This is a genomic window from Ruegeria sp. CDSA033 (assembly GCF_059612305.1).
In genome coordinates, this window is sequence record NZ_JBXWQI010000012.1 from 1 (window position 1) to 54288 (window position 54288).

Genomic DNA, 54288 nt, shown 5'->3' on the forward strand with positions numbered 1-54288 from the left:
GTCTTGCCGTGGTCAACGTGGCCAATCGTGCCGATGTTGACGTGCGGCTTATTACGCTCAAACTTTTCCTTTGCCATTCCTCAGGCGCCCTTTTGCGATTGGGGGGACCCGTGGTCCCGTGGTTACATCTGCGCGCGCGAGATATTTGGTTCAAAGGGGAAAATCAAGCACATCCTGCGTTAAAAGCTGGTTAAGACGCCGGATTTTGGGTGACCTCGACGGATTCCAACGGCTGGATCAGGTCGGGACGCTTGTCGAACCAGCCGTTGTCCTTGTGTTCCTCGGCCAGCCATTCCTCGACACGATCGGCAACCTTGAGCGCCAATCCGTCCATTTGCTCTTCTCTGGTGCGGGTATGCCCGGATCCCGTAAGAGCGCTTTCACCGGTCGTGTCTTCAAGAACCTGGAACTGTTTGCCTTTGGCCAGAAACTCTTTTTTGCGCACGTCATAAACATTCACCAGAACGATTGCTGTGCTTTTGGGATTGTAGATCACAGGCACACCCGGAGGGGCCAGCATAAACCCCTCAAGACTGATTCCTATGTCGTATTCCTGGGCACCCTCATACCTGCCAAGCCGAATATTCACGGCGTTCTGAATGGCGTCTTCCCACTCTTTAGGTGTCGCTTCCCGCGACACCGGCCCCTTCCGGGCCTTTTCAGCAAAGGCATAATTGACGCGCAATTTGAATTCGCCCAGCGACTCAGGCTCTTCATAAACCTGTGTCTGCGTGCACGCGCCCATCAGGGCCAGTCCGGTAATCAGGGTCAAAGCTCGCAACATGTTCTCGTCTCGATATGCCTGTTTTTCTTTGATCTAGCGCAACGATACGGCTTGTGCCAAGCCGTATCGGCAGAAATCCACTTGCAAGCGCGCTTGCTCACGAAAATTTATAGTCGCGCGGGAACCCGTAGGGTGTCTTTTTGCCAACGCTGGCCCGTTTGGCCAGCCACTGTGACATGTCCGCCTCGTGCCGCGTCTTGTCGCCGCCCATGGACCACCTCAGCCCCTCTTCCCAATTGAAGGTGGTGATGTCGGACAGGCCGCCATCCAGTTCCAGTGTCCCCTGTCGGCCGCGCGCCATATTGTATTTTTGCAGGCGTACACCCTTACCGCGCCCCATTTCGGGCAGCTCTTCCACTGGGAACACCAGGAACTTGCCGTTCTGCGACACGACCGCGACGTGGTCGCCCGAAACGGGCTTACAGATCATCGCCGTCTCATCGGCTTTGACGTTCAGCACCTGCTTACCGTTGCGGGTCTGGGCCAACACGTCATCTTCGGGCACCATGAACCCGTTGCCCGCGTCTGACGCCACCAACAGCTTGCGCCCTGGTTTGTGGATCAGTATGTCGATGATCTGTGCCTCGTTCGGCAGGTCGACCATCAGGCGCAGCGGTTCGCCCATACCGCGCCCGCCCGGCAGATTGGCGGCGCTGAGCGTGTAGAATCGCCCGTTCGAGGCAAACACCAACAAGCGGTCAGTCGTCTCAGCGTGGAATATGAAACGCGGGCCGTCGCCGTCCTTGAACTTTAACTCGCGCTTCAGGTCGATGTGACCCGTCATGGCGCGAATCCAGCCCATCTGAGAGCAGACAACCGTGATCGGTTCTTTGTCGATCATTGCCTCAAGCGGTACTTCTTCAACCTGCCCGGCTTCGGCAAATTGGGTTCGGCGCGCGCCACCTTCATAGTCTTTACCAAAGGTCTTCTTGGTCTCTTTCAACTGCTCGGCGATTTTGGCCCATTGCAGGGCCGGGTCGGCCAGCAGGTCTTCGAGATTGGCCCGTTCCAGCATCAATGCGTCACGTTCGCGGACCAGTTCCATCTCTTCCAGACGGCGCAAGCTGCGCAGGCGCATGTTGAGGATCGCGTCGACCTGAACCTCAGACAATTCGCCCTCGCCCGGCTTGGGCGAGACATAGTCGGCCTCGCTGGTGGCGCGAATATGGTCGATGCCCCAATCCTCGCGCATCAGCGCTGCCTTGGGATCATCGTCATAGCGGATGATGTCGATCACACGATCCAGGTTCAGGAAGGCGACGATAAAGCCTTCCAACACCTCCAACCGGTGGTCGATCTTGGCCATACGGTGGCGCGAACGGCGCAGCAGCACCTCTTGCCGGTGATCAAGGAAGGCGCGCAGCACTTCCTTCATCGAACAAACCTTGGGCGTCACCCCGTCGATCAGCACGTTCATGTTCAGGCTGAATCGCACCTCAAGGTCCGAGCTGCGGTAAAGCATGCCCATCAAAACCTCAGGGTCCACGTTCTTGGAGCGCGGTTCGAGGATCAGGCGGATGTCATCTGCGGATTCGTCGCGTACGTCGGCAAGGATCGGGATTTTCTTGGTCTGGATCAGTTCCGCGATCTTTTCGATCAGTTTGGATTTCTGAACTTGATAAGGGATCTCGGTGACAATGATCTGCCATTGGCCGCGACCCAGATCTTCGACCTCGTATTTGCATCGCAGGCGGAACGATCCGCGCCCGGTGCGATAAGCCTGCGCAATGTTCTCAGGTGGCTCGACGATAATGCCACCAGTCGGGAAGTCCGGCCCCGGTACATAGTTCAGCAACGTATCATCACGCGCATCCGGTACCTTGATCAGATGCAGACAGGCATCGCACAGTTCGGCGATGTTGTGGGGCGGGATGTTCGTCGCCATACCCACCGCGATCCCGCTGGACCCATTGGCCAACAGATTCGGAAACTGCGCCGGCAACACGACCGGCTCGGACAGTGTGCCATCATAGTTGTCGCGGAAATCGACGGCGTCTTCGTTCAGCCCCTCAAGCAACGCTTCGGCCACGATAGTCATCCGCGCCTCGGTGTAACGTGACGCCGCCGGGTTATCACCGTCGATGTTGCCAAAGTTGCCCTGCCCGTCGACCAGCGGGTAGCGAACGTTGAAATCCTGCGCCAGACGCGCCATCGCGTCATAAATCGCGGCATCGCCATGCGGGTGATAGTTGCCCATCACGTCGCCGGAAATCTTGGCGGATTTACGGAACCCGCCGGTTGCACTGAGTCGAAGCTCGCGCATCGCATAGAGGATTCGCCTGTGCACAGGCTTCAGCCCATCGCGCGCATCAGGCAATGCCCGGTGCATGATGGTGGACAGCGCATAGGTCAGATAGCGTTCACCAATCGCGCGGCGCAGCGGTTCAGCTATCTCGCCCCCATTGTCGGGGGCCTCCATATTGGGGTCGTCGATCGTATCGTTCATATATGATGTGATACGCCGCAAGCGCGCGCTGGTAAAGCAATCAGCTTAGATTTTGCTGGGGACAAGTCGCGCTTTTTGCAACAGGGGGAGCCAAGTCTCGGAATTCCCCCGGTTTTCGACTCGGACCGCGAAATATGGTAGGCTGTCTTCATTAGACTGCTGCCAATTTCTTGTACCTAACGATTGACTTGGGGGATGCGCCATGACGCGCCTTATTATTTTGACTTTCACTGCACTTGGCTGGTGTTTTTACGTTATGAGCGGCGGACCAGATTTCGAACCGCGCGGCTTGCGGAGCGATCAACCCGTACGCGTTGCTTCTGCATCCCAGCCTGCGGCAGTAGCACCCGCCCGGGTTGAAGAACTTGTGACCAATGTGGCCGTACGGGCCCCGACGGTGCGTGCACAACCCCAACCTGAACCCGAAGAGATCGTGCAGATCGTGGCCGAACCAGCCAGCCTTCAGTCTCTGTCCGGCATCTCGGTGTTCGATGATCAGAGCGCAAACATCACGCTTGCTTCGCTGGAAGACGGCGTGGCGGGTTTGCGTCAGACCGATGATGCGCCCCTGCCGGAAACATCAGAGGCCGCGGCGATTCCCGAACCTGAAAAAGACATCCGCGAAATCTCGGGAACGCGGGTGAACATGCGCGATGGGCCCGGCACCATATACCCAATTGTCGGCAAAGCGGCCATCGGACAAAAGGTCGAAGTGCTGAGCGATTCCGGAACCGGCTGGCTGCGCCTGCGCGTGTTGCCCGCGCAACAGGTCGGTTGGATTTCCGCCTCACTGGTTCGAAAAATTCAAAACTGACGCTGCACCGTCATTGTCCTGACCCACACCTCGCAATAGCTTTGGCCTGAATTGAAGGTCAGGAAGATCATGCAGAAAACCATTCTTATCACCGGCTGCTCGTCCGGCATCGGTCTGGACGCGGCACACGGTATGCGTGCGCGCGGCTGGCGTGTCTTTGCATCCTGCCGCCAGCAGCGTGATTGCGACCGGCTGCGCGCGCAAGGCTTTGAAAGCCCGCGCATAGACTATACCGACGCCGCAAGCATCGCATCAGGCCTGACCGAAGTGCTTGAGGCCACCGGAGGTACGCTGGATGCGCTGTTCAACAACGGAGCGCACGGCTTGCCCGGCGCAGTTGAAGATCTGCCGACCGAAGGGCTCCGCGTGATATTCGAGGCCAACTTCTTTGGTTGGCATGAACTCACCCGACTGGTGATTCCGGTCATGCGCGCGCAGGGGCACGGGCGAATCGTTCAGAATTCGTCGGTTCTGGGCCTGGTGGCCTTCCCATGGCGCGGCGCATATGTCGCCACAAAGTATGCCATTGAAGGCCTTACCGACACGCTGCGTCTGGAACTTGCCGGAACGAATATCAAGGCCATCCTGATCGAACCCGGCCCAATCACGTCGAAAATCCGCGAGAATTCGATCCCCTTCTTCGAGCGTTTCATCAACTGGGAGAACTCGGCCCTGCGCGAAAAGTACGAGGCTTCGCTGTTGAAAAGACTGTACGAATCCTCAGGCCCGGACCGTTTCGAACTGCCCGCATCAGCGGTGACCGACAAGCTAGCCCATGCGGTTGAATCAAAGAGACCGCGCGCGCGCTACTATGTCACCACGCCAACCTATATCGCCGGTTATCTGCGCCGCCTTTTGCCCACCCGCACCATCGACCGCATTCTGTCGGACGTCTGAGGCGAAATTACCCGTTCGCTTTTCATGTACATGAGGCTAGATGATAGCCAAACGAAACAAGAAACGCGGACGGTGTGCTTATGGACCTTTTGATGGTCATTTTGCTGTTGGCCATGGCGGCGGTTGTCGTCGTGCTGGCGATCGGCATCTCCAATTTCGGCAAAAGCGGCAAAGCTGCTGCAATGAAAAGCAACAAGATGATGCGTCTTCGCATCCTGTTCCAGTTCATTGCTGTGGTGCTGATCGTGCTCTACGTCTACCTGCGCGGACAAGGAGCTCAATAAATGGTCGTTCTGAACAAGATTTACACCCGCACCGGCGATGATGGAAAAACTGCCCTGGGCAACGGCGAACGTGTCGCCAAGTATTCTGGTCGCGTAGCCGCGTATGGGACCGTTGACGAACTGAACGCTTTTGTTGGCGTTGCTCGGACCGAGGCGGAAGGCGACGTCGATGCCGCCCTGGCGCGCATTCAAAACGACCTATTCGATCTGGGCGCAGATTTCTGTCGCCCCGACATGGAAAAAGACGCCGAGGCCGATTACCCGCCCCTACGCATCGTTGCATCTCAGATTGATCGGTTGGAAGTCGAGATTGACGTGATGAACGAAACGCTGGAGCCGCTGCGCAGCTTCATCTTGCCCGGTGGGTCGCGTCTGGCAGCGAATCTGCATGTCTGCAGAACCGTATCCCGCCGCGCCGAACGCCTTGCGGTCGAATTGACCAACATGGAGCCCGTGAACGCAGTCGCGGTGAAATACCTCAATCGTCTGAGTGACTGGTTTTTTGTTGCCGCCCGCTGCGCCAACGAGAACGGTACTGCGGATGTTTTGTGGGTTCCGGGCGCAAACCGCTGAAGTTGGCGCGGGATCCGGCGAACCCTGCAGCGACCAACAAAGCAAAACCCCAGCCAAACGGGTGGGGCCCAAAGCTCTGGCACCGGCCACCAAAGCAATAAAATTTCACGCCGTTGCGTCAAAATACATGAAACGCGACGTCTCAAGTTCATGACGTGACGATTTTGCCCTGTTGCAGCGTGAACTGAGACGCTATTCAGTCCCCCGAGAGCATTGGTGGAGTCGCTTCGCGGCTTACCGTTTTTTGTGAGGAGCAAGCGCAAAATGAAGGTACTCGTGCCTGTCAAACGCGTGATTGACTATAATGTGAAAGTTCGCGTGAAAGCGGACGGTAGCGGTGTTGATCTCGCCAATGTCAAAATGTCGATGAACCCGTTCGACGAAATCGCTGTGGAAGAAGCGATTCGCCTGAAAGAAGCAGGCAAGGCTGACGAAATCGTTGCGGTTTCGATTGGCGTCAAGCAATCGCAGGAAACCCTGCGCACCGCACTGGCCATGGGCGCTGACCGCGCCATTCTGGTTGTTGCCGCCGATGACGTCCATCAAGACATCGAACCGCTGGCCGTTGCCAAGATCCTGGCCAAAGTGGTCGAGGAAGAGCAACCCGGCATCGTTTTGGCTGGTAAGCAAGCGATCGACAACGACATGAACGCTACCGGTCAGATGCTGTCGGCCCTGCTGGGCTGGTCGCAAGGCACCTTCGCGTCCGAGCTGGACATCGAAGGCGACAGCGCCAAGATCACCCGTGAAGTTGACGGCGGCCTGCAGACCATCAGCGTCAAGATGCCGACCATCGTCACTGTTGACCTGCGCTTGAACGAGCCGCGCTATGCGTCTCTGCCGAACATCATGAAGGCGAAGAAAAAGCCGCTGGACGAGAAAACCGCCGCCGATTACGGCGTCGACGTCACCCCTCGTCTGGAAGTCGTCAAAACCGAAGAGCCGCCGGCACGTGCTGCTGGTATCGTCGTCGGCTCGGTTGATGAGCTGGTTGAGAAACTCAAAGAAGCGGGGGCTGTGTAATGGCTGTTCTTCTTCTCGCAGAAGTCAACAATGGCGAACTGGCGATGGACGCCACCGCCAAGGCTGTCACTGCCGCAAAGGCACTGGGTGACATCACCGTTTTGGCCGCGGGCGGTTCTGCCGCTGCTGCCGGTGAGGCCGCCGCCAAGATCGACGGTGTGTCCAAGGTACTGGTTGCCGAAGACGCGTCGCTGGGCCACCGCCTAGCTGAATCGACCGCGGCCCTGATCGTCGGTCTGGCTGATGGTTATGAGCACATCGTTGCTCCTGCCACCACCGACGCCAAGAACGTGATGCCGCGCGTTGCAGCCCTGCTGGACGCGATGGTGATCTCCGATGCATCTGGCGTGGTTGACGGCTCGACTTTTGAGCGTCCGATCTATGCGGGCAACGCGATCCAGACCGTGAAGTCACACGATGCCAAAAAAGTCGTCACCTTCCGTACCGCGTCCTTTGACGCGGCTGGCGAAGGCGGCTCGGCGGCGGTTGAAACCATCTCGGTCGGTGACAACCCAGGTCTGTCGTCATGGGTCGAGGACAAGGTTGCCGCGAGCGACCGTCCGGAACTGACCTCGGCTGGCGTTGTTGTCTCGGGCGGCCGTGGTGTCGGCTCGGAAGAGGACTTCAAACTGATCGAAGGTCTTGCTGACAAGCTGGGCGCCGCAGTTGGCGCATCGCGCGCCGCCGTGGACTCGGGCTATGCACCGAACGACTGGCAGGTCGGTCAGACCGGTAAGGTTGTTGCACCCGATCTGTATGTCGCGATCGGCATCTCGGGCGCGATTCAACACTTGGCTGGTATGAAAGACTCGAAAGTCATCGTTGCGATCAACAAGGACGAAGAAGCGCCAATTTTCCAGGTTGCGGATTTCGGGCTGGTTGCAGACCTGTTCCAGGCCGTACCCGAACTGACCGAGAAACTCGGCTAACCGCTGGCTTAGCTTTTTCATCGCGAAATTTGGAAAGGCCCGCTAATTTGCGGGCCTTTTTTTATTAATGCAGATTGCGTATTGGCCCCATCAAAGCTGCCGCAATCGCCCGATGGGCAGCTGGGCCAATCATGTGCTCTACCATTGGTTGTTGCAGTGTGCCGAACAACATGTCCTCAATCTCGTCAGACTGGCCGCACACATGGGTTTTGACGTTGACGATATCCGTGCAGGATTTGCCAACGACCTGGATCATCTGATCCGTTACGTCGACATCAGCGAAGTCAATGTGATGCGCGCTCTGCTCTCCTCGAAGGACCTGCAGCCGCAAGAGGATCACCGGGGTTTCCAGGCCTTGCAAAAAATCACCGATCTTCCGAACCCAGTTTCGGCGCAGTTCGTCCAGAACAACTTCGATGCGCGCGTCGCGAACCTTGTGCAGGCAGGTCATCAGGTGGCGCACGAAATGAATCTCGGTGAAGTCGATTTCGGGATACAGGCTGATCAAATCCTTCGTTGGCGCCAAAAACCGGTCGTTGCGCCTGGAATGAACGCGATAAAATTGGTTGGACTGCCCAAGAAGCCCTGGCGCCTGCATGACGCACAGATCTGCGCCCCTTAGCAAATTGCACAACCCCAAGTCATCGCACAACGCGTCAACGCCGCTGAACAGGCATCCAAAGTTCAGAACGCGTCTTTCAAGCCGGTCTTCGAGAATCGCTGAGAATGGCCGGTCGACGAATCGCCCAAATGTCTCATCCCCGCCAACGCAAGCTGCGTAAGGTTGATCCAGAACACGCCGAGCACCGCGAAACCACAGCCGCGATCCGTCATATTGGCATACCTCATGCCCAGGTCCCCCCGAGCCTGTTTGATGATAGCTCATATCACTCACCCATTTTTCACCCGGTTGCCATCTTGCAGCCGCAAGTCTTGAGAAAATCCTAATGTGCGCATTTGAAGCAAAATCGAACTGTCGGATCCCCTTGCCGCCCGCCCCGATCTGTCGATACTGTCGCCATATCCCGAGACACAAAGGCACCTGAACATGGATGTAAAATCGGTCGGAGTGATTGGCGCAGGTCAGATGGGCAATGGCATTGCTCATGTTCTGGCGCTGGCAGAGTATGACGTTCTGCTGAACGATGTCTCGCAGGACGCGCTGGACAGTGCCGTGGCGACGATTGAGGGCAATCTGGCCCGACAGGCATCAAAAGGCAAAATCTCGGACGAACTGATGCAAGCCACGCTGAGCCGGATCAACACGACGTTGGAGCTGCCCCAGTTGGGTCAGACCGATCTGGTGATCGAAGCTGCAACCGAGCGGGAAGCAATCAAACAGGCGATTTTCGAAGACCTGCAGCCGCATCTTCTGCCCCATACGATTCTGACATCCAACACGTCCTCAATCTCGATTACCCGCCTGGCCAGCCGAACGGATCGGCCGGAACGCTTCATGGGGTTCCACTTTATGAACCCGGTGCCCGTGATGCAGCTGGTCGAGCTGATCCGGGGGATTGCCACGGATGAAGAGACGTTCAAATCGTGTAAAGCGGTTGTGGACCGGCTTGGCAAAACCGCAGCTAGTGCGGAAGACTTCCCGGCCTTCATCGTGAATCGCATCCTGATGCCGATGATCAATGAGGCCGTATATACTCTCTACGAAGGGGTCGGCAGCGTGCAGTCGATTGATCAATCGATGCGGCTAGGCGCAAACCATCCAATGGGTCCGCTGGAACTGGCTGATTTCATTGGGCTGGACACATGTCTGGCGATCATGAACGTGTTGCATGACGGATTGGCAGACACCAAGTACCGGCCCTGTCCACTGTTGACGAAATACGTCGAAGCCGGCTGGTTGGGCCGCAAGACCGAACGCGGGTTTTATGACTACAGAGGTGAAACACCGGTCCCAACGCGCTAGAGGGGGCCAGCCCCCTCGCCCGGGATATTTTTTGCCCGAAGAAGAGCGGATCAGGAATCGCGTGATTTACCAAGCGCCATTGTGCGTTTTCTGAGCCACGCCATGAAACCGCGCGGATCACTTTCCAGCAGCTTCATATCCTCGTCCGAAATCGGCTCGCCAATCACCGGAGATTGCGGTTTGTTGCAAGAGCGGACGATCTCATGCAACAGCAGCCCCTGTCGTAGGATCGGCGACAGCTTGTTGGCAATCTGATAGGCGCGTGAATTGCTGCCCGGAAAGAAAATCGGAACCACCTGCGCGCCGGATCGGCGGATCATCTTGGCGGTAAACACATTCCATTCCTGCTCTTGCGCAGGCCCGAACCAGTCGTCCGAGGACATCACCACACCCGACGGGAACAGCGCAACAACGCCACCTTCCTTCAGGTGTTCCATCGCCTTGCCGCGCATCTCAAGCATTTTGGTTTGCGCTTCGGGGTCGTGTGGAAAGGGAACCGGGATCATGAACGATGTCGCGGCCTCATCCAGTCCGGTAAGGACCGAGCGGGTCAGGATACGGTAGTCATTGCGAACCTGCCCGATCAGTTCGGCCAATATCATACCGTCGACCATGCCATGCGGGTGATTGGCCACGACGATCACAGGCCCTTCTTTCGGGATATTTGCATATTGGTCCTGCGGAGTGGTCAGGTTGATTCCCATGACCTCAAGCGCACCGCCCCAGAACCTTTGACCACGATAGTATTCGTTCTTTTTTTCGAACTTATTTACCATCCGCAGAATAGTCAGCTTACCCGTACACCATTCAATGGCGCGGATAGCTGTAGACGTCCAGGCATCGTCAAAGGAATTCGCATAGGTCAGGGTTCTACGATCATAGATTTCGCCCTGATCTTCCGTCCCGTCCACCACCGGGCCTGTCTTGGTCTCGTGCGTCGTTTGCGCCAATTCCTGGTTTTCCCGTTCTTCGTATCGCGACTGGCAGGATCAGAACCCTTCCCCGAACTTTCCGTTCACAAGGGTTTCCAATGCATCCGCCAACGCCTCAGCATCCGGTCCGGACGTCTCGACGTCAATAGTCGTTCCGCGAGACGCTGCCAACATCAAAAGACCCATGATGCTGTCCCCTGATGCAGAAAGCCCATCTTTGGACACCTCTGCCTGCGCGTCAAACCCCTCGACCACTTCGACCAGCTTAGCCGAGGCGCGGGCGTGCAGGCCTTTTTCATTGATTATTTTCAAGCTTCGGTTGGTCATTCTTAATCAATCCGGTCTCAATCCAACGTCACGTTTTGCGCATTGATATATTTACGTCCGGCCTCCATCGCCCGCCGGACCGCATCCCCGATCGGCAAGTGGCGACTTTTGGCCAATTTTATCAGCATAGGCAGATTTGCACCGTAGAGAATACGCCGATCCTGCGGCGCGCAGGCCTTCAAACTCAGATTCGACGGGCTGCCGCCAAACAGATCCGTGACAACAACCACGCCGTCGCCGACATCCACACCGTCAGCGGCGGTGCAGATTTCTGACTGCTTGGCTTCCCGGTCGTGGTCAGCCTCAATCGAGATTGCGGCCAGGCCCGGTTGATTTCCGACAACATGCTGCATTGCGGCCAGATATTCCTGAGCCAGCCCGCCATGTGCTACGAGTACGATCCCGATCAATCCAGCCTCTCATTCAACGATCGACGTTCCATTTCGCGGTGCCTAATTGCCACTTGCTGCCCCCCCTGCGCAAGGGCCTTTGCGACCGCTTCTGCGGTTGCGACCGATCTGTGTTGCCCTCCGGTACACCCAAATGCCACCGAAAGATGCGCTTTGCCTTCGGCGCGGTAAGCGGGCAACAACAATTTCAGCAAATCGACAACGCGGTCGAAAAACGGCGCGTAATTCGCGTCAGACTGTACATAGCGCGCCACATCCGGGTTTCGACCATCTTCGGCCCGCAATTCCGGACGCCAATAGGGGTTGGCCAGAAACCTGCAGTCAAAAACCATGTCCAACCCATGCGGCAAGCCGCGTTTGTACGAAAAAGACTCGATGGATACCGCCAGATGTCGGCCGCCTTCCGGAGCGAACCAATGCTCGACCTCCTTGCGCAACTGGTGAACGTTGATCTGGCTGGTGTCGATCAGAATGTCGGCAATTTCACGGATCGGAGCCAACAGCTCTTTTTCCTGCAGCACTCCTGCTTCAGGGCCTGCATTGGCCGCAACGGGATGGCGTCTTCGGGTTTCCGAGAACCGCTGCAGCAGCACTTCGTTTCGGCAATCAAGATAGAGAACCGTAAGCTCGACCTGCTCGGTCCGCCGCAGCCGCATAACTAGATCAATGAACCCGATGGTCGAGAAATCGCGATTTCGGGCATCGATGCCCAACGCCATGGGCCGATCGTTTTCCGGACCGTCCAACAAGCGCATCAAAAGGCCCATCGGCAAATTGTCGATGGCCTCGAACCCCAAATCTTCAAGCACACGGATCGCCGTTGTCCGCCCAGCACCCGAAGGGCCGGTGATCAAAACGATCCGCCGCTGTTGTTTCATTTGTTGGGCCATTCCGGGTTCACGCGCCCCATTTTCATCAGTTGCATCAATGCCGAAGCCAAGTTGGGGACGCCACTACCGCGAAGCAAGGGGATAGTTTGCCCCAGGGCTCGGATCGAGATCGGATCTGGCAAACGTGCTTCTTCCCGCTGGTCCAGATCCACCACATAGCGCAACCCCACTGGTCCTACGGGTGGCGCGCGTAACAATCCGATACCGCGGGCCTCAACAACGCCGCGGATATTTGGGGCCGCATCAGCTGTCACTTCACCGCCGCTATTGCGTAAAGCCACGCGGTCATCACCGACAAGTTCAGCACCCAGTGCCATCATCTGCAAAACCAGCGCGGATTTTCCCGCCCCTGACGCGCCAACAATCAGCAGGCCAAGCCCGTCAACAGCCACGCAGCTGGCGTGGAGTATGGCACTGTCCTGTTTTTCCAGATCATTGATTGACGGGGCACTCATGATTTACACGGGCAAACCGACTACAAAGCGCGCGCCCAGCGGGTCCGAGGTGATGTCGGCATCGGTTGGCCGGATGTTTTCGGCCCAGATCACACCACCATGTGCTTCGACAATCTGCTTGGAGATTGCCAGCCCCAGGCCCGAGTTATTTCCGAAGTGCTCGGCAGGACGCTCGGAATAGAACCTTTTGAAGACCTTAGTCAGGGCCTGCTCCGGAATACCGGGACCGGTGTCTTCGACCACGACCAGCACCCTGTTTTCGCGCCGCCTGACCCAGACACGGATCGCATCGCCTTCCTCGCAAAACGAGGTGGCATTGGTGATCAGGTTGACAAAGACCTGCGCCAATCGCGCCTCCAGCCCGTTGATAATGATCGGATTGGACGGCAGATCGGTTATATAGTCGATCCCCTTGGCCCGTGCATCTTCACCCAGATACTGGCTTATATTGCCAACCAGCTTCACCAGATCAAACGGCTGTTCTTCTTCCTTGACCAGTTCGGCATCCAGACGGGACGCGTTCGAGATATCGCTGACCAAACGGTCCAGACGGCGAACATCATGTTCGATCACACCCATCAGCTTTTCACGTTGGTCATCGCGCTTGACCATTCGTAACGTGCCCACAGCAGATTGAAGGCTGGCCAGAGGGTTCTTGATCTCATGCGCGACATCAGCGGCGAACTGTTCGTTCGCGTCAATTCGGTTATAAAGCGCGGTGACCATACCCCGCAGCGCGCGGCTGAGCAGACCGATTTCATCCGGACGCGCGGTCAGGTCGGGGATGCGGATACGGCCAGGGTTCACTCCGGCGCCCCGGTCCTTGCCCAGTTCGGCGGCCGCCGCAAGATCCGCCAACGGGTTTGCGATGGTTGAGGCGAGAACAAGGCTAAGTCCGATTGACACAAGAAGCGCGACAACAAACATCTGAAGGATGCGCTCCTGCTCGCGACGGGCGAGGGCGTCTATCTCTCCGGATGGACCGGCCATGGCAACGGCCCCCACCGCAACGCCCTCTTGCAGGATCGGGGCTGCTGCAACAATGACCGTTTCGCCAAAGTCATCCTTGACGGCCTGCACCTGCATCTGCCCCTGCAGCGCGCCGGGCACTATGGTCTGAACCCGTTGCGCCAGCGTAGGCGCTTCGCTGGGTTCTGCGGAGGTGAACACGCGCGACAAACCCGTCCACACGGCGTTCAAGGCGTCGCTGATCAAGGTACTGCCGGTCTGAACCTCGGCCTCAGACGCCAACAGCGCCTGCTCGGATGCTGCGCCACGCGCCCATCCAATCAGAGTTCCCCGTTCGTCATAGACAAAGACTTCGCCCCCTTGGGGCAGTGTGAGGCCCTCCAGCGTGTCCTTTACGTCCAGTGTGCCGGCATCCTGCGACAGGCCGGATGCTGTCTGGCGCAGCTGTGCTTCGAACACGTTGCTGACCAACTGCGCATCCCCGATCAGATTGCGCGCGGTCTGCTGAACCTGCTCATCACGGGAATCGTCCAGATACAGCAACCCGGTGACAAGGATCACCAAGGCGATCAGGTTGAGCGTGATGATCTTGCGCGCAAGCGGCGAGCCGCGCATTGCAAACAAGCCGCGGCGGCGGCGCGCGTGCCGAAGTTCGGCTGACTCCGGGTCCTGCGGGATGACCCAATCATCCCCCAGAACGACATCACCGTCCCGCAATTCGCTGGCTTGTTCTGTATCGCGCACGAGACCCGGTTACCCCTAGTATTTGGCCACGCCTATTCTTCGTTGTACCTGTACCCAATTCCGTACAGTGTTTCGATCGCCGAAAACTCGGGATCTGCGGCGCGCATTTTCTTGCGCAGTCGCTTAATGTGACTGTCGATCGTACGGTCGTCCACATAGACCTGATCGTCATAAGCCACATCCATCAGCTGATCGCGGCTTTTGACAAAACCCGGTCGCTGAGCCAACGCTTGCAACAACAGAAACTCGGTGACGGTCAAAGAAACGTCCGAACCCTTCCAGCTGACCGCATGGCGTAGGGGATCCATCCGCAGATCACCGCGCTCCATCACCTTGGCGTCACCTGTGTTGGCGGTTGTCACATCGCCAGTTGTCGCCTCTTGCCGGCGCAGCAGCGCGCGGATGCGTTCAACCAATAGACGCTGAGAAAAAGGTTTCTTGACGTAATCGTCCGCGCCCATGCGCAGGCCGAGAACCTCATCTATTTCGTCATCCTTGGACGTAAGGAAAATCACCGGCATCTGGGTTTTCTGCCGCAGCCGTTGCAACAGGTCCATCCCGTCCATCCGCGGCATCTTTATGTCCAGAACAGCCATATCGGGCAGTTTCTTGTTGAAAGCGTCCAGCGCTGCCTGCCCATCATTATAAGTCTCAACCTCGAACCCTTCGGCTTCGAGTGTCATGGATACGGACGTCAGAATATTTCTGTCGTCGTCCACCAATGCAATCTTCGACATCGGGTTAACCCCTATTCCTGCTCACTCACGCAATAATTCGCTTATTAGTAGGGCATCTTTGTCGTTTTTATGGCCGCGAATCAATCCGTATCTGCGAATCGTGAGATTGTTGTCACACAGATGCGGCAAAAAAGCCGTTAATGCGCACGGAAAAGCGCCTTGTTTTCCGGCAGGAAATTAGTGGTGGCGCTAAACTTTAACTTGGTTGCGCTAACTGCGCCAAACCGTCCTGTTCATGCCCCAAACGACCATGTTATGACCCGCCCATCCGCCGGTTTTTCCCGGTATACTGCCCCAAGAGCGCCCCCGGCCCAACTGCCGACGCGCCGCCACAGGAGAAGAAACGCATGACATCTGGACGGGTTAACCCGCAATTCCGCCTCGAAGATCAGGGCATCGAGGGTCTGGGCAATGTCTATTACAACTTCATGGAACCGGCGCTGATCGAAGAGGCGCTGAAGCGCGGCGAAGGCACTCTGGGCAATGGTGGAGCTTTCCTGGTCACCACCGGCAAATTCACCGGTCGTTCGCCCAAGGACAAACACGTCGTCAAAACCGACAATGTTGCTGATACCATCTGGTGGGAAAACAACGCCGCGATGACCCCCGAGGGTTTTGACGCGCTGTATACCGATATGCTCGAGCATATGAAGGGCCGTGATTATTTCGTGCAGGATCTCGTCGGCGGCGCCGATCCCGCCTATTCGATCAATGTGCGCATGGTCACCGAACTGGCATGGCACAACCTGTTCATCCGCCATTTGCTGCGCCGCCCGGATCGCGAAGATCTGGAAGAGTTCATTGCAGATTTCACTGTCATCAACTGCCCCAGCTTCCAGGCCGACCCGGCCAAGCATGGCTGCCACAGTGAGACCGTGATTGCACTGAACTTCGACCGCAAGCTGATCCTGATCGGCGGTACGGAATACGCGGGCGAGAACAAGAAATCAGTCTTCACCCTGCTGAACTACATGCTGCCCGAAAAAGGCGTGATGCCGATGCATTGCTCAGCCAACCACGCTGTTGGCAACCCGGTCGACACCGCGGTGTTCTTTGGCCTGTCCGGCACCGGCAAGACCACCCTGTCGGCAGACCCTGCCCGCACGTTGATCGGCGATGACGAGCATGGCTGGTCGGATCGCGGCACCTTCAACTTCGAAGGCGGTTGCTATGCCAAGACCATCAATCTGAACGCCGAAGCCGAGCCGGAGATCTACGCGACCACCAGCAAATTCGGCACTGTGATCGAGAACATGGTCTTCAACCCCGAAACCAAGGAACTGGATTTCGAGGATGACTCACTGACCGCGAACATGCGCTGCGCCTATCCGCTGGAGTATATCTCGAACGCCTCGAGCAGCGCGCTGGGTGGGCACCCCAAGAACATCATCATGCTGACCTGTGACGCATTTGGTGTACTCCCTCCGATCGCACGGCTGACCCCGGCGCAGGCGATGTACCACTTCCTTTCGGGCTTCACTTCGAAAGTGGCGGGAACAGAGCGTGGCGTCACCGAGCCTCAGCCCACGTTCTCAACCTGCTTTGGCGCGCCCTTCATGCCGCGTCGTCCGGAAGAGTATGGCAACCTGTTGCGCGACAAGATCGCCCAGCATGGTGCGACTTGCTGGCTGGTGAACACCGGCTGGACCGGTGGTGCCTATGGTGTTGGCAGCCGTATGCCGATCCGCGCAACCCGCGCGTTGCTGACAGCTGCCTTGGAAGGATCGCTGCGCGACGCCGAGTTCCGCAAAGACGCCAATTTCGGCTTTGACGTCCCGGTATCCGTTCCCGGCGTGGCCGAAGTTCTGCTGGATCCGCGACGCACCTGGGATGACCAGGCCGCATTCGACAAGCAGGCTGAAAAACTGGTGCAGATGTTTGCAGAGAACTTTGAGCAGTACCTGCCCTTTATTGATGATGACATCAAAGCCGTAGCAATCGGTTGAATTCAAAGGGGGCGCTTTTCGCCCCCTTTTCTTTTGCCCAGGCGAGTAACCTCTCTGTAATCTTCCTGTGGTTGTATAATGCGCAATGCATATACAAATTCGTTGCTCGCTGCAGCAGATTACAGTACTTCACTGTGTCATTATGACGAAAAAGCCCGGCGCTTGCGCACCGGGCGTGAAGAAAAAGACCTTGGGGATACTCAATGAGCGCGCACTCACATTCGCGATTTGAGCAACCTAATCAAGTATCTAGTGTAATCCATCGGGGATGGGTGTCAATATGAGACATGCTGGAAAATTTCAGTTTCCACAGGTTTCTAACTTTCGCTTCAGCGCGAAAGGCGGCAAGGAAAACAACAGGTAGGCAAATGACGGAAATCTCGAAACTGACCGAACTTCGCAAATTGATGCAGAGTATGGAACGGACCCTTGGACTGGAACAACTCTCTCCGGTTGAGCGTGACATTTACTACGCGGCCGAGGAACTGTCGAAAGCCGATCAGGAAGTCCGCACGTTCGGTTTGATCGAGCACACCCTTGTTCAGAGCGTCTCGCGTCCGACATTTTTCCGCGCGCTGAAATCGCTGGTCCAAAAGGGCTATCTGTCCCAAAGCGGCAATGCCAACCGGGGGCGGTATATCGTACATGCGCCCAAGTGACACCGCCAACCTGCGTGTTGATGGCTAATAATCGTGCGCAGATGGGCCTCTGACACTTTCTTCGCCTCACTGGCTTACATAGTTGCATCATTCCTCACCTTCGAGGTCTTGATGCCGCTGCAAAACGTGTTCTTTCCGGAATACCCAAGCCGGGCCAGCCTGCTGTTCCTACCTCACGGGGTAAGGGTCCTGGCAGCGTGGCTACTCGGGTGGCGCGCGATTTTCGCATTGTTGCCTGGCGTCTTTGCAGTCTTCGCATTCCTGGGGGGTGCGGATGTCTTCTTACCCAGCCGCTTGTTGGCAATTGTCATCGCGGTCACAACGGTTCCTACCGTGTTCTACCTGCTCAAATGGGCAGGTTGGGACTTGTTTCCCAGACCTGATCGCAAACCCTGCTGGCTGTGCGTCATGGGTGTCGGCGTAATCACGTCGTTCCTGGCATCCGCCATGACAAACATGAGCTTTGGCAGCGCAGGGGTAGAGTACATCGCCTTTCTGATCGGCGATATCTCTGGGCTGTTTTTCCTGATGCTGGGGCTTTACTTCACGTTTCGGTTTATGGACCGCAGAACTTAACCCATCAGACCGCGGCGCAGCAGGTTCAGTCCAGCGACCAACAGCACAACCAAAGTCACTTTGCGAAACAGCGCCTGATCGATTCTCGATTGCAACTGCATGCCCACCCACATCCCGATCACCGCCGGAGCGATCAGGGCAGCCGAAAACGGCGCGGTGTCGGCCCGCAGGATACCTGATCCCATATGGGCGACCATCAGGGCAATTGCGCCCAGCCCATAGATAACCCCCTGCACCCGCATTTGCACGGCTTTCGGCGTGTTCAGGGCCGTCAGGTACGCCACCGTTGGCGGCCCCCAAATACCGGACATACCACCGACAAATCCTGCGACGGCCCCTATGAGAACCTCAACACCGGCCGATGGTTCTTTCAGCACCAGTTTCACACCCAGGACCTGAATCAAGGCAAAGAAGGTGACCGGAACGCCAATCATCAACAGGAAGGTCGATGTCGGCACCAAAGTGACCAGCTTGGCTCCGGCCAGAAGGAACACCAAGCCCACGATCAGAAAGATGCGAAACTCCCTGACCGACGACACGGCCGCGGAAACACCCTGTCCCAAAGCCTGAAAGACATTAGTTACCAGTGTCGGAAGGATCAGACCCGCGATGGCCAGCTCGGGTGGCAAAAAGACACTCAACCCTGAAACCATAACCATCGGCATGGCAAAACCGACGATACCTTTGACCCACCCGGCCAGAAACGCAACGCTCAGAGCCAGCAGAAGATCCTGTGGAGGTAGTAAAGAAAACAATGTCATGGCCCCCTGATATCATTCCTGACGGGCGCTGCACTGCAAAAACGCTCGAGAAATATTAGAACTTTTTCACAACGTAATACGTATTTTTGTTGCGCTGCACGTGCAGCATGATATGACCAGACGACACGAGAAAAGGACACGATTCATGGCCCATGACGGACAGGATATGACCCAGATGACGACACCTGCGATTTTGCCCGATCTTCTGACGCTGACCCGTGCGGCCGCACCCGCCGTTGAAACAGTGTTCGAGCGTGCGCGTGAGTCAGTGCGCGGTATGGTTTCCGCTGATGGCCGCGTATCCGGTGCCCTGATCGAAGCCAATCAAACTGCCGCCCATGGCTTGTCATGGCTTGCCACATATTCTCAGTCGCTGAAACAGATGCAACGCTGGGCCGAAGCGCTGGAAGCCGAAGGCAAGTTCGGTGAAATCGAACAGTTGCTGCACCAAATCGCCTTTGGCGAATACCTGCACCAGGTTGCGGGCGGCATTCCAATGAACCAGGGCGAAGTCGTGCGCCTGCAGGACATGGGTCTTGGCTGGGACGCGCTTTCCGGTTTTCAGATCCCCGAAATTCAAACGTTGATGGCGCAGGCCAATTCTCAGGCCGCCCGCAGCCGTCTGGTCAAGCTGATGGAAGATCAGGCAGGTGCCACCATGTTCGGTGCCTCGGGTCTGGACGAAGAGCTTGAGATGATCCGTGACCAGTTCCGCCGCTATGCGGTCGAAAAGGTCGAGCCCCACGCTCATGACTGGCACCTCAAAGACGAACTAATCCCGATGGAAGTCATCGAGGAACTGGCGGAAATGGGTGTCTTTGGCCTGACTATCCCCGAAGAGTTCGGTGGATTTGGCCTGTCCAAGGCCTCGATGTGTGTGGTCTCGGAAGAGCTTTCGCGCGGCTATATCGGCGTGGGCTCTCTTGGTACACGCTCCGAGATCGCGGCCGAGCTGATCATCGCGGGCGGCACCGATGAACAAAAAGCCAACTGGCTGCCAAAACTGGCCAGCGCCGAAATTCTGCCGACAGCCGTTTTCACCGAACCAAACACCGGCTCGGATCTGGGCAGCCTGCGTGCACGTGCGGTCAAGAACGCGGACGGTGACTATGAGATCACCGGCAACAAGACCTGGATCACTCACGCGGCACGGACCCATGTGATGACGCTGCTGGCGCGGACCAACCCGGACACCACCGATCACCGCGGTCTGTCCATGTTCCTTGCGGAAAAGACCCCGGGCACGGATGAGAACCCCTTCCCCACACCCGGCATGACCGGCGGTGAGATCGAAGTTCTGGGCTATCGCGGGATGAAGGAATACGAGCTGGGCTTTGACGGCTTCAAGGTCAAGGGCGAGAACCTTTTGGGCGGTGAAGAAGGCAAAGGCTTTAAACAGCTGATGGAAACCTTCGAAAGCGCACGCATTCAGACCGCCGCCCGCGCCATTGGTGTGGCCCAAAGCGCGCTGGATATCGCGATGCAATACGCGCAGGACCGCAAACAGTTCGGCAAGTCGCTGATCAACTTCCCCCGTGTGTCCGGCAAACTGGCCATGATGGCGGTCGAAATCATGATCGCCCGTCAGCTGACATATTTCTCAGCCTGGGAAAAAGATCACGGTCACCGCTGCGACCTTGAGGCCGGCATGGCCAAGCTGCTTGGTGCCCGTGTGGCCTGGGCTGCGGCGGATAACGGTCTGCAGATCCATGGCGGAAACGGTTTTGCGCTGGAATACAAGATCAGCCGCGTTCTGTGTGACGCGCGCATTCTAAATATTTTTGAAGGGGCTGCCGAAATTCAGGCACAGGTTATTGCACGGCGTTTGCTGGGCTAACCGGAATTAGGCATCCCGTTTCCCCAACTAGACCCGGTCTTGTGCCGGGTCATTTTCTTTGTTCCGAACCCCAGTTTGAAATTCACGCCGTCTGTTCTGTGACAGGATAGAGACCTTTTCTGATCCTCGACCGAAAAAACTTCCCCCTTTGCTTTTTGTTGAAACCCCTTTAGGGCACGCTGCGACCCAAACCGGGCCCAAGGATGGTGATGACAGAATGACCCGACTATTTTTTGCGCTTTGGGCGACCGTTGCAGCCCTGATACTGGGCGGATGCGCCACAACCCAGCCTGTGGCGGGCTACACCGAGGTAGACGAGCTGGCACTGGCGATCGAAAACCTTGGACCCCAAGTCGATCCTGCCGAGGCACAAAAGGCCGCCACCATCGCCTACACCTATTCGCAGCAACTGAAGCGGGATTGGAACGTCACAGACCCGGCGATTATCCATAACGCCAAGGTCATCAACGGGTTTCGGGAAAAGGGATTGTGCAACGACTGGGCGCAGGCGGTGAGCCGCCGCCTGCAGAAGGAAAACTTCCGCACTTTGGACATCCACTGGGCCACCTCGCCGCCAACCGCGTTCCGGATCATCCACCACTCGGCAGCAATCAGCGCCAAGGAAGATACGATGAAGGACGGCATCATCCTTGACCCATGGCGCAACAGCGGTGTGTTGTTCTGGGATCAGGTAAGCGAGGACACCAGATACAACTGGAGGCCACGCCTAGACGTTCGCGAAGAACTGATCAGCGGCGAGATCCCCTACTAAGCTGGCTTCGCCGGTTCCCTCGGCACCGGTAAGAAAGTAAGACACCTGAATGATACGCCTGATCTTGACACTGCCCTTGATTGCCCTGTTTCAATGCGACAGGGACGAATCCGTTGCGGCCTATGGCGCCGCAGACCAGACTTGGGTGCTGCACGAAATCGACGGACAGCCTTTCGAGGCCAGCGCAATGTTACGGTTCCCCGAAGAGGGCAAGATCGCGGGTAGCGCCCCTTGCAACAGTTATAGCGGCACCCTGAACGCGCCCTACCCCTGGTTCGAGATTATGGACCTGAACGCAACACGTGCGGCCTGTGCCGGGCTTGAGGCCGAAGGCTTCTATTTCGCTGCGCTGATTGCGATGACGCAGTCCGAAGTAACGGGCGACTTGCTGATACTGCGCAATGATGACGGGCACGAAATGGTGTTCAAAGCCGCCGAGTGAACTGATCCACAAATCTTGCCCGCGCATCCGGCAAGGGGTTATGCCCCAGGGACGGGGCAAGATGGTGTTCCAGAAAGTAACCGGTGGTTTTAAACCCTGCGGCAATCTCAGCGTCCGGTGCTTGCCCCTCACCGCGCAAACAGGGTGGCAGGGGCAACAGCTTATCCGCCCATTCCCCGGCCCCCTGGGCACTGACGGCACGGCCGGTCTTGGGTGAGACATAGACCAACCCATCCGCCGCCCCTGTCACAGCACAGGCCGACAGGTCCAGGCCAAAGCCCTGTTCTTCAAGCAGCGCCAATTCCCAGCGCAGATAAGCCAACGGCCAGATCTCGTCCTGCCCCAGCAGATCCAACAACTGTTCGGTCTGTTTGTAGATTGCAGGATGCGGTTCACGTTCTGGCAGGCAAAAGGACAGCAACGCAACGGACGCGTTCAATCCTGCCAACGCCATCCGACCCGAAAACGCCGCTGCCGCGCGTGAACGCAAAGGTTCAACCTGAAAAGCGCCAAGATGTTCTTCCAACCGCGCCCGCCACAGAACATCCAGTTGTGCCCCGGGTTGCAGGATGGGGGCAATCTTGCGACTGGTCCCTCCGCGCACGACGCCTGCATGACGACCGTGGCCTTCGGTGAAGACCTCGATAATCGCCGCTGTTTCGCCATGCCGACGAGACGTCAGAAGGATGCCGTGATCGCGCCAGTCCAAGTCAGGCTCCTTTCGTCTCAGGCTCGCCCCCAGTTTGCAACAGATCGCAAGGCGGAAACATCCGCAAGGGCGCAGGCATCCAACTGGTCTTTGGAATTAGAACCGGGCCCTGAAGGCCACCCCAACCAACGGCGCGGTTTCATAGTTTTGGCGGCTGAGTTCCGTGCCGTTCGCATCATCCAGTGTAAGACGCCCATCCAATTCAGCACCTGCGAAAACGTTCAGCGAAATGCCGGGATTGGGATTGTAGCCAAAGGAAACCACCACTGGAATACTTTTGTCCTCGCCTATCCCGTTTGGGGCCAGCCCTTCCTCGTCAAGCCGGAACCGAATGCGCTCAGAGCGAGCAGAAAGGCCGAGGGTCATCGTGTCATTCAGCGCATAGCTGAGTGTCAACCCCGGCCCCTGCGTTGCGCCAATCCCCGAGCCGGTATTCAGGTTCCAACGGTCATTGATATCCCAATCCACCAGAAGCGCCGGAAAAAAATCGATGTCATCGTCTTCGAACTGCGAAAACGCTCCAAACGCAGGGCCGATGGTCAGGCTCTCGCTTAACTTCCAGGCAATACCAGCAAAGACACCATAAGTTCTGCCGTCCGCCGCATCAGCGCCGCTCTGGTAGTCCCAGCGGACCTGCGGTGACACGAAAACGCTTGCAGTATTGCCGGTACGAAATCGTACTGGAACAGAGATTCTGATGTCGCGGATGTCCTCCCACGGTTGGTTATCCGCCTGACTAAAGTTGTAATCGAACCTGCCGATGCTTGCTGACAGCCCAACCGAGGTTCCACCATTCAGATTATACAAAGCGGTTGTTCGCAAAAACGCGCGGCTGGCCGAGAACTCCCCGCCTTCACTCAGGTCCGCGTTGCTTTGATAAGCAGCCAACCCATCGATTTGATAAACCCACCCCAACCTCTGCTGCGCAAAGGTGGGCGAAGTCACCATGCCCAAGACAAGGATCGTTGAACAGCAGGGCAAAGTGAAGGTTTTCATCTTTTTTCAACTCGATAGGGGCCAGGACACATTCTCAGATAGCATTCTGTCGGACACGATCAAATGATTGAAGGGAACTGAATTGTAGAGTGTGACAGCGAAGTCGAAGACAAACCCTGCGTACTGGCTTTTGCTCACCACCGAAACGATGGCCGCCAGAAAAGACCTGAGATTGCGCTGTAACTCCCAACTATGGTCAATAAGTTACCAATCTCGTTTCCTTGACAACGCGGGTTTGCCATCCTTTATTTAACAACATAGTTAAACAGGAGGTCACGATGCGAGGCATAACCATTACATATTCCTTCGATGGCAACGAAGCCGAATGGCAGGCCACCATCCGCACATTTATCGAGGCAATCAACACTGACCCCGAGGCGGCCGGAAAATTCACCTATCAGGTTGCGGTCGCTGATGACGGAAAGTCCCGGGTTCACTGGGGCCGCTGGGACAGCGCCGAGACATTGGCGCACGTGCAGTCGCAACCCTATTTTCAGGCCTTCGCACCCAAAGTAAAGCAATTCGCAGGTGAAACATTGACCACCACCGGGCACGATATCACGCTTAAAAGCAGCGGCTGGTGACGCCTTGGCACCGGATCGTGGCGGCTGGTCAAAACGTTAAACCGGCGTGGATCAGGATGCCCAGAACCATCAGGACGTTCAGCACCATCGAGATACCGTTGCCCACATAAATAGGCAGCTTGCCAACCACCAGCCCGTAGGCGAACCATAAGAATGACAGCGCAGCAAAGAGCGACCAAGACAGCAGAGACTGGCCGGTCGCGTGTTGTGAATGCGTGAAGTACAGCTTGATCAACTGCGGCAGCGTGGCAAAAGGGCCGACAATGCCAATGAAGACCATGAAGCCTTCAAACCGATGCATCCAATGACCAAGTTCTGATTTTTCAAGCTTTTCAGCGAGCGTTTCGGCCATACATACACCTATTATCTATTCAAACGGCGCGGCGATCCTCGCCGACTGAGTGCGGGTAAAATAGACGTTTTGGTCCGAGCGACCAAGACCCGTTGAACGGCGGGCTAGTCCAATCCCTCATCACCCAGCAGATGCCGACCCTGCCGGTCCTCGACCTCGATCACCCAAAGATCGGGGTCAAAACTGCGTTGCCGGGAGATGGCATCGTCAACCTCTGCTTCGGCGCCGGAGGAAAGCTCGACCCATTTGCGCTCACCGCTCATCAGATCAAAGCTGCGCTGAAATGCGGCCGCTTGCCCATCCAAGGTGTTTAGTTTGACCAACACCGCGCCCGCTGTGTCGTCGCCATGTGCCACGACAAAAGCAGGGATTTCCTGAAACCGTAACCGCGCCAGGTAGGCGTGGACCCAGAAATCAGCCGTCAGGCGAGTCATGCGTTTCCGTCTTTGAAATCCAGACCCATTTCCGAGTAACGCTCGGATTCCTCCAGCCAGTTCGGGCGCACTTTGACCTGCAGGAACAGATGTATCTTGCGGTCCAGGAACTCTTCCAGCTCGGCCCGCGCGGCTTGGCTGACCGCCTTGATCGTCTCGCCCTTTTTGCCCAACACGATGCCTTTGTGACCGTCGCGCATGACATAGATGATCTGGTCGATCTTGGCAGAGCCGTCTTTGCGCTCTTCCCAGTTTTCGGTCTCGACCGTCAGCTGATAGGGCAGTTCCTGATGCAGGCGCAGGGTCAGTTTCTCGCGCGTCATCTCAGCCGCGATCATGCGCAGGGGCAGATCGGCGATCTGATCCTCGGGATACAGCCACGGGCCTTCGGGCAATTCCGCAGCCAGCCATTTGCGCAGATCGTCAACCCCATAGCCCTTTTCGGCGGAAATCATGAAGGTTTCGGAAAATGGGTAGCGTGCGTTCAGGTCACTTGTCAGGGCCAGCAGCACCTCAGACTGGACCTTGTCGATCTTGTTGATCGCCAGCGCAACCTTTCGGCCCTGCCCGATCTCTTCCAGACCTTCGAGGATACGCTCGACCCCTTCGGTGATGCCGCGATGCGCCTCGATCATCAGAACGACGACATCTGCATCCGCCGCTCCGCCCCAGGCCGCGGCAACCATGGCGCGATCCAAACGACGACGCGGTTTGAACAGGCCGGGTGTGTCTACAAAGACCAGCTGCGCATCGCCTTCCATTGCCACACCGCGAATGCGGGTACGGGTCGTCTGAACCTTATGCGTCACGATCGAAACCTTGGCCCCGACCATGCGGTTCAGCAGGGTGGATTTGCCTGCGTTGGGCTCTCCGATCAGGGCGATAAATCCGGCGCGTGTGGTCATGTGTCTGGCGTTCCTGGTTGCAAGTGCGCACCCCTATAGCAGAAAGGCCGCGCGGGCCAGAGGGATTTGTCGCATTGCGGTCATGCAAAATCGGTGGCACGCCTAATCCAAGCCGCGCCAAATCCAGCCAGGCAACCATCGGAAAATGAGGCAAGACATGAAACGTCGCGAGTTTCTTTTGGGCAGCGGGGCCGCTGCCGGCGCGCTGGGTCTGGGCGGTTTCGGGTTGGCGCAGGGGACGCCGGAGTTAACCATTCAACCAGCAAGCTTTGCCCTGCGGGATACGGTGACGACCGGAATGGTCAGCCTGTCCCCTAACGCACCGCCGCTGATATTGTATGGCAAGCAAGGGGAAGTGATGCGGCTGCCCGTTCGCAATACGCTGTCGGAATACACGGCAATGCACTGGCATGGGATGCGGATCGCGAACAACATGGACGGAGTACCTTACCTGACCCAAATGCCATTGGGTGAAGGTGAGGTCTTTAACTATGAATTCACTCCGCCCGATGCAGGCACCTACTGGTATCATCCACATTGCATGACGATGGAGCAGATGGCCCACGGTTTGACGGGCGTCATGGTGATTACAGAACCCGAAGACCCCGGATTTGACAGCGAACAGGTGATCAACCTGCGCGATTTTCGGTTGGATGAAGATGGCGCGTTCCTGCCGGCCTATACCCAGCGCGGCGCCGCACGGGCCGGGACCTTTGGCAATGTCCACACCGCCAACTGGTTGCAGGGTGCTGTCTACGATCATGCCGCAGGCAGCCTGGTGCGACTGCGAGTCGTAAATACCGACACAACCCGCATCTACAAACTGCATCTTGAGGGCGGCAATGCACGGATCATCGCGTGGGATGGCCATCCGCTTGAGATTGACATCCCGATGCCCAGCGCTGATGAGCCACTTCTTGTCGGGCCCGGCCAGCGTGTGGATTTTGCGGTAGCAATGCCCGGCGACGAGGGGCGCAGCGTTGCCCTGATGGCCAAACTGCCGGGTCAGCCGCACAGACCTATGACACAGCTGCGCGCAATCGGATCATCGGCATCGCGGGACCTGCAAGAGTTGCGCCCCCTACCCGTCAACCCGGTCGCAAAACCCGATCTGACCAATGCCGAGCTGCACGAATTTGTTTTTGGCTGGACCCCCGAAGGTGGTGAACCCAACAACGGGTTCTGCGGCTCGCTGGGGTATAACTTCTGGTCCATCAACCGCAAACCATGGCCCGGTGACGCGGCGCAGGATGTTGGGCCTTTGGCAACGCTGGAAATGGGCAAAAGCTATGTCCTGCGGCTGCGAAATGAATCTCCTAACTTGCACCCGATCCACCTGCACGGGTTGGCTTTTGTACCGCTGCGGTCAAACCTGCGCAAACTGCCGCCACTGATGACCGACACGATGCTGTTGCTAAAGGACGAAGTGGTCGAGATCTCACTGGTGGCCGACAATCCGGGCGATTGGGCGTTCCACTGTCATGTCATCGAGCACCAAAAGACCGGGCTGACTGGATTTATCCGGGTGGTATGAGGGGCGCGTTAGACGCCCCCCAGGCATTTCATGCGTTCTGGCGCTCAATCAAGCGCAAGACGGCAACCATGACGATCCCGTAAAGAACATGCCCGATTAGTGCGACCCAAGTGATCGCCGAGAAGTTCAAGAAGGTCGGCAGACCGGACAAGGTCGTGATACCACCCAAAGCAAAAACCCAGAGACCAAACCCGTAAAAAGCCGAGGCCACAAACATATGAACGGGGCCAAGTACCTTAACCCAGATCGGTTTGAAGATCAGAAACCATCCCAGCGGATAGGCTATCAGGCCCACAAGATAGAAATGCACGAAAAAGCCCAGAAACGCATTGCTGGGCAGACCGAGACTGGACAACAAGCTCTGGGCCAGCCCTTCGGGCGACAGATTAGCCCAGCCGATGCCGGGGCTGACAACCTGCCCCCAGAAATCGAAGGCGATCGTGGCGATAAAACCGGCGATGAACAAAAAGCCGATATTCACGGTAGTCAGTTTTGCGTTTTGCATGGAAATGCCTCAACTCATTGTATCAATTTCGCTTTGACCCATTGCTCATAAGTAAGCGCCAAAGTGGATGACCTTCAGATACGACTGCGACCCGAGGTCCGCCATAGGCCTCAAGTTAGATTGAGAATTGTGACATAAACGGGCTACGGAGCTTTGTTATTTCAACTGATCCAGCAGCGCTTTCGCGGCAGCTTGTTCTGCCTGACGTTTCGACCCCGCCGTCGCTTGAGCTTCGGCCCCGTCCTGCAATCGTGCGGCAATAGTAAAGACGGGGGCATGGTCGGGGCCGCTGCGCTTGACCTCGACGTAAGCGGGCGGCTTTTGCCCGCGCGCCTGCGCCCATTCCTGCAGCGAGGTTTTGGCGTCGCGCGCATCCGCTTCAACGTTGTGGACACGATCCCCCCACAATCGCAGGATGACATCGCGCGCAGCCTCGAAACCGGCATCGCGATAGATCGCGGCGATCACAGCCTCCATCGCATCACCCAGCAAGGCCTGTTTGCGGCGCCCGCCTGACAGCATCTCGGACCGGCCCAGTTTCAGCACCACGCCAAGATCGATTTGCCGGGCCACATCGGCGCAGGCCTCTTTGCGAACCAACGCGTTGAACCGAGGGGCCAATTGCCCTTCGGATGCTTTTTTGTCGGCCTCCAGCAGGGCGGTTGCCATGACAAGACCCAGAACCCGATCGCCCAGAAACTCCAACCGCTGATTATCGGGTCGTGTCGAGGACGAGACCGATCCATGGGTCAGTGCGCGCACCAGCAGTTCAGGGTTCGAGAATTCGTACCCCAGACGCTGCTGGAACGCCTTTATCTCGGTCGAAAGCTTCAATTGACCGCCTTGAAGAAGCGGTCCCCGCGCCATGTCCAGAAGAACAGCATCGACCGGCCAGCGGATGAGAACAGGATGCGATCAGCCCGCCCGATCAGGTCTTCGTATGGCACATAGCCAACGCCACCTGCGGATTGTGGCACGCGGCTGTCGCTGGAGTTGTCGCGGTTGTCCCCCATGAAGAAGTAATGCCCTTCGGGAACCGTGTAGATGCCGGTATTGTCAGCCGCCTGGTTGCCGATGTTCAGCACTTCGTAGGACACACCGTTTGGCAATGTTTCAATCGTCCGCGATTTTTCGCAGACACCGCCAAAGCCGACAGGACCGTTTTCGCAGCGTGGGCGCAAACCTTGCGAACCTTGTGGTTCGGCGACTTCGGTGAACACGCCATCAGGTTCTTGTTGTACGGGCGCACCGTTCAGAATGATCTGACCGTCCCGCACCTGAATGCGGTCCCCGGGCAGACCAATCAGACGTTTGATATAATCACGACCGCTGACCGGGTGGCGGAAAACAATGACGTCACCGCGTTCGGGGTCACCACCCCAGATACGGGTGTTTTCATCGCTTTGCATCCAGCCGCAGAGGTCTTCGGCGCCAACATTCAGGCCGACGCTTGGGATGATCAGGCTGGGACAGGACGCGTAAGAATAACCGTAAGACATTTTGTTGACGAACAGGAAATCCCCGATCAACAAGGTGGGCTTCATCGAACCCGACGGAATCCAGAACGGCTGAAACAGGATCGTGCGGAAGACGCCCGCGATCAGCAGGGCATAGACGATGGTTTTGATCGTCTCCCAAACGGCGTTACCTGTTTTGGCTTCCTCGGCCATACTGCTCTCCGGTCGTTTATTCGTTGGGGTGCTACATGCGGGTCAGTTAAGGGCAAGTCAAGGCTGCGTGGGGCCATCGTGAAGCGGACGCGCCTCGATCACCACGAATGCCTGTGCCCAGGGGTGATCGTCGGTCAGGGTGACGTGGATGATGGCCTCATACCCTTCGGGCGTCATCTCTTTCAGCCGATCTGCCGCCCATCCGGTGACATGCATCACAGGCTGACCTGTGCGCAGATTGGTCACCGACATATCCTTCCAGGCAATGCCCATGGCCAGACCGGTGCCCAGCGCCTTGGAGCAAGCCTCTTTCGCGGCCCAGCGTTTGGCGTATGTTCCCGCAATATCAGCGCGACGTTCCGCTTTGCTCTGTTCAATTTCGGTGAAGACGCGATTGCGGAACCGATCCCCGAACCGGTCCAATGTGCCCTGAATGCGGTCGATATTTGCAAGATCTGTGCCGATGCCGAGGATCATGAGAGCCGCACAGTCAAAATCTTGTAACTTGCCACCCCAAAGAACCCGGCAAAGGCAAAATCGAACCAGCGGCGGGCGCGGCGGTAGGCTCGCACCATGCGTTCCGAAGAGAAGAGAAAGGCGTAGCCGATGAAGACCAGTAAAGATCCTGCATAGAGCATGGCGAAATAGCCCAACAAAATCGAAAGGCTGGCATCATTCGGAGCGACGATAGCATAGATCGACCCCCAACTCAGGATCGCCTTAGGGTTGGTAAGGTGAATGGCCGCGCCCTTGGCAAAGATTGTGCGAAAAGAGCCGGTAACAGGGTTGCCCATAGCAACCTCATCAGACGTCATCGCCCGGCGCAGCGCCTTGATCGCCAACCAGCCTAAATAGGCCACCCCCACATAGCGGATGACCTCGAACACCCAGGCATTTGCCAACATGATTGCTGACAGGCCCAGCGCGGCGGCGATGCCCCACGCGGCAGAGCCTGCGCAAATGCCCAAAGCAAAGACCAGGCCGGCGCGGCGACCTTCGTTCATAGCCGTTCCCGCAATCCCCATTGTTGCAGGCCCAGGAGAACCGCCGGCCATCAGCCAGGCAAACCAGATCGCAACAAATCCGGGCGTGATCATCCGCGCGCCTCATCCATTAGACGCCGCATCTCGGTCATGGCAGGCGTGAGGCCGCGAAAGATGGCCTCGCCGATAAGGAAGTGGCCGATATTCAGCTCGCGCACTTCTGGGAACGCCGCAATCGGTTGTACGGTGTCATAGGTCAGGCCGTGACCCGCGTGTACCTCAAGGCCCAGTGAATGGGCAAAAGCGGACATTTCGCGCAGGGCTTCCAACTCACTGTTGGCTTTGTCGTCGTGGCCTTCGGCCATGGCATCGCAATATGCACCGGTGTGCAGCTCGATCACTTCGGCGCCGATACGATGCGCCGCCTCGATCTGGCGCTGATCAGCAGCGATAAAGATCGACACACGACACCCGGCATCGCGCAGCGGAGCGATAAAATGAGCCAGCTTGTTTTCCTCGCGCGCGACTTCCAGCCCGCCTTCGGTGGTGCGTTCTTCGCGCTTTTCAGGGACGATGCAAACGGCATGCGGCTTATGGCGCAAGGCAATTTTCTGCATCTCGGGCGTCGCAGCCATCTCAAAGTTCAACGGCACCGACAGGACCTCCATCAGGCCATCGATATCGGCGTCCGAGATATGGCGACGGTCTTCGCGCAGATGCGCGGTAATGCCGTCAGCCCCGGCCTCTTCTGCCAGTTTGGCGGCACGTAGCGGGTCAGGATAGGCCCCGCCCCGCGCGTTGCGAACCGTGGCCACGTGGTCGATATTTACGCCAAGACGCAGGTGGTTGTCAGACATCGCTCGAATCCTTCTTAAGGCCCTGGTCTGAACCTAGGGCATTCATCAATGGAACGGCAGGCTTTGTTTCGGCCAAGCGTTTGATTTCGTCAAACTTTGCCTTGATCTTGTCGCGACGGCGCTGCTGATAGGTGCGGATCAGCGGCAAGCTGAGATAGGAGCAGATTACACCCGCCAGAATACCCGGAAGAACGCCGCCAATCATGTAGGGAAAGAACACCTCGTTATAGAAGATGCTGAGCCCATGCCAGTCCGCGACATGATCGGTGAACATGGCAATAAAGTTGTTCTTCAGATCACCCATTGCATCTGTGAACTTGCCCATCAGACCATGCGTGTCGCCTTTGTGGAATTTGGTCCCCAGCAGGAAATGCCCGGTCTGCAGGCAAACCACGCCGATTGGCACATAGGTGAGTGGGTTGCCGAAGAATGTTCCACTCAGAGCGGCCAGAATATTGCCGTTCAGCAGGCGCGCAACCACGGCAGCGACCAGAAAATGCAATCCGTAGAACGGAGTGAATGAGGCAAAGACACCTGCCCCGATGCCACGCGCAATGCGCTCGGGGGAATCCGGCAATCTACGTACACGATGCTTGACGTAGTGAAAGGCCCTTGTCCATCCACCACGGGGATAGACAAATTCAGACGCGATCTGGACAGGCGAGCGTCGGTCTCGGCGCTTAAATACCACTCCTGATCACCCCTTCTCAGCCAGCCGCTACTGCGGTTTTGGTCCTGTCCCGATAGCGTTCGACCGCGGCAACGTCGCTTTCGGCCTCAAGCATCAGCATCAGCGAATGCAACTGTTCCAGGTCACGCAATTCGACACTGACCAGAAGGCGGTAAAAATCCGGTTTGCGGTCGACAAATTCCAGGTTCGAAATATTGGCCTTTTTCTCGCCTATCAACGTGCAAATGCGCCCCAGCACCCCGGCATCATTGCCAATCGTGACGTCCAGCGTCGCACCATGAACGGCCGGGTGCGTGCCAGAATGCCAGTGCAGATCAACCCAGCGATCGGGTTCGCTTTCGAACTCGGACAGGCGGTCGCAATCGATTGCGTGCACCACAACGCCCTTGCCGCGATAGGTGATGCCGACGATGCGTTCGCCTGGCAATGGCTGACAACAGGGCGCGCGGTCAAATTTCTGGCCGGGTTCAAGGCCGATCACCGCCCGGCGAGGGGAAATGGCATCACCGTCATCCTGGGTCAATTCAGGATAAACGGCACTGACCACATCATGCGCTGTCAGTTCCGCGCTGCCAAGACGCGCCAGCAATTCGTGACGATCCTTCAGGCGCAGGTGTTTCGCCGCGGTATCCAGCGCCTTGTCGGTGGCCTTTCGACCGACATGTTCGAAACCGGAACGCGCAAGTTCCTTGCCCAGCTTGATGAACCGTTCGCGGTCGACCTCGCGCAGCGCCCGCCGGATGGCGGTCCGGGCCTTGCCGGTCACCGCAATCTCAAGCCACGTAACCTGAGGCGTTTGACCGTCAGCGGTGATCACATCCACCGACTGACCATTCTTGATCCGCGTCCACAGTGGCACACGGATGCCGTCCACCTTGGCGCCAACACAGGCATGTCCAATGCGAGTATGGATCGCATAGGCGAAATCAATCGGCGTTGCCCCGCGCGGCAACTTCACAACGTCCCCTTTGGGCGTAAAGCAGAACACCTGGTCCGAGTACATTTCCAGCTTGACCGCTTCGAGGAAATCTTCGTGATCTTCCTCACTGTCGAACTGTTCCGTCAGGTTCGCAATCCACTTGGCCGGATCAACGGCAAAAGGGTTTTCCGAGCGGACACCGTCGCGGTACGACCAATGCGCCGCAACGCCGGTTTCAGCCACATCATGCATCTGACGGGTGCGGATCTGAACCTCGACCCGTTTCCCGTCGCGGCCCGAAACTGTGGTGTGGATCGAGCGATATCCGTTCGATTTCGGCTGACTGATGTAATCCTTGAACCGTCCCGGCACCGCGCGCCAACGCTGGTGAATGGCACCCAGCGTGCGATAGCAATCTTCCTCGGACCGGGTGATGATGCGAAAGCCGTATATGTCGGACAGGCGCGAAAAGCCCTGATCCTTTTCCTGCATCTTGCGCCAGATCGAGTAAGGCTTTTTGGCACGCCCAAACACTTCGGCCTCGATGCCCGCCTTCTCCAACTCGTGCCGCATGTCGCCAGTGATCCGGTGGATCACGTCGCCGGTTTCGCGCTGCAGCGTGATAAAGCGGCGAATGATCGACTGGCGACCTTCGGAATTCAGAACGCGGAAAGCAAGATCCTCAAGCTCTTCGCGCATCCACTGCATACCCATGCGACCCGCGAGCGGCGCATAAATATCCATCGTCTCGCGCGCCTTCTGCACCTGCTTTTCCGGGCGCATTGCCTTGATCGTACGCATGTTGTGCAAACGGTCGGCCAGCTTGACCAGAATGACCCGCAGGTCCTTGGACATGGCCATGAACAGCTTACGGAAATTCTCGGCCTGTTTGGTCTCGCGGCTGGACAGCTGCAGATTGGTCAGCTTGGTGACGCCATCGACCAGCTTGGCAACCTCTTCCCCGAACAGTTCGGACACTTTGCCATAATTGGCCTTGGTGTCTTCGATCGTGTCATGCAGCAACGCCGTAATGATCGTCGCATCATCCAGACGCTGCTCAGTCAGGATGGCGGCCACGGCAACGGGATGCGTGAAATAGGGTTCGCCTGAATGGCGAACCTGACCGTCATGCATCTGCTTTCCGAATTCATATGCTCGGGCGATGCGATCAGCATTAGTCTTGGGGTTGTAGTTGCGGACCAGCGCAATCAGGTCGTCTGCAGAAATCATCCGGTCCGCACCTTTATCTTTGGGGATTACCCCTGGCCTTGAGCCTCCATCAGAGCGCGCAGCAGCTTCTCTTCCGACATATCGTCATCGGCAGGTTTGTCCGATTCCGCACCCATCAACAGAGCCATCTGATCTTCTTCCGGCTCATCGACCTCAATCTGGGTCTGGTTGGCCTCGATCAGGCGCTCGCGCAGATCATCCGCGCTTTGGGTTTCGTCTGCAATCTCGCGCAGCGACACGACGGGATTCTTGTCATTGTCACGGTCGACGGTGATCGGGCCGCCGGCAGAAATCTCGCGCGCACGATGGGCGGCAAGCATCACCAGTTCAAACCGGTTAGGAACCTTGTCTACGCAATCTTCAACCGTCACGCGGGCCATGGGGCGCTCTCCGTTACTGAATCCATGTCAGGAAGAGGTTTATCTAAGGGCGAATCTCTGCCTTGACAAGCAAGAAATGCTGCAAATGCACCGTTCACACAGCCGTGACCGCCGCAATATCCGCCGCAGGCAGGTCTGCCAGCATTTCGGTTACCGTCCGGCCCAGCACAGGATGGCGCCAATCCGGGGCGACGTCCGCCATCGGAACAAGTACAAAAGCACGATCCTGCAGGCGCGGATGTGGAATAATCAGCCGGTCCGGCGCCTTTTGCGTCTGTTCCTGTGCTGGCAGGGTCAGCCAGCTATCATATTCGGTGCGATCCGGCAGAACCAGATCATCATAGCACACCAGATCCAGATCCAGCGTTCGCATACCCCATCGCTGCACCCTTTCGCGGCCAAACTGATGCTCAATCTGGTGAAGCAGGTGCAACAAATCGGCCGGCGTCCTGTCCGTTTCGATCAAAGCAGCCGCGTTGACGTAGTCCGGCCCGGCACCGGCCGGGAAGCACGGGGTCTCAAAAAAACGGCTGACGGCACGAATCACCACCCCTTGACGCAAGATCGCGTCAAGTGCGCTTTGAAGTGTCACCTTGGGGCCAATACCTCTCAATTTGAGATTTGCGCCCAGCGCGATAACCGCTTTTGACATAGATTTGTACGTTCCATTCACTATATTCGGCGAATTGCATGCTTGCGATACGACCGAAATGGCCTAATTATAGAAGATCAGCGCGCCGCCTATTTTTCAAATACCCACTCACGTAACACCACGGCGTCCTGTATTGTACCGGAAGGACCTATTTATGTTCTATAAAGACGAACGGCTAGCGCTGTTCATCGACGGCTCGAATCTTTATGCAGCCGCAAAAGCACTGGGGTTTGACATCGACTACAAATTGCTGCGCCAGGAGTTTATGCGCCGCGGCAAGATGCTTCGGGCTTTTTACTATACGGCGCTATTGGAAAACGACGAGTATTCCCCGATCCGCCCCTTGGTTGACTGGCTGCATTACAACGGCTTCACCATGGTGACAAAACCGGCGAAGGAATACACCGACAGCATGGGGCGTCGGAAAGTCAAAGGTAACATGGACATCGAACTGACAGTCGACGCTATGGAACTGGCACCGCGTGTCGATCATATTGTGCTGTTTTCGGGCGATGGGGATTTTCGCCCGTTGATTGCCAGCCTGCAGCGTCAGGGCGTGCGCGTTTCGGTGGTTTCGACCATCCGCAGCCAACCGCCGATGATCTCGGACGAGCTGCGCCGCCAGGCTGACAACTTCATCGAGCTTGAGGACCTGCGCGACGTGATCGGGCGGCCCCCACGCGAAATGCCCATGGAGCCACGCAGCGTTGCTGCGGGTGGACAGTAAGACCGGGCCACTCACCAAACCCGGGGGAAGAAATTAGCGCGGTCAGGCTGTACCAACCTGACCGCGCTTCTTTAACTAAAAGCAGGTACTGAAACACCTGCTGGCTAGCAGTGATTCATGTCATATCAATGACAATGTCCTGTCTGGACCATAGCCGGGAAAAGACTTACCTGTGGCCTATGGAGACCAAGACATGACCAAGCCGCCCCTTACCCTATACCTCGCCGCGCCGCGCGGGTTCTGCGCCGGTGTCGACCGGGCGATCAAGATCGTTGAAATGGCGCTGCAGAAATGGGGTGCTCCGGTGTATGTGCGGCATGAAATTGTGCACAACAAATTCGTCGTAGATGGTCTGCGCGCCAAGGGGGCCGTTTTTGTCGAAGAGCTGGACGAGTGTCCTAACGACCGACCCGTTATTTTTTCAGCGCATGGCGTACCGAAATCCGTTCCCGCGTCGGCGGCCCAGCGCGAGATGATCTATGTCGATGCCACCTGCCCGCTGGTCTCCAAGGTTCATGTGGAGGCTCAGCGCCATGCTGAGGCCGGATTGCAGATGATCATGATCGGGCACAAGGGCCATCCGGAAACCATCGGCACCATGGGCCAGTTGCCCGACGGCGAAGTGCTGCTGGTTGAAACCGTCGATGACGTGGCCTCGGTTCAGGTACGCAATCCGGAAAAGCTGGCATTTGTCACCCAGACGACGCTTTCGGTGGATGACACCAAGGATATTATCGCAGCCCTCCAAGTCCGGTTCCCGGCCATCGTTGGCCCGCATAAGGAAGACATCTGCTACGCCACCACCAACCGGCAAGAGGCCGTCAAAGCCGTGGCTCCAAAATCGGATGCCCTGCTTGTTGTCGGCGCGCCGAACTCGTCGAACTCACGCCGACTGGTCGAGGTTGCGGCCCGCGCCGGGTGCAACTATGCGCAATTGGTGCAGCGCGCCCACGATATCGACTGGCGGGCGCTGGAAGGCATCTCAACCATCGCCATTACCGCAGGCGCTTCAGCACCCGAAGTGCTGGTGAATGAGGTGATTGACGCTTTCGACACCCACTATGACGTGACGGTTGAACTGGTCGAAACCGCCGTCGAAAATGTCGAATTCAAAGTGCCCCGCGTCCTGAGGCAAACCGCATGAGAGGCGTCCCCAGGGCGCCGTTGGTTCTGGCGCTGGCGGGGTTGATCCCGTTCATTTGGGGCGCGCTGACCTCCTTGAACGGCGATTTGCAGGATTGGGGCAGGCAAGAGCTTGGGTCGCGGTTCGTCGGACCGTATATTCAACTGTTCTACGGCTCTGTGATTTTAAGTTTTATGTCCGGTGTTCTGTGGGGGTTCGCCACCAAGACCTCGGGCAGTAAGGCAGCGACATGCTATGTGCTGTCAGTCCTCCCGGCGCTTTGGGCGTTTTTCATGACCGGCGGTGGACCTGTTGAGGCGGGCATCAACCTAATGTACGGCTTCGCCGGTTTGCTGATGTTGGATGCGATATTTGCATATTGGCGGCTGACCCCAACATGGTGGCTGAGGCTGCGCGTTCTGCTGACAGCCATCGTCCTGATATGCCTTGCCGTAGGAGTGTACCTGTGACCGACCGCAAGACAATTGACGCCTACACCACACGTGTTGCCGAGTACCTGAGCGTCCCATTGCCGCCCGAACAGATCGAAGCGCGTATGGCCTTTGCCGAAGCGGTTGCGCCGGGTGGCTATGTTCTGGACCTCGGCTCGGGCCCCGGTGCGGACAGTATGTTCTTCCTGCGTGAGGGGCTGCGGGTTCGGGCATTGGATGCGACGCCGGCCTTTGTGGAACACGCCCGCGAAAATGGCGTAGATGCGTATGTCGGTACATTTGACGATGTGACCGAAACGGCCACGTTTGACGGCATCTATGCCAGCTTTTCGCTGCTGCATGCGCCGCGCAAGGATTTCCCGCGCCATTTGGCGGCCATCCACCGGGCACTCAAGCCTGAGAGTATCTTTTTCCTTGGTCTGAAACTGGGAACCGGTGAACACCGCGACGACATTGATCGCTATTACACCTATTTCTCACAGACCGAGATCGAAGAGGCGCTGGCCGAGGCAGGGTTCACAATTGACCGGATCACAACTGGCGTGGGCAAAGGCCTGGCTGGATCTTATGACGGCTTTATTCTGGTGATCGCCCATGCCTGAGTTGTTTGCCTATACCGATGGTGCCTGTTCGGGCAATCCTGGCCCGGGGGGCTGGGGCGTGCTGATGCGCGCGATGGACGGCGAAAAAGTCCTGAAAGAGCGCGAGCTGAACGGCGGCGAGGCTGAAACCACCAACAATCGCATGGAATTGCTGGCAGCGATCAGCGCGCTGGAAACGCTGGAGCGGGCCTCGAAGATCACCGTGGTAACCGACAGCGCCTATGTGAAGAATGGCGTCACCGGCTGGATTTTCGGCTGGAAGCGCAACGGCTGGAAGACCTCGAACAAGAAACCGGTCAAGAATGTCGATCTGTGGCAGCGACTGGACGAGGCGCAGGCGCGCCATGACGTGACCTGGGAATGGGTCAAGGGCCATGCTGGCCATCCCGAAAACGAAAAAGCCGACGAGCTGGCCCGCGCGGGCATGGCCCCGTTCAAACCCAAAAAGGCACAGATGTGAGCGGTCTGGCACTGCTCGACTATGCCTCAGTTCTGGTTTTTGCCCTGACGGGTGCATTGGTGGCTAGCCGGGCACAGCTGGATTTGGTGGGTTTTGCCTTTATGGCCTGCCTGACTGCTGTGGGCGGCGGAACCGTCCGCGACCTGCTGCTGGACCGGCACCCGGTGTTTTGGGTTGGTCAACCGGACTATATCCTGATCGCCACAGCGGCTGCCGTGGTGGTGTTTTTCACAGCCCATTTGGTCGAAAGCCGATACAACTTACTGGTCTGGCTAGACAGTTTCGCCCTGTCGATTGCCGCGGCAGCAGGTGCTGGCGCGGCCTTGTCGCTAAACCAATCCGGTGTCATCGTTGTGCTGATGGGCGTCACAACGGGCTGCCTCGGCGGCCTGATGCGGGACGTGGTCTGCAACGAAGTGCCACTGGTCCTGAAACAGGGTGAGCTATACGTCTCTTGCGCGTTTGCCGGGGCTTTTGCCGCTGTAATCGCGACCCGACTTGGATTCGACGAGCTGGCCACACTGGCCGCATGTGCGTTGATTTGCTGGGCATTGCGGGCGGGATCATTGGTGTTTGGCTGGCAGCTTCCGGTTTACAAAGCACGCCCGCCGCGGCAGTAATTGGGTATAAAATGTTCGATCTGCATTTCCTGTGCCACAGATGTGAGAACTGAAATGAATTTCACTTTCCCTATTTTTGTCGCCTCACTGGCTCTTCTGGGTGCGTGTGCAGAGCGATACGACGCGGTCAGCTTCGTTGTACAGGGCGACGAAATCGTTGCTTCGGGGGCTATTGATCACACGACACTCAGCGCTTTTGAAGAAATCACTGCGGCCAATCCCGAGATCAAGACCCTTGTACTGCAGAACATCGAAGGCTCGGTCGATGATGATGCAAATGTCGTTTTCAGCCGCGTTGTGCGAGACGAAGGGTTCGATACTGTGGTGCCCTCAAACGGCTTGGTCGCCTCTGGTGGCACCGATCTGTTCCTGGCCGGCAATCGTCGCACTCTGGAACCTGGCGCATGTGTCGGGGTTCATAGCTGGGGCGGCGGCGGATATGTGGCTGCCAACCTGCCCGAAAACCACCCCGAGCACGATCGCTATCTCGACTATTTCAATGATATTGGTGTCGACCCGGCCTTTTATTGGTTCACGCTTGATGCAGCGTCCGAGGACGAAATGCACTGGATGTCAGCAGAGGAAGCCAATCGCTTCAAAATGGCGACGCGCAATTCGAAATCGTTGGGATCAACAGTGATTTGCGACGAGCGGTAGCCACGCTCAACGTCGTAGATAGGTCTGCCAGATCCAGATCACCAGCAGAGCCCCCAGAACGGCACCCACAAAACCGGACAACCATCCTGCCACGGTGATCAAGGCCCGCAACAGAAATCCGCCAACCAGTGCACCAACGATGCCAATCAACATGGTTGTGGGGATGTTGGCCTCGATCCGCATTAAACGGGTGGCCAGGAACCCTGCGGCGGCTCCGATGACGATCAGGGCGATAACAGGCATGTCACTTCCTCCAATGGGTCGGCACGATGATCAGCGCGCCGACGGATGACACAATAGCGTTCAATCCCGGGGACCCAAAAGCAAGGTTAAACCCGAACATCCTGCCAAACATGATCTGAGCAAAGAAAAACAGAAAGGCGCCGCCGATACAAATGATGATAGATTGCAGATAGCCGTTTCGGGTAAACCCGGTTTTTTCCGCGAGGCTTCCAACGACGGCTGCGATTAACACCGTCCCCATCAAAGTCATGTACAAGTCTGTTATTCCTTCTAAATCCGGCTTCCCTTGGCCACAGGCCAGCCCCGCAGAAAGGTTTCCTTATCCTGTGCGCCTTTGCCCGCCCGTTGCAGGCGCAACAGATCAACGGCACCCTCGCCGCAAGCTACTGTCAAGGCATCGTCCAGAGCTTCGCCGGGTACGCCCTGCCCCTCGGCCAGACGCGACGCCAGCAGTTTCACGCGGTCTCCGTCAATCTCGGTCCAGGCACCCGGGAACGGGGACAGACCGCGGATCTGCCGATCGACCTCGGCTGCGGGCCGGGACCAGTCAATCCGTGCCTCTGATTTGTCGATCTTGGCGGCATAAGTCACACCGACCTCGGGCTGCGGCTCGGGCGTCAGATCTGGCAGGTCATGCAAAGCCTCAACGATCAGTTTGGAGCCCATTATCGACAGCCGGTCATGCAACTGGTCGGTGGTTTCCTCGATCCCGATATCGGTTGCTTCGCGCACAAGAACCGGGCCTGTGTCCAACCCGGCCTCCATCTGCATGATGCAGATACCGGTTTGCGCATCGCCGGACATGATGGCGCGATGGATCGGGGCCGCCCCGCGCCAGCGCGGCAACAGGCTGGCATGGATATTCAGACATCCCTGGGCAGGCGCGTCCAGAATAGGCTGCGGCAGGATCAAACCATAAGCGACCACCACGGCCACATCTGCGTTTAGTGCAGCAAAGGCATCCTGTTCTTCGGCCAATTTCAGAGACGTCGGATGGCGGACAGTCAGGCCCAGCGCCTCGGCCCGTGCGTGAACTGGTGTCGGGCGGTCCTTTTTGCCCCGACCAGCCGGGCGCGGGGGCTGGCAATACACTGCGACAATGTCATGCCCAGCTTCGACAAGCGTATCCAGAACCGGGACCGAAAAGTCGGGCGTACCCATGAATACAACGCGCATCTCTACCCCAGCTTTTTGGCTTTGCGCAGCAGCATGTCCCGTTTGACCTTGCTGAGCCGGTCGAAATACATCTTCCCGTTCAGATGGTCGATCTGGTGCTGTACGCTTGTGGCTTCGATCCCGACAAAGTCGCGGCGATCCACCATCCCCTGCTCATTCAGGAACTTGACCGTCACCGCGCGCGGGCGCTTCACCTTGGCCGAAACACCAGGCAGGTTCGGGCTGGCCTCATCATGTTCGCGCAATTCGATTGAGCTGTGCAGGATTTCCGGGTTGGCCAGACGCACAGCCTTACCGCGTTCAGCCGAGCCGTCCACCACAGCCAGGCGCAACATCACGCCGATCTGCGGCGCGGCAAGGCCAACACCAGGCATCGCCTCCATCGTTTCGATCATGTCGTCCCAGATGGCGCGGATTTCGTCGGAGATCTCGGCGACGTCCTCGGCCTTGGTGCGCAGGCGTTTGTCGGGCCATGGCAGGCAGGTGCGAGCGGTCATGCGCGGGCCTGCTCGCGCTTTAGTTTCTGCATCTTTCGCGTGATCATCTGACGCTTAAGCGGCTTGAGATAGTCGATGAACAGCTTGCCGTTCAAATGGTCGATCTCATGCTGAACACAGGTCGCCCACAGGCCGTCGAATGTTTCCTGTTGCAAGTTGCCATCCCGGTCGATCCACGTGACATCAACCACTTTGGGGCGCGTGACTTCGGCGAATTGCTCGGGGATCGACAGGCAGCCTTCCTCGTAGACATTGGTCTCATCGGACGAGGCGATGACCTCGGGGTTGAACATGATCAGCGGACGCGGGGCTTCGCCCTCTTCCTTAATGCAGTCCAACACGATCAACCGATCCAGCACGCCGATCTGAGGCGCGGCCAGACCAACGCCAGGCGCGTCATACATCGTCTCCAGCATGTCGTCGGCCAGCTTGCGCAGCTCGTCGCTGATATCTGCCACGGGCGCGCAGACCTTTTTCAGGCGGGGGTCGGGATGGATCAGGATATTACGTTTCATGGGGTTGATTTAGGCCATCCCGCACTGCACCGCAACGCCCCCCTTGCACCCGCTGGATTTGTAGCTAGCTTTCGTCCGGACAGATGGAGCAGACATGACTTTCAACGACCTGATCGACCGCCGGGGAACCAATAGTTCAAAATGGGACAAGATGGAGCAGCTCTACGGCGTGTCGCCGCAGAATGGGCTGGCCATGTGGACCGCGGATTCCGATTTTCCGACAGCACCATGCGTGATTGATGCCGTACGAAAAGCGGCTGACCATGGGGTCTTTGGGTATTCGTGGATTCACCCGGAATATCTGGCATCGATTCAGTGGTGGATGAAGAACCGCCATAGCTGGGACATCGACACCGATTGGGTGCTGACTTCACAGGGGTTAGGCAATGCGATCGCCCTGTCTCTGGATGTCTGGAGCGAACCCGGCGACGGCGTCGTCATCTTCAGCCCCGTCTATCATGAGTTCGCTCACAAGGTGAACAAATCAGGTCGCCGTGTGGTGGAATGCCCGCTAGTTCGCCAAGGCGAAACCTATGGCCTGGATCTGGACGATGCTCAGTCGCGTCTGGACGGGTCGGAAAAGCTGTTGCTGTGGTGCTCGCCGCAAAACCCCTCCGGCCGGGTGTGGACACCGGATGAACTGCGTGCCGTGGCCGCATTCGCCGAACGCAATGGGTTGATTTTGGTCTCGGATGAGATCCACCACGATCTGGTTTATCCTGGCAATACGTTCGTGCCGATGGATGTGGCTGCGCCGGATGCGCGGCCGTGGACCGTGACCCTGACTGCGGCGTCCAAGACATTTAACATCGCCGGTCAACGCACCGGTAACATGATCATTCCTGACCCCAAACTGCGCGCGGCCATGCGGCACCGCATTCAGACGCTGGACTATGACCCCAGCGCGTTGGGCGTGGCGATGATAACTGCCGCCTATTCACCTGAAGGGGCCACATGGGTTGATGAGCAGGTTGCGCACCTTGCGGGCAACTGCCAGGTCTTTGACGCAGCAATCGCCGAGATCCCTGGTCTGTGGTCCATGCCGTTGCAGGCTACTTATCTGGCTTGGGTAGAATTCTCAGGAACCGGCATGACCCATGAAGAGTTTGTCCGCCGCCTGCGCGAAGATGCCAAAATCGCAACGTCCTCAGGCCCCGGTTTCGGCGCAGGTGGTGAGACCTTCGAACGGTTTAACTTGGCCACTCAGCGTGCACGGGTCGAAGAGGCATGCGCCCGGCTAAAGCATGCATTTGCTGATTTGCAATGAACGAGGCGGCCAACGGCGATGTCGTTGGCCCTGCCCTCAATCCTTATGCTCAAGCAACGCAATCGGCGCGTCCGGCGCGCGGTAGAAATCCAGCGGAGCCTTGTCGGCCGCGGCCGTGCTGCGCTTGAACTCGTACCTCATTTCGCCTGCTTCATCCTCATCCGCGATGATTAGGCATTGGTACAAGTGATTGACACCATCATAGATATCCACAAGCCCGCGCAGTTGAGGCGTGGTATCGGCCTCAACTGTAAATCCATCTTTCCACAATCGAAGAATCTTGTAGGTATTGTCGCCAATATCGACACGTAGGCGGCTGATCTTTTTCAACCCTGCGATTCGCGCCGCATCCAATTCGGCAGTAATTTCCTTTGAAACATAAGTACTCATAAAAATATCTCCCCCGGCAGTGTATTCTATTGTGAGGCGCAAATTGTAAAAATCCAGTGAACCTGATCACAGTCAGCGCCGGGATTTCTATTTGTTGCACAGAAATCCCAATCCATCCTGTGCGTATGCGCAGGAAGGATGCGCGCGCCCTCGCATAGGAACGCCCCATGTACCCGCCTATGTTTGGCGCAAACGCTTTTCGGAGGGCATGAGCAATGGGCCTGTTGGTCGACGGTAAATGGCACGACACTTGGTATGACACCAAATCCACAGGCGGCGCGTTCAAACGCAGCGCCGCGCAGTTTCGCAATTGGCTGACGGTAGATGGCAGCGCCGGACCATCGGGCAAGGGTGGCTTCAACGCTGAAACCGACCGCTACCACCTCTATGTCAGCCTGGCCTGTCCATGGGCGCACCGCACTCTGATCTTCAGGGAACTGAAAGGTTTAAACAAGCACGTCTCAGTCTCGGTGGTACATCCCGACATGCTGGACAAAGGCTGGACCTTCGAGACTGATGACTACGGCGCAACCGGGGACACACTGTACGGTTTGGGCTTTGCTCACCAGATTTACACCAAGGCCGACCCGACATATTCGGGTCGTGTCACAGTGCCGATCCTGTGGGACAAGAAACAGCAGACGATCGTTTCGAACGAAAGCTCGGAAATCATCCGCATGTTCAATTCAGCCTTTTACGGGATCACCGGCAACACCGACGATTACTGGCCCGAAGCGATGCGCGATGAGATCGAAGAGGTGAATGCGCGCATCTATTCCAACGTCAACAACGGCGTCTACAAATCCGGCTTTGCCACCAGCCAACAAGCTTATGACGCCGCCGTGGACCCGCTGTTTGAAACGCTGGGCTGGTTAGAGGATCGTTTGGCTTCAAACCGTTATCTGATGGGGGATCGTCTGACCGAAGCTGACTGGCGGTTGTTCACGACGCTGATCCGGTTCGATCCCGTCTATCATCTGCATTTCAAATGCAACCGGCGACGACTGATCGATTACCCCAACCTGTGGGGTTATACGCGCGAGCTGTATCAATGGCCGGGCGTCGCTTCGACGGTGAACATGCACCACATCGTGCGCCACTATCACTATAGCCACGAAAGTATCAATCCGCATCGGATCATCCCGACCAACCCGGTTTTGGACTACATGGAACCGCACGGGCGCGGTCAGCGGCCCGCCGCGTAATGTTCAACCATCGCCGCCAGATCTTCTGGCGGCGTGCCGCTTTGCACATAAGCGCACGCGTTTGGACTGTGGGCAAAGATCGATCCGTCTGAAAAAAAGGTCGTGTTGGTAACAAAGATCACCCGCGCCTCGGGGCGGCGATAGCTGGCGAAATCAGCCACTGCCAATGCGCTGCCATTTTCCAGCACCAGATCCAACACGATGATATCGAAATCCGTGCCATACAACGCAAGGATCGCAGCCTCTTGTCCGGCAACAAGCGTCACTTGGGCGCCTTGCCGTTCCAGATGTCTTTTCCAGACCCGACCAAGGTCGGGGTTACTCTCAACAATCAGTACATTCATTTGCAACAACCTCGGCACTTGGTAGAGTGTGCGGTGCCGACCCCCGTGGTTTGTGATCACGCTTATTCCTTAACAAAGTGTTAACGGTGCCGGTCAACCGGGCCGATCACGCGGATTTGCTTGTGTAAGCGGCAAAAATCCGCTTGAAGCACCGGAAACACGCAATTCCGACGAGAACACCGATGGCAAGCCCAAACGCAGATTTGAACCCCCGTGCCGTGCGCGACCATGGCGGCGGGCTGGACGGCGCTATCGCCCGGTTCGGCGGGGCACGCGACAATTGGCTGGACCTGTCCACCGGCATCAACCCACACCCGTATCCGGTGTCGGGACTGACCCCGTCGGATTGGGCCGCGCTGCCGGATCACGGTGCGTTTGAACGGCTGTCTGCCGCAGCACGCCAGTTCTGGTCTGTTCCAGATGGTGCCGCGATTCTGCCCGCGCCCGGAGCATCAGCAGTAATCGCCCGCATGCCTGCGCTTGCTGCGACGGGTCGGGTTCAGATCACAGCACCTACCTACAACGAACACGCGGCAGCTTTCGCCGCGCAGGGTTGGACAGTTGAATCGAACGGTCCAGCCGAGGCGCGCGTCCTTGTGCACCCGAATAATCCGGATGGACGTATCTGGTCCGAACAGAACGCCGATGCCCCGCTAACCGTGATTGATGAGAGTTTTTGTGACGTTTGCCCTGACGCATCCCTAATTCATCTGGCCGAGCAGCCAAGTGTGATCGTGTTGAAAAGTTTCGGCAAGTTCTGGGGTTTGGCCGGGCTACGGCTGGGATTTGCAATTGGCCGCCCTGATTTGATCTCAAAGCTGAACGATTTGACCGGGCCGTGGTCTGTCTCTGGCCCTGCCCTTCGGATCGGGGAACGGGCGCTGCGGGACACGGACTGGGCCAAAGCAACCCGTCAGCAGTTGGCGGCAGCGACAGAACAGCTAGACCGGATCATGACCGGCAAGGGGGCAAAACTGGTCGGCGGCACCACGTTGTTCCGCCTTTATGACGTCGACGATGCCGCCGCTTGGCAGGCCAAGCTGGCCCGCGCCCATATCTGGAGCCGCATATTCCCCTACTCAAACACTTATCTGCGCCTTGGCTTGCCGCCTGCAGACGGATGGCGTCAGCTTGAGGCCGCGTTGTGAGCACGGCTTTTCTGCTGGTTTGCGCCATGTGTCTGGACGCGGCGCTTGGAGAGCCAGATTGGATCTGGTCGCGCATTCGTCATCCGGCAGTGATGATCGGCACTGTCATCGGCTGGTTGGACCTGCGCCTGAACCGCGGAACGAATAGGCGCTTGAAAGGCGTGGCCATCGTGCTGCTGCTGATCTTTGGCGCAGTGATTCTGGGCCGCACGCTGACCTTGTTTGGGCCGGTGATCGAAATCGTCCTTGCCGCAATTCTGCTGGCACAGAAGTCACTGGTGACCCATGTGCGCGATGTCGGTGACGGGCTTCGCTCCTCCTTAACCGAGGGCCGCGCCAAAGTCGCCATGATCGTTTCGCGCGATACGCGGGACATGACCGACGCGCAGGTCGCGCGATCCGCTATTGAAAGCGCTGCAGAAAATCTCAGCGACGGCGTAATTGCGCCCGCGTTTTGGTTTCTGGTCGCGGGCCTGCCGGGGTTGCTGATCTACAAGGCGGTCAACACTGCCGATAGCATGATCGGCTACCGGTCGGAAAAGTACCGCGACTTCGGCTGGGCCGCGGCGCGTCTGGACGATTTGTTGAACCTCATTCCCGCCCGTCTGACCTGCGTGATGATCGTGGCGCTATCCGGTCAATGGGCGCGCTGGCCAGAAATGGTCGCGGATGCACGTCGCCATATCTCACCCAACGCCGGTTGGCCCGAGGCCGCGATGGCGCGCGCCTTAAACGTCGCCCTTGCCGGGCCGCGCAGCTATGACGGACAGGTCTGCGATCTGGCCTGGGTCAACGGTGATGCGCCACGTAACATCGGCGCGCCGGAGATTTTCCGCGCATGTGACATGCTTTGGCGGGTTTGGGGGCTTGCGCTGGGCCTCGTGTCGGTGTGGGTTGGGGTCAGCTTTATTTTCTGACGGACCCTAAAATGCGTTTACTCTCGGGCATCATTGCCGCCACCCTGCTCGCCTCTCCCGCCCTGGCCCAATGTGGCGGCGGGTTCAATTCCTTCGTGAAGGGTCTGAAGGCCGAGGCCGTTCAGCAAGGGTTCGACAAATCCACCGTGAACAGCTTTTTCAAAGGTGTTCAGCAGGACAGCGCGGTTCTAAAGGCGGATCGGGCGCAAGGCGTATTCCAAATACCGTTCATCGATTTTTCCCGCCGCCTGATCTCGCAGAACCGGATAGATCGCGGCCAATCCATGTCTCGCAAATACGATACGGTGTTTGACCGGATTGAGCGGGAATACGGCGTGTCGCGCGGTGTACTGCTGGCATTCTGGGCGTTCGAGACCGACTATGGCGCGGTACAAGGTGACTTCAACACCCGTAACGCCCTGGTCACTCTGGCGCATGACTGCCGCCGCCCTGAGCTGTTCCGACCACAGGTTTTTGCGGCCATCGAACTGTATAGCCAAGGGGATTTCGATCCCAACCGCACAACCGGTGCCTGGGCCGGTGAGATCGGGATGGTGCAGATGTTGCCCCGCGACATTCTGGAAAATGGCGTGGACGGGGATGGCGACGGCAAGGTCTCGTTAAAAACCTCAGCCCCGGATGCGCTGATGTCGGGCGGCAAGATGCTGTCGCATCTGGGCTGGCGTCCGGGTGAACCCTGGCTGCAGGAGGTAACTGTTCCCGCCCAGATGGACTGGTCCCTGTCCGGCCCCGGCAAGTCGCGGTCCGTATCCGAATGGCAGGCGATGGGCGTTCAAGCGCGCAGCGGATCTCTGGCCAATCTGCCCGCGTCGCTGATCCTGCCACAGGGTCGCAACGGCCCCGCATTCTTGGCCTACCCAAACTTTGACGTCTATTTCGAATGGAACCAGAGCTTTGTTTACGTCCTGACCGCTGCCTATTTCGGTACGCGGTTGGAGGGCGGCCAAATCTATGACGCAGGTTCCCCGCCACAAGGCCTGTCGGGCGCGCAGATGAAGCAGTTGCAGACCAAGCTACAAGCGCGTGGGCATAATGTGGGCAAGATCGACGGTATTCTGGGTGCCGGCACGCGGGCTGCCGTTCAGGCCGAACAGGCACGGCTGGGGTTGCCCGCGGATGCGTGGCCAACAGCTGATTTGCTCAACCAGTTATGAGCCCCGATGCGTCCCGCACAGACGGGACGCATCCGGACGCAACACCACAGAGTTATGCAACCTCGGCGTGGTGATGCGGCGCTTTTGGTTCAAACGCGTGTGAAGTCAACGCCTCTCCCCGCGTTTCAATCGCCGTATTGGCAGGGATTTCAGTCCATTCGCCGCTATTCGCGTCCAACGGTTCGGACGAAACAATGAACCCATCCTTACACGCCTTGTAGTGGAGGCTTGGGGCAAAGCGGTCCGAGGCATATCGAGCAGCAAAAAGGCGATCGCCGTCCGACCAACAAGCCGCAAAGCGAAGATACGGCTTCGTACCCCGGCGTCGTGACAGATCTTCGACACGTTGGACTGCCCGCTCCATGGCACCGATCGGATCGACATCCAGACCTTCGCCATGGGCAATCAGGAAAATCGCTTCGCTTTCGGTTGCGCCAAGCCGGTGGCTGTAGAGGTCAGGTGGTATCATCCCGTCCAGCTCCTGCCGTATACGGTCATGCCCTCCGGCCTGCCCATTATGCATAAAACTCCATTTTCCAACACCAAACGGGTGGCAGTTGTTCCGCGAGGTTGCGGTACCCGTTGATGCCCGCACATGGGCCAGAAAGAGATGCGACCGGGTGTGATGCGTAAGCTGTTTCAGGTTGGCATCCGACCAGGCGGGGTTAGTGTCCTTGTAAAAACAAGGCGTCTCACGTTCGGAATACCAGGCAAGGCCAAATCCATCTGCGTTGATCGGCGTCTTTCCGATCAGAGCATTTCGGCTCTGAATGACAAGCGATTGCTCTTGGTTCAGAACCAATTCATCTAGATAACGCTTTGCGCCTGCCCAAGCCAGAAATCGGCACATCTGTTAGCCCCATTGAGTATGAATTTTTTGAGAGCATACCACCGGCTCAGATAAGAAAACTCACCATTCTTCGCGGGCATTCGGTATTATTTCGATCAAATGACAACGCAGAACGCGAATTTTAAATCAACTAATGCCCTACTTGGGTCCGATGCCTGATCGTCGAGGCGGCAACCAAACTCATTCAGGCCGGACCGGGTATCGGTCGCCTTTCTCGTCAATCAAAACTAGGCGCTTACCGCTGCGTACATAGAGATCGCAGCGGCTGAACCCGTTACGATACGCGATGCAGACACTGCCGTCGTCGGCAATGGAATATGTCCCAAAAGCGGAATCCCCGCTGGCGTAGGTAAAGGAATAAGCCCCACCAGCCGAAAACTTGGACTGTCCGTCGTCATAGAAGGTCAGTGTTCGCCCCGCCAGGGCGTCCAGCTCGGAAGATGAAAGCGGGACATCTCCGGGTTTTGTTGGCCATTCCGCCGCCGCAACGGGGCTGGCAGCCAACAAGGCAAAGATCAGATATCGGGTCATGCTGCCACCTTAACCCGCCACGCGGCGATTGAGGCATAACGTTGCAGTGAACGATCAGGCGACCATCTGTTCGGCCTTTTTCAGATCGACTGAAACCAACTGGCTGACGCCCTGTTCCTGCATGGTCACGCCAAACAGCCGGTCCATCCGTGCCATGGTCACCGCGTGGTGGGTGATGATCAGGAACCGAGTGTCCGTCTGGCGACACATTTCGTCCAGCAAATCACAGAAGCGGGTGACGTTGGCGTCATCCAGCGGCGCGTCGACCTCATCCAGCACACAGATCGGCGCGGGGTTGGCGAGGAAGACGCCAAAGATCAGCGCCGTTGCAGTCAAGGTCTGTTCCCCGCCCGACAGCAGGCTAAGCGTCGACAGCTTCTTGCCCGGCGGTTGGCACATGATTTCCAGCCCGGCATCCAACGGATCATCGCTTTCGACCATGACCAGATTGGCCTCACCGCCTCCAAACAGGTGTTTGAACAGCATCGCGAAGTTCGAGTTCACCTGCTCAAACGCGGTCAGCAGGCGCTCACGACCCTCACGGTTGAGGCTGGCGATGCCGCTGCGCAGGGCTTTGATCGCCTCTTCCAGGTCAGCCTTTTCGCTGTTCAGGGTGTCAAACTCTTCCTGGACTTCCTTGGCGTCTTCTTCGGCCCGCAGGTTTACAGCCCCCATCGCGTCACGTTGGCGCTTGTGGCGGTTGACCTCGGCCTCCAATGCGTCAGCGGCAGGCATCTGGTCGGGGTTCACATCCAGTTGGTTCAGCAACTGGTTCGGCGTCAGCTGCTGATCTTCTGCGATCCGCTCAGCAGCTGCCACGACGCTTTCCTTGGCCGCGTCACAGCGCGCCTCAGCCGCTGCACGGGATTCGCGGGCTTCAGACGCCAAACGTTCAGCTTCTCGCTCGGCCAGCACGACTTCGCGCTGCTGCGTCTCAGCCTCGGCAAGCTTGTCGGCGGCCTCGGCACGCCGGGCCTCGGCTGTCTCGATCAACTCGTTCAGTTCTTCGCGGGCTTCGGCGATCTCACCCGGGGCGGCCATCGCCTCAGACAGTTCTTCCTCAGAGCTTTCCTTGCGTTCGACCAATTCCGCGATACGTTTTTCTGCTGAATCCAACCGGTGCCGCCAGCCACTGAGGTCCTTGGTCACTTCCTGGGCCCGCCGGGTTCGTGCCTCGCCTTCACGGCGCAGCTCATCATGGGATGAGCGATGGGTCAGCATGGTGATCCGCGCGGCCTCAACCGTCTGTTTGATATCCTCGACCTGCGCGCGCGCGCTGTCGACGTCACCCAGGCCGGCCAGAGCGCCTTCGGCCTCGCGCAGTTGCGCGCGGGCAGACATGGCATCATCCTTGTGTCTGTCAACGGCAAGGGTAAGCGTTTCCAACCTGCCCTGCGCCAGATTGCGGTCAGCCTCGGCCCGGCTCAGCCCGCGCGCGGATTCTGCCATCCGCTGGTCGGCGGCGCGTCGAGCTTCGCGTGCGCGGCGGTCTGCCTCGGTGACATCCGCCAGTTGCTGCGACAGCGCCTCATGTGCCGCGCGGGCACCATCAGCCTGCGCTTCGGCGCGGGTAAGCTCCTGTTTCAGAGCTTCAAGCTTGTTGAGCTGCTCCAACCGCAAGGCTGCAGCGCTTGGCGCATCTTCGGCCCATGCCCGGAACCCGTCCCAACGCCACAAGTCACCTGAACGGGACACCAGACGCTGCCCCGGCTTTAATGAGGCTTGCAGCCGCGCGCCCTGATCCGCATCAACCAATCCGATCTGAGCGATCCGGCGGCTCAGACGGTCTGGGCCCGAGACATGCAACGCCAATGGTTCTGCCCCATCGGGCAGGGGCTGATCTGCATCGTAGCCTGACACCTGCACCCAGCCGGATGGTCCATCGGCATCGACCAACGGTGTACGCAGGTCGTCAGCCAGTGCCGCCCCCAGCGCCTTTTCATAGCCGGGCTCGACCCGCAGCAGATCCAAGACCTGCCCGCCTTCGGCCGTATCCCGTTCGACCAGCTTGGCCAAGGCGGATGTCTCGGCACGGATTGCGCCCAGTTCACCCTCGGCCTCAGACCGCTGGGCGCGCGCTTCGGCTTCTCTCGCTTGCGTTTCATTGCGCAGTTCGTCCGCTGCGGCCAGCGCTTCGTCGGCGGCCTCAGCGGCCTCGCGCGCTTCTTCCTCACCCTCTTGCGCTTCCTCAAACGCTTCGCTGGCGCGGGTCAAAGCATTGCGGGCTTCGTCTACCGCAGCACGGGCTTTCTCTTCTTCGCCTTCGGACCGGGTCAGCGTCTTGCGGCTGTCTTCGACCAAACGCTGAGCCGACTGGTGACGCGCCACAAGACGCGCCACATCTTCGGTTTCCTGCGACAGGTGATCTTCTCGATCTTGCAGCACGGATGCGGCTTCGCGCGCGATCTCGGCGGCCTCAGCCACTTTGTCGTCATGCCCATCTGCCGCTTTGGCCAGTTCGCGCGCTTCCCATTCCAGACGCTCAATCATCTGGCCCGCGTCCCGGTTCAGGCCGGTTTCGCGTTCGATATCGTTGGCCAATTGCTGAATTCGGTTGGTCAGCGTCTCGATCGTCTGACGCGCGCGGGTTTCCTGATCAGCCAGTTGGTCGCGCTGTACCTGCTGTCGTTGCAAGACGGCGGCGGCGATTGCCTCTTCCTCGCGCAGAGGCGGCAGAATTTCCTCGATTTCAGACCGCTTGGCGCTGGCGGCGCGGGCTTCGGCCTCCGCGCGCGAGGCTTCGGTGATCCGCTCGCGCAAGACGTCTTCGGCCTGTTGGCGGGCCATGTCAGCCTCTTTCCAGCGGCGATAGAGCAGCATGCCTTCAGCCTGCCGTAGTTGCTCCCCAATCTCACGGTACCGTGCGGCCTGACGCGCCTGCCGCGCAAGCTGCCCCAATTGGGTGCCAAGCTGTTCAAGAACGTCATCCACACGGGTCAGGTTGGATTCGGTGCCCTTCAGCTTAAGCTCCGCCTCGTGGCGGCGCTGATAAAGGCCCGAGATACCGGCCGCCTCTTCCAGAATGCGGCGACGCGCGCGGGGCTTGGCGTTGATCAGCTCGGCGATGCGGTTCTGCCCCACCAGTGCAGGTGAATGCGCGCCGGTCGAGGCATCGGCAAAAAGCATCTGGACATCGCGCGCCCGAACATCTTTGCCGTTGGTCTTGTAAGCGCTGCCGACATCGCGGGTGATGCGACGCACAATTTCCAACTGATCGCTGTCATTGAACCCCGAAGGTGCCAAACGTTCCGAGTTATCCATCGTCAGGACAACTTCGGCAAAATTGCGGGCCGGACGCGTTGCGGCCCCGGCAAAGATCACATCCTCCATCGCGCCACCGCGCATGGATTTGGGGCGGTTTTCACCCATTACCCAACGCAACGCTTCCAGAAGATTGGACTTGCCGCAGCCATTTGGGCCCACCACACCGGTCAACCCATCCGCGATAATCAGATCGGTCGGGTCAACAAAGCTTTTGAAGCCGGTGAGTTTAAGTTTGCTGAACCGCAAAGGCCGCTCGTCCCATGATTCCTATATCTGGAAGTCTGCGCAACCCATTGGGGGTGAGTCAACGGAGTAACGCAGGATATGGGATTTCACGCCAAGTTATCCACAATATCTTGCCAAAATACGCAAAAAAGCGCGTATCTCAGTAAGAAGCGCACTCAAAAACCTGATAGCCATAGTCTTCGTAGTAGCCATAGTCGATACATTCATAGGGACCGCGAAGAAGGCTGCCGAGAATCAGCTTTTCCCCCAATTCCCGGTCACAACCTAGAATGCCCACGGTGACCGCAGCGTCGCCCAGAACATCCAACAACGGGCAACCCGACACCTGTGCCATAGCCAGTGCGGCC

Annotated in this window: 65 protein-coding genes (1 of these 65 only partly in view); 28 read left to right on the plus strand and 37 right to left on the minus strand. The window is 57.9% G+C overall.

Going from position 1 to position 54288, the window contains the following annotated elements; genetic code table 11:
- On the plus strand, positions 1–194 hold a 194-nt coding region (locus AC2FLA_RS15060), incomplete at its 5' end, for a hypothetical protein (protein WP_282153203.1).
- Here AC2FLA_RS15060 and AC2FLA_RS15065 read toward each other — a convergent pair.
- Both AC2FLA_RS15065 and AC2FLA_RS15070 read right to left on the minus strand, forming a co-directional pair.
- On the minus strand, positions 191–784 hold the full coding sequence (locus AC2FLA_RS15065) for a hypothetical protein (RefSeq protein WP_058273249.1): 594 nt from the start codon (positions 782–784) through the stop codon (positions 191–193). The genes AC2FLA_RS15060 and AC2FLA_RS15065 overlap by 4 nt on opposite strands.
- A gap of 97 nt (positions 785–881) precedes the next feature.
- Positions 882–3230 carry a DNA topoisomerase IV subunit A gene (locus AC2FLA_RS15070; protein ID WP_496723227.1) on the minus strand — a complete coding sequence of 783 codons (2349 nt, stop codon included), beginning with the start codon at positions 3228–3230 and terminating at the stop codon, positions 882–884.
- A gap of 202 nt (positions 3231–3432) precedes the next feature.
- On the opposite strand from AC2FLA_RS15070, the gene AC2FLA_RS15075 reads away from it, so the two are divergent.
- The 6 genes from AC2FLA_RS15075 (at position 3433) to AC2FLA_RS15100 (ending at position 7750) form a co-directional block, all read left to right on the plus strand.
- Positions 3433–4044, plus strand: a complete 612-nt coding sequence (locus AC2FLA_RS15075; RefSeq protein WP_496723229.1) for an SH3 domain-containing protein — start codon at positions 3433–3435, stop codon at positions 4042–4044.
- Between the two features lie 69 nt (positions 4045–4113).
- Positions 4114–4941 (plus strand): SDR family NAD(P)-dependent oxidoreductase, encoded by an 828-nt coding sequence (locus AC2FLA_RS15080; RefSeq protein WP_113791295.1) that lies wholly within the window; start codon positions 4114–4116, stop codon positions 4939–4941.
- Between the two features lie 80 nt (positions 4942–5021).
- Positions 5022–5225, plus strand: coding sequence for a twin transmembrane helix small protein (locus AC2FLA_RS15085; RefSeq protein ID WP_058273252.1), 204 nt, complete (start codon positions 5022–5024; stop codon positions 5223–5225).
- Positions 5226–5798, plus strand: coding sequence for a cob(I)yrinic acid a,c-diamide adenosyltransferase (locus tag AC2FLA_RS15090; RefSeq protein ID WP_496723231.1), 573 nt, complete (start codon positions 5226–5228; stop codon positions 5796–5798).
- A gap of 264 nt (positions 5799–6062) precedes the next feature.
- Positions 6063–6821, plus strand: a complete 759-nt coding sequence (locus AC2FLA_RS15095; protein ID WP_058278923.1) for an electron transfer flavoprotein subunit beta/FixA family protein — start codon at positions 6063–6065, stop codon at positions 6819–6821.
- Positions 6821–7750: an electron transfer flavoprotein subunit alpha/FixB family protein gene (locus AC2FLA_RS15100; RefSeq protein ID WP_058273255.1), complete on the plus strand. Its 930-nt coding sequence runs from the start codon at positions 6821–6823 to the stop codon at positions 7748–7750. Before AC2FLA_RS15095 ends, AC2FLA_RS15100 begins: the two co-directional genes overlap by 1 nt.
- 64 nt (positions 7751–7814) lie before the next feature.
- On the opposite strand, the gene AC2FLA_RS15105 is transcribed toward AC2FLA_RS15100, so the two are convergent.
- Positions 7815–8636: a DUF6473 family protein gene (locus AC2FLA_RS15105; protein WP_496723233.1), complete on the minus strand. Its 822-nt coding sequence runs from the start codon at positions 8634–8636 to the stop codon at positions 7815–7817.
- A gap of 162 nt (positions 8637–8798) precedes the next feature.
- Here AC2FLA_RS15105 and AC2FLA_RS15110 point away from each other — a divergent pair, with 162 nt between their 5' ends.
- The gene (locus AC2FLA_RS15110; protein WP_113791299.1) at positions 8799–9674 is read left to right on the plus strand and encodes a 3-hydroxybutyryl-CoA dehydrogenase; all 876 of its coding nucleotides are present in this window, start codon (positions 8799–8801) and stop codon (positions 9672–9674) included.
- A gap of 50 nt (positions 9675–9724) precedes the next feature.
- On the opposite strand, the gene AC2FLA_RS15115 is transcribed toward AC2FLA_RS15110, so the two are convergent.
- From AC2FLA_RS15115 to AC2FLA_RS15145, 7 genes are read right to left on the minus strand one after another with little or no spacing between them, the layout of a single operon-like run.
- Positions 9725–10624 carry a lysophospholipid acyltransferase family protein gene (locus tag AC2FLA_RS15115; protein ID WP_496723235.1) on the minus strand — a complete coding sequence of 300 codons (900 nt, stop codon included), beginning with the start codon at positions 10622–10624 and terminating at the stop codon, positions 9725–9727.
- A gap of 39 nt (positions 10625–10663) precedes the next feature.
- Positions 10664–10933 carry an HPr family phosphocarrier protein gene (locus tag AC2FLA_RS15120; RefSeq protein ID WP_058273259.1) on the minus strand — a complete coding sequence of 90 codons (270 nt, stop codon included), beginning with the start codon at positions 10931–10933 and terminating at the stop codon, positions 10664–10666.
- A 17-nt stretch (positions 10934–10950) separates the two neighbouring features.
- A complete protein-coding gene (locus AC2FLA_RS15125; RefSeq protein ID WP_108861263.1) occupies positions 10951–11343 on the minus strand; it encodes a PTS sugar transporter subunit IIA in 393 nt (130 codons plus the stop codon).
- Positions 11340–12221 (minus strand): RNase adapter RapZ, encoded by an 882-nt coding sequence (rapZ, locus tag AC2FLA_RS15130; protein ID WP_496723237.1) that lies wholly within the window; start codon positions 12219–12221, stop codon positions 11340–11342. The genes AC2FLA_RS15125 and rapZ overlap by 4 nt, the downstream gene beginning before the upstream one ends.
- A complete protein-coding gene (locus AC2FLA_RS15135; protein ID WP_496723239.1) occupies positions 12218–12688 on the minus strand; it encodes an HPr kinase/phosphorylase in 471 nt (156 codons plus the stop codon). The genes rapZ and AC2FLA_RS15135 overlap by 4 nt, the downstream gene beginning before the upstream one ends.
- Positions 12689–12691: 3 nt before the next feature.
- Entirely contained in the window at positions 12692–14401 is a 1710-nt protein-coding gene (locus AC2FLA_RS15140; RefSeq protein ID WP_496723241.1) for a sensor histidine kinase, read from the minus strand.
- Positions 14402–14433: 32 nt separating this feature from the next.
- The gene (locus AC2FLA_RS15145) at positions 14434–15138 is read right to left on the minus strand and encodes a response regulator transcription factor (protein WP_170561191.1); all 705 of its coding nucleotides are present in this window, start codon (positions 15136–15138) and stop codon (positions 14434–14436) included.
- 347 nt (positions 15139–15485) lie between these two features.
- Here AC2FLA_RS15145 and AC2FLA_RS15150 point away from each other — a divergent pair, with 347 nt between their 5' ends.
- The 3 genes from AC2FLA_RS15150 to AC2FLA_RS15160 all read left to right on the plus strand — a co-directional run bounded on the left by AC2FLA_RS15150 (position 15486) and on the right by AC2FLA_RS15160 (position 18319).
- Positions 15486–17084, plus strand: a complete 1599-nt coding sequence (locus tag AC2FLA_RS15150) for a phosphoenolpyruvate carboxykinase (RefSeq protein WP_496723243.1) — start codon at positions 15486–15488, stop codon at positions 17082–17084.
- Between the two features lie 368 nt (positions 17085–17452).
- The gene (locus tag AC2FLA_RS15155; RefSeq protein ID WP_496723245.1) at positions 17453–17743 is read left to right on the plus strand and encodes a hypothetical protein; all 291 of its coding nucleotides are present in this window, start codon (positions 17453–17455) and stop codon (positions 17741–17743) included.
- Positions 17744–17854: 111 nt separating this feature from the next.
- Positions 17855–18319, plus strand: a complete 465-nt coding sequence (locus AC2FLA_RS15160) for a hypothetical protein (RefSeq protein ID WP_233493496.1) — start codon at positions 17855–17857, stop codon at positions 18317–18319.
- Here AC2FLA_RS15160 and AC2FLA_RS15165 read toward each other — a convergent pair.
- Positions 18316–19080, minus strand: coding sequence for a sulfite exporter TauE/SafE family protein (locus AC2FLA_RS15165; protein ID WP_496723247.1), 765 nt, complete (start codon positions 19078–19080; stop codon positions 18316–18318). The genes AC2FLA_RS15160 and AC2FLA_RS15165 overlap by 4 nt on opposite strands.
- A gap of 145 nt (positions 19081–19225) precedes the next feature.
- On the opposite strand from AC2FLA_RS15165, the gene AC2FLA_RS15170 reads away from it, so the two are divergent.
- The 3 genes from AC2FLA_RS15170 (at position 19226) to AC2FLA_RS15180 (ending at position 22131) form a co-directional block, all read left to right on the plus strand.
- Positions 19226–20917 (plus strand): acyl-CoA dehydrogenase family protein, encoded by a 1692-nt coding sequence (locus AC2FLA_RS15170; RefSeq protein ID WP_496723249.1) that lies wholly within the window; start codon positions 19226–19228, stop codon positions 20915–20917.
- 217 nt (positions 20918–21134) lie between these two features.
- Positions 21135–21689 carry a hypothetical protein gene (locus tag AC2FLA_RS15175; RefSeq protein WP_496723251.1) on the plus strand — a complete coding sequence of 185 codons (555 nt, stop codon included), beginning with the start codon at positions 21135–21137 and terminating at the stop codon, positions 21687–21689.
- Positions 21690–21738: 49 nt separating this feature from the next.
- Positions 21739–22131, plus strand: coding sequence for an META domain-containing protein (locus AC2FLA_RS15180; protein WP_496723253.1), 393 nt, complete (start codon positions 21739–21741; stop codon positions 22129–22131).
- On the opposite strand, the gene recO is transcribed toward AC2FLA_RS15180, so the two are convergent.
- Complete coding sequence (recO, locus tag AC2FLA_RS15185; protein WP_496723255.1) at positions 22115–22840, minus strand: DNA repair protein RecO; 726 nt, start codon at positions 22838–22840, stop codon at positions 22115–22117. The genes AC2FLA_RS15180 and recO overlap by 17 nt on opposite strands.
- A gap of 96 nt (positions 22841–22936) precedes the next feature.
- A complete protein-coding gene (locus AC2FLA_RS15190) occupies positions 22937–23836 on the minus strand; it encodes a hypothetical protein (RefSeq protein ID WP_496723257.1) in 900 nt (299 codons plus the stop codon).
- Between the two features lie 278 nt (positions 23837–24114).
- Between AC2FLA_RS15190 and AC2FLA_RS15195 the strand changes: the two genes are divergently transcribed.
- A complete protein-coding gene (locus AC2FLA_RS15195; RefSeq protein WP_496723259.1) occupies positions 24115–24420 on the plus strand; it encodes an NIPSNAP family protein in 306 nt (101 codons plus the stop codon).
- 28 nt (positions 24421–24448) lie between these two features.
- Here AC2FLA_RS15195 and AC2FLA_RS15200 read toward each other — a convergent pair whose 3' ends face one another.
- From AC2FLA_RS15200 to era, 3 genes are all read right to left on the minus strand, one after another.
- Complete coding sequence (locus tag AC2FLA_RS15200) at positions 24449–24772, minus strand: SemiSWEET transporter (RefSeq protein WP_496723261.1); 324 nt, start codon at positions 24770–24772, stop codon at positions 24449–24451.
- A gap of 104 nt (positions 24773–24876) precedes the next feature.
- A complete protein-coding gene (locus AC2FLA_RS15205; protein WP_496723263.1) occupies positions 24877–25206 on the minus strand; it encodes a DUF1491 family protein in 330 nt (109 codons plus the stop codon).
- Positions 25203–26111, minus strand: a complete 909-nt coding sequence (gene era, locus AC2FLA_RS15210) for a GTPase Era (RefSeq protein ID WP_496723265.1) — start codon at positions 26109–26111, stop codon at positions 25203–25205. The genes AC2FLA_RS15205 and era overlap by 4 nt, the downstream gene beginning before the upstream one ends.
- 157 nt (positions 26112–26268) lie before the next feature.
- Here era and AC2FLA_RS15215 point away from each other — a divergent pair, with 157 nt between their 5' ends.
- Entirely contained in the window at positions 26269–27645 is a 1377-nt protein-coding gene (locus tag AC2FLA_RS15215) for a multicopper oxidase family protein (RefSeq protein WP_496723266.1), read from the plus strand.
- A gap of 28 nt (positions 27646–27673) precedes the next feature.
- On the opposite strand, the gene AC2FLA_RS15220 is transcribed toward AC2FLA_RS15215, so the two are convergent.
- The 10 genes from AC2FLA_RS15220 to folK all read right to left on the minus strand — a co-directional run bounded on the left by AC2FLA_RS15220 (position 27674) and on the right by folK (position 35532).
- Positions 27674–28150 (minus strand): hypothetical protein, encoded by a 477-nt coding sequence (locus tag AC2FLA_RS15220; RefSeq protein ID WP_496723268.1) that lies wholly within the window; start codon positions 28148–28150, stop codon positions 27674–27676.
- A 156-nt stretch (positions 28151–28306) separates the two neighbouring features.
- Positions 28307–28984: a ribonuclease III gene (rnc, locus tag AC2FLA_RS15225; RefSeq protein ID WP_058279045.1), complete on the minus strand. Its 678-nt coding sequence runs from the start codon at positions 28982–28984 to the stop codon at positions 28307–28309.
- On the minus strand, positions 28981–29820 hold the full coding sequence (gene lepB / locus AC2FLA_RS15230) for a signal peptidase I (RefSeq protein WP_496723270.1): 840 nt from the start codon (positions 29818–29820) through the stop codon (positions 28981–28983). Before lepB ends, rnc begins: the two co-directional genes overlap by 4 nt.
- A gap of 57 nt (positions 29821–29877) precedes the next feature.
- Positions 29878–30297 (minus strand): holo-ACP synthase, encoded by a 420-nt coding sequence (acpS, locus tag AC2FLA_RS15235; RefSeq protein ID WP_496723272.1) that lies wholly within the window; start codon positions 30295–30297, stop codon positions 29878–29880.
- The gene (locus AC2FLA_RS15240; protein ID WP_496723273.1) at positions 30294–30917 is read right to left on the minus strand and encodes a LysE family translocator; all 624 of its coding nucleotides are present in this window, start codon (positions 30915–30917) and stop codon (positions 30294–30296) included. The genes acpS and AC2FLA_RS15240 overlap by 4 nt, the downstream gene beginning before the upstream one ends.
- Positions 30914–31660, minus strand: a complete 747-nt coding sequence (locus AC2FLA_RS15245) for a pyridoxine 5'-phosphate synthase (RefSeq protein ID WP_496723275.1) — start codon at positions 31658–31660, stop codon at positions 30914–30916. The genes AC2FLA_RS15240 and AC2FLA_RS15245 overlap by 4 nt, the downstream gene beginning before the upstream one ends.
- Complete coding sequence (locus AC2FLA_RS15250) at positions 31653–32351, minus strand: DUF2062 domain-containing protein (RefSeq protein ID WP_496723277.1); 699 nt, start codon at positions 32349–32351, stop codon at positions 31653–31655. Before AC2FLA_RS15250 ends, AC2FLA_RS15245 begins: the two co-directional genes overlap by 8 nt.
- Positions 32352–32367: 16 nt before the next feature.
- Positions 32368–34500 (minus strand): RelA/SpoT family protein, encoded by a 2133-nt coding sequence (locus tag AC2FLA_RS15255; protein ID WP_496723278.1) that lies wholly within the window; start codon positions 34498–34500, stop codon positions 32368–32370.
- A 26-nt stretch (positions 34501–34526) separates the two neighbouring features.
- Positions 34527–34880, minus strand: coding sequence for a DNA-directed RNA polymerase subunit omega (gene rpoZ, locus AC2FLA_RS15260; RefSeq protein ID WP_085824454.1), 354 nt, complete (start codon positions 34878–34880; stop codon positions 34527–34529).
- Between the two features lie 94 nt (positions 34881–34974).
- On the minus strand, positions 34975–35532 hold the full coding sequence (folK, locus tag AC2FLA_RS15265) for a 2-amino-4-hydroxy-6-hydroxymethyldihydropteridine diphosphokinase (protein ID WP_496723280.1): 558 nt from the start codon (positions 35530–35532) through the stop codon (positions 34975–34977).
- Positions 35533–35686: 154 nt separating this feature from the next.
- Here folK and AC2FLA_RS15270 point away from each other — a divergent pair, with 154 nt between their 5' ends.
- The 7 genes from AC2FLA_RS15270 to AC2FLA_RS15300 all read left to right on the plus strand — a co-directional run bounded on the left by AC2FLA_RS15270 (position 35687) and on the right by AC2FLA_RS15300 (position 40173).
- On the plus strand, positions 35687–36259 hold the full coding sequence (locus tag AC2FLA_RS15270) for a LabA-like NYN domain-containing protein (RefSeq protein WP_058278950.1): 573 nt from the start codon (positions 35687–35689) through the stop codon (positions 36257–36259).
- Positions 36260–36452: 193 nt separating this feature from the next.
- Positions 36453–37403 (plus strand): 4-hydroxy-3-methylbut-2-enyl diphosphate reductase, encoded by a 951-nt coding sequence (gene ispH, locus AC2FLA_RS15275; RefSeq protein WP_496723282.1) that lies wholly within the window; start codon positions 36453–36455, stop codon positions 37401–37403.
- On the plus strand, positions 37400–37852 hold the full coding sequence (locus AC2FLA_RS15280) for a DUF3429 domain-containing protein (protein ID WP_496723284.1): 453 nt from the start codon (positions 37400–37402) through the stop codon (positions 37850–37852). The genes ispH and AC2FLA_RS15280 overlap by 4 nt, the downstream gene beginning before the upstream one ends.
- On the plus strand, positions 37849–38436 hold the full coding sequence (locus tag AC2FLA_RS15285) for a class I SAM-dependent methyltransferase (RefSeq protein ID WP_496723286.1): 588 nt from the start codon (positions 37849–37851) through the stop codon (positions 38434–38436). The genes AC2FLA_RS15280 and AC2FLA_RS15285 overlap by 4 nt, the downstream gene beginning before the upstream one ends.
- On the plus strand, positions 38429–38896 hold the full coding sequence (gene rnhA / locus AC2FLA_RS15290) for a ribonuclease HI (RefSeq protein WP_496723288.1): 468 nt from the start codon (positions 38429–38431) through the stop codon (positions 38894–38896). The genes AC2FLA_RS15285 and rnhA overlap by 8 nt, the downstream gene beginning before the upstream one ends.
- Positions 38893–39516 carry a trimeric intracellular cation channel family protein gene (locus AC2FLA_RS15295; protein WP_496723290.1) on the plus strand — a complete coding sequence of 208 codons (624 nt, stop codon included), beginning with the start codon at positions 38893–38895 and terminating at the stop codon, positions 39514–39516. Before rnhA ends, AC2FLA_RS15295 begins: the two co-directional genes overlap by 4 nt.
- Before the next feature lie 54 nt (positions 39517–39570).
- Positions 39571–40173 (plus strand): COG3904 family protein, encoded by a 603-nt coding sequence (locus AC2FLA_RS15300; protein WP_496723292.1) that lies wholly within the window; start codon positions 39571–39573, stop codon positions 40171–40173.
- 6 nt (positions 40174–40179) lie between these two features.
- Here AC2FLA_RS15300 and AC2FLA_RS15305 read toward each other — a convergent pair whose 3' ends face one another.
- From AC2FLA_RS15305 to def (AC2FLA_RS15325), 5 genes are read right to left on the minus strand one after another with little or no spacing between them, the layout of a single operon-like run.
- A complete protein-coding gene (locus tag AC2FLA_RS15305; protein WP_058273291.1) occupies positions 40180–40416 on the minus strand; it encodes a GlsB/YeaQ/YmgE family stress response membrane protein in 237 nt (78 codons plus the stop codon).
- A 1-nt stretch (position 40417) separates the two neighbouring features.
- Positions 40418–40672 carry a hypothetical protein gene (locus AC2FLA_RS15310; protein WP_058278955.1) on the minus strand — a complete coding sequence of 85 codons (255 nt, stop codon included), beginning with the start codon at positions 40670–40672 and terminating at the stop codon, positions 40418–40420.
- 14 nt (positions 40673–40686) lie between these two features.
- Complete coding sequence (fmt, locus tag AC2FLA_RS15315; protein ID WP_496723294.1) at positions 40687–41592, minus strand: methionyl-tRNA formyltransferase; 906 nt, start codon at positions 41590–41592, stop codon at positions 40687–40689.
- A gap of 2 nt (positions 41593–41594) precedes the next feature.
- Positions 41595–42089, minus strand: coding sequence for a peptide deformylase (gene def / locus AC2FLA_RS15320; protein WP_496723296.1), 495 nt, complete (start codon positions 42087–42089; stop codon positions 41595–41597).
- A complete protein-coding gene (def, locus tag AC2FLA_RS15325) occupies positions 42086–42604 on the minus strand; it encodes a peptide deformylase (protein WP_496723298.1) in 519 nt (172 codons plus the stop codon). The genes def (AC2FLA_RS15320) and def (AC2FLA_RS15325) overlap by 4 nt, the downstream gene beginning before the upstream one ends.
- A gap of 94 nt (positions 42605–42698) precedes the next feature.
- On the opposite strand from def (AC2FLA_RS15325), the gene AC2FLA_RS15330 reads away from it, so the two are divergent.
- Positions 42699–43871: a MalY/PatB family protein gene (locus AC2FLA_RS15330; protein ID WP_496723299.1), complete on the plus strand. Its 1173-nt coding sequence runs from the start codon at positions 42699–42701 to the stop codon at positions 43869–43871.
- Positions 43872–43907: 36 nt separating this feature from the next.
- Here the strand turns inward: AC2FLA_RS15330 and AC2FLA_RS15335 are convergent, their stop codons facing one another.
- Positions 43908–44261, minus strand: coding sequence for a hypothetical protein (locus AC2FLA_RS15335; protein WP_496723301.1), 354 nt, complete (start codon positions 44259–44261; stop codon positions 43908–43910).
- Between the two features lie 215 nt (positions 44262–44476).
- On the opposite strand from AC2FLA_RS15335, the gene AC2FLA_RS15340 reads away from it, so the two are divergent.
- Entirely contained in the window at positions 44477–45466 is a 990-nt protein-coding gene (locus tag AC2FLA_RS15340) for a glutathione S-transferase family protein (protein ID WP_496723303.1), read from the plus strand.
- Here AC2FLA_RS15340 and AC2FLA_RS15345 read toward each other — a convergent pair.
- Positions 45448–45810, minus strand: a complete 363-nt coding sequence (locus AC2FLA_RS15345) for a response regulator transcription factor (protein WP_058273299.1) — start codon at positions 45808–45810, stop codon at positions 45448–45450. The genes AC2FLA_RS15340 and AC2FLA_RS15345 overlap by 19 nt on opposite strands.
- Positions 45811–45992: 182 nt before the next feature.
- Here AC2FLA_RS15345 and cobD point away from each other — a divergent pair, with 182 nt between their 5' ends.
- From cobD to AC2FLA_RS15360, 3 genes are read left to right on the plus strand one after another with little or no spacing between them, the layout of a single operon-like run.
- Positions 45993–46958 (plus strand): threonine-phosphate decarboxylase CobD, encoded by a 966-nt coding sequence (gene cobD, locus AC2FLA_RS15350; protein ID WP_496723306.1) that lies wholly within the window; start codon positions 45993–45995, stop codon positions 46956–46958.
- Positions 46955–47875 carry an adenosylcobinamide-phosphate synthase CbiB gene (gene cbiB / locus AC2FLA_RS15355; protein WP_282169920.1) on the plus strand — a complete coding sequence of 307 codons (921 nt, stop codon included), beginning with the start codon at positions 46955–46957 and terminating at the stop codon, positions 47873–47875. The genes cobD and cbiB overlap by 4 nt, the downstream gene beginning before the upstream one ends.
- Before the next feature lie 11 nt (positions 47876–47886).
- The gene (locus AC2FLA_RS15360; RefSeq protein WP_496723308.1) at positions 47887–49050 is read left to right on the plus strand and encodes a lytic murein transglycosylase; all 1164 of its coding nucleotides are present in this window, start codon (positions 47887–47889) and stop codon (positions 49048–49050) included.
- Between the two features lie 52 nt (positions 49051–49102).
- On the opposite strand, the gene AC2FLA_RS15365 is transcribed toward AC2FLA_RS15360, so the two are convergent.
- The 4 genes from AC2FLA_RS15365 to AC2FLA_RS15380 form a co-directional block, all read right to left on the minus strand.
- Entirely contained in the window at positions 49103–49900 is a 798-nt protein-coding gene (locus AC2FLA_RS15365) for a class II glutamine amidotransferase (protein ID WP_496723310.1), read from the minus strand.
- Positions 49901–50080: 180 nt separating this feature from the next.
- Positions 50081–50431 (minus strand): hypothetical protein, encoded by a 351-nt coding sequence (locus AC2FLA_RS15370; RefSeq protein WP_496723312.1) that lies wholly within the window; start codon positions 50429–50431, stop codon positions 50081–50083.
- Positions 50432–50485: 54 nt separating this feature from the next.
- Entirely contained in the window at positions 50486–53941 is a 3456-nt protein-coding gene (locus AC2FLA_RS15375; RefSeq protein ID WP_496723314.1) for a chromosome segregation SMC family protein, read from the minus strand.
- Positions 53942–54080: 139 nt separating this feature from the next.
- A protein-coding gene (locus tag AC2FLA_RS15380; RefSeq protein WP_282153166.1) for a hypothetical protein crosses the window boundary here: on the minus strand, positions 54081–54288 show its 3' portion. 188 nt of this gene lie beyond the right edge of the window; only the last 208 of its 396 coding nucleotides appear in the window; its start codon lies off the right edge, out of view — the gene reads right to left on this strand; its stop codon occupies positions 54081–54083.

Excerpts from the sequence above, each read along its gene's own strand:
- AC2FLA_RS15165 (WP_496723247.1), bottom strand. The coding sequence starts at position 19,080 with ATGACATTGTTTTCTTTACTACCTCCACAGGATCTTCTGCTGGCTCTG.
- AC2FLA_RS15095 (WP_058278923.1), top strand. The coding sequence starts at position 6,063 with ATGAAGGTACTCGTGCCTGTCAAACGCGTGATTGACTATAATGTGAAA.
- AC2FLA_RS15135 (WP_496723239.1), bottom strand. The coding sequence starts at position 12,688 with ATGAGTGCCCCGTCAATCAATGATCTGGAAAAACAGGACAGTGCCATA.
- rnhA (WP_496723288.1), top strand. The coding sequence starts at position 38,429 with ATGCCTGAGTTGTTTGCCTATACCGATGGTGCCTGTTCGGGCAATCCT.
- AC2FLA_RS15090 (WP_496723231.1), top strand. The coding sequence starts at position 5,226 with ATGGTCGTTCTGAACAAGATTTACACCCGCACCGGCGATGATGGAAAA.
- AC2FLA_RS15080 (WP_113791295.1), top strand. The coding sequence starts at position 4,114 with ATGCAGAAAACCATTCTTATCACCGGCTGCTCGTCCGGCATCGGTCTG.
- def (WP_496723298.1), bottom strand. The coding sequence starts at position 42,604 with ATGAAACGTAATATCCTGATCCATCCCGACCCCCGCCTGAAAAAGGTC.
- AC2FLA_RS15065 (WP_058273249.1), bottom strand. The coding sequence starts at position 784 with ATGTTGCGAGCTTTGACCCTGATTACCGGACTGGCCCTGATGGGCGCG.
- folK (WP_496723280.1), bottom strand. The coding sequence starts at position 35,532 with ATGTCAAAAGCGGTTATCGCGCTGGGCGCAAATCTCAAATTGAGAGGT.
- AC2FLA_RS15180 (WP_496723253.1), top strand. The coding sequence starts at position 21,739 with ATGATACGCCTGATCTTGACACTGCCCTTGATTGCCCTGTTTCAATGC.
- rapZ (WP_496723237.1), bottom strand. The coding sequence starts at position 12,221 with ATGAAACAACAGCGGCGGATCGTTTTGATCACCGGCCCTTCGGGTGCT.
- AC2FLA_RS15075 (WP_496723229.1), top strand. The coding sequence starts at position 3,433 with ATGACGCGCCTTATTATTTTGACTTTCACTGCACTTGGCTGGTGTTTT.
- AC2FLA_RS15245 (WP_496723275.1), bottom strand. The coding sequence starts at position 31,660 with ATGTCTGACAACCACCTGCGTCTTGGCGTAAATATCGACCACGTGGCC.
- AC2FLA_RS15240 (WP_496723273.1), bottom strand. The coding sequence starts at position 30,917 with ATGATCACGCCCGGATTTGTTGCGATCTGGTTTGCCTGGCTGATGGCC.
- AC2FLA_RS15200 (WP_496723261.1), bottom strand. The coding sequence starts at position 24,772 with ATGGCCGAAACGCTCGCTGAAAAGCTTGAAAAATCAGAACTTGGTCAT.
- rpoZ (WP_085824454.1), bottom strand. The coding sequence starts at position 34,880 with ATGGCCCGCGTGACGGTTGAAGATTGCGTAGACAAGGTTCCTAACCGG.
- AC2FLA_RS15100 (WP_058273255.1), top strand. The coding sequence starts at position 6,821 with ATGGCTGTTCTTCTTCTCGCAGAAGTCAACAATGGCGAACTGGCGATG.
- AC2FLA_RS15305 (WP_058273291.1), bottom strand. The coding sequence starts at position 40,416 with ATGCCTGTTATCGCCCTGATCGTCATCGGAGCCGCCGCAGGGTTCCTG.
- AC2FLA_RS15345 (WP_058273299.1), bottom strand. The coding sequence starts at position 45,810 with ATGAATGTACTGATTGTTGAGAGTAACCCCGACCTTGGTCGGGTCTGG.
- def (WP_496723296.1), bottom strand. The coding sequence starts at position 42,089 with ATGACCGCTCGCACCTGCCTGCCATGGCCCGACAAACGCCTGCGCACC.
- cobD (WP_496723306.1), top strand. The coding sequence starts at position 45,993 with ATGGCAAGCCCAAACGCAGATTTGAACCCCCGTGCCGTGCGCGACCAT.
- AC2FLA_RS15205 (WP_496723263.1), bottom strand. The coding sequence starts at position 25,206 with ATGACTCGCCTGACGGCTGATTTCTGGGTCCACGCCTACCTGGCGCGG.
- lepB (WP_496723270.1), bottom strand. The coding sequence starts at position 29,820 with ATGGCCGAGGAAGCCAAAACAGGTAACGCCGTTTGGGAGACGATCAAA.
- acpS (WP_496723272.1), bottom strand. The coding sequence starts at position 30,297 with ATGATCCTCGGCATCGGCACAGATCTTGCAAATATCGACCGCATTCAG.
- AC2FLA_RS15105 (WP_496723233.1), bottom strand. The coding sequence starts at position 8,636 with ATGAGCTATCATCAAACAGGCTCGGGGGGACCTGGGCATGAGGTATGC.
- AC2FLA_RS15145 (WP_170561191.1), bottom strand. The coding sequence starts at position 15,138 with ATGTCGAAGATTGCATTGGTGGACGACGACAGAAATATTCTGACGTCC.
- AC2FLA_RS15085 (WP_058273252.1), top strand. The coding sequence starts at position 5,022 with ATGGACCTTTTGATGGTCATTTTGCTGTTGGCCATGGCGGCGGTTGTC.
- AC2FLA_RS15340 (WP_496723303.1), top strand. The coding sequence starts at position 44,477 with ATGGGCCTGTTGGTCGACGGTAAATGGCACGACACTTGGTATGACACC.
- AC2FLA_RS15215 (WP_496723266.1), top strand. The coding sequence starts at position 26,269 with ATGAAACGTCGCGAGTTTCTTTTGGGCAGCGGGGCCGCTGCCGGCGCG.
- AC2FLA_RS15220 (WP_496723268.1), bottom strand. The coding sequence starts at position 28,150 with ATGCAAAACGCAAAACTGACTACCGTGAATATCGGCTTTTTGTTCATC.
- AC2FLA_RS15365 (WP_496723310.1), bottom strand. The coding sequence starts at position 49,900 with ATGTGCCGATTTCTGGCTTGGGCAGGCGCAAAGCGTTATCTAGATGAA.
- AC2FLA_RS15120 (WP_058273259.1), bottom strand. The coding sequence starts at position 10,933 with ATGACCAACCGAAGCTTGAAAATAATCAATGAAAAAGGCCTGCACGCC.
- AC2FLA_RS15270 (WP_058278950.1), top strand. The coding sequence starts at position 35,687 with ATGTTCTATAAAGACGAACGGCTAGCGCTGTTCATCGACGGCTCGAAT.
- AC2FLA_RS15255 (WP_496723278.1), bottom strand. The coding sequence starts at position 34,500 with ATGATTTCTGCAGACGACCTGATTGCGCTGGTCCGCAACTACAACCCC.
- AC2FLA_RS15335 (WP_496723301.1), bottom strand. The coding sequence starts at position 44,261 with ATGAGTACTTATGTTTCAAAGGAAATTACTGCCGAATTGGATGCGGCG.
- AC2FLA_RS15190 (WP_496723257.1), bottom strand. The coding sequence starts at position 23,836 with ATGAAAACCTTCACTTTGCCCTGCTGTTCAACGATCCTTGTCTTGGGC.
- fmt (WP_496723294.1), bottom strand. The coding sequence starts at position 41,592 with ATGCGCGTTGTATTCATGGGTACGCCCGACTTTTCGGTCCCGGTTCTG.
- AC2FLA_RS15195 (WP_496723259.1), top strand. The coding sequence starts at position 24,115 with ATGCGAGGCATAACCATTACATATTCCTTCGATGGCAACGAAGCCGAA.
- AC2FLA_RS15330 (WP_496723299.1), top strand. The coding sequence starts at position 42,699 with ATGACTTTCAACGACCTGATCGACCGCCGGGGAACCAATAGTTCAAAA.
- AC2FLA_RS15175 (WP_496723251.1), top strand. The coding sequence starts at position 21,135 with ATGACCCGACTATTTTTTGCGCTTTGGGCGACCGTTGCAGCCCTGATA.
- AC2FLA_RS15155 (WP_496723245.1), top strand. The coding sequence starts at position 17,453 with ATGACGGAAATCTCGAAACTGACCGAACTTCGCAAATTGATGCAGAGT.
- AC2FLA_RS15370 (WP_496723312.1), bottom strand. The coding sequence starts at position 50,431 with ATGACCCGATATCTGATCTTTGCCTTGTTGGCTGCCAGCCCCGTTGCG.
- AC2FLA_RS15170 (WP_496723249.1), top strand. The coding sequence starts at position 19,226 with ATGGCCCATGACGGACAGGATATGACCCAGATGACGACACCTGCGATT.
- AC2FLA_RS15300 (WP_496723292.1), top strand. The coding sequence starts at position 39,571 with ATGAATTTCACTTTCCCTATTTTTGTCGCCTCACTGGCTCTTCTGGGT.
- AC2FLA_RS15360 (WP_496723308.1), top strand. The coding sequence starts at position 47,887 with ATGCGTTTACTCTCGGGCATCATTGCCGCCACCCTGCTCGCCTCTCCC.
- AC2FLA_RS15150 (WP_496723243.1), top strand. The coding sequence starts at position 15,486 with ATGACATCTGGACGGGTTAACCCGCAATTCCGCCTCGAAGATCAGGGC.
- AC2FLA_RS15110 (WP_113791299.1), top strand. The coding sequence starts at position 8,799 with ATGGATGTAAAATCGGTCGGAGTGATTGGCGCAGGTCAGATGGGCAAT.
- ispH (WP_496723282.1), top strand. The coding sequence starts at position 36,453 with ATGACCAAGCCGCCCCTTACCCTATACCTCGCCGCGCCGCGCGGGTTC.
- AC2FLA_RS15160 (WP_233493496.1), top strand. The coding sequence starts at position 17,855 with ATGCCGCTGCAAAACGTGTTCTTTCCGGAATACCCAAGCCGGGCCAGC.
- AC2FLA_RS15280 (WP_496723284.1), top strand. The coding sequence starts at position 37,400 with ATGAGAGGCGTCCCCAGGGCGCCGTTGGTTCTGGCGCTGGCGGGGTTG.
- era (WP_496723265.1), bottom strand. The coding sequence starts at position 26,111 with ATGACCACACGCGCCGGATTTATCGCCCTGATCGGAGAGCCCAACGCA.
- AC2FLA_RS15070 (WP_496723227.1), bottom strand. The coding sequence starts at position 3,230 with ATGAACGATACGATCGACGACCCCAATATGGAGGCCCCCGACAATGGG.